This window comes from Acinetobacter sp. C15 (assembly GCF_013420645.1).
GTDB lineage: Bacteria > Pseudomonadota > Gammaproteobacteria > Pseudomonadales > Moraxellaceae > Acinetobacter > Acinetobacter indicus.
This window is the reverse complement of record NZ_VOXR01000001.1, coordinates 1-57671: the sequence shown is the minus strand read 5'-3', so window position 1 is coordinate 57671 and position 57671 is coordinate 1. Positions and strand designations below refer to the sequence as shown.

The following is a 57671-nucleotide window of genomic DNA, read 5'->3' as shown; positions in this document are numbered from 1 at the left end:
AAATTCATGCACCCGCAAAAAGCCACTGTAGACAGTGGCTTTTTTAATTTCAGTTGATAACGGAACTCGCGCATCAACCAATCTGAATATCGGTGGTGGGATGTTGCAGGCGGCTGCGTTTAGGCGTGGCAATTAAATAGGCTAAGGTCAGTGGGCCTAAACGGCCGGCAAACATCAGCAGCATTAAGGCCACCAGACTTAAGGGTTGTAATTCCCCGGTAATCCCGCGAGATAAACCCACGGTACAGGCCGCAGAAACCGCCTCAAACAGCAAGTCCATAAACTCATGTTCAGGTTCCAGCAGCAACAGGCTGAAAATCCCGGCAAAGACTAAAAATGCAGTAATTGACACCACAGCCAAGGCTTTAAAGGTGGTTTTTTCCGGTACCGAATAATTAAACACCCGCACTTCATCGGCGCGTCGTAAAAAGCTGATCACGCTTAATACCACAATAATAAAGGTGCCGACTTTAATGCCACCGGCGGTACTTAAAGAGCCTCCGCCAATAAACATTAGGAACATGGTCAGTAAATTGGAAGCATCACTCATGCTGGCAATATCCAGACTGTTAAAGCCGGAAGAACGGGGTACGGTAGCATGGAACCAGGCATTCCAGGCCTGATCGGTCAGGCTCATGGCGGCCAGCGTCGCAGGGTTACTGGCTTCGAGTAACCAGATGGTGATAAAGGCAAACAGGTTTAAACCCAGAATGGTGGAGAGGATCAGCTTGCTGTTGGCGCTGAGTTTATGCCAGCGCCGGGTTTTTTTAATGTCCATTAGCACCACAAAGCCCACACCGCCAATAATGTAAAGCATGCTGATGGTAAAGGTAATCAGGTACTGGTCGGCAAAGCTCATTAAACTGTTGGGAAATAATGAAAATCCGCCATTATTAAAAGCCGAGACACTATAAAAGGCGGCATAGAAAAAGGCTTCCAGAAAATCGTAATCTTGCAACCAGGCCAGGGTCAGAATAAAGGTGCCGATGCCTTCAAAAAACAGCGAATAGAGTAATACGCCTTTGATGGTAAAGCCTACCGTCGCCAGACTGGTCTGACCAATGGTTTCCTGGGCCATCATCTGCTGTTTTAAGCCAATTTTGGGTGACAGGCTCATGGCAGCCAGAATTGCGAAAGTCATAAAGCCCAGCCCGCCACATTGCAGCAACAGCATAATCACAATCTGGCCAAATACGGTATAGGCCTCGCCGACATTGACCACCGACAAACCGGTAATGGTCACCGCAGAGGTGGCGGTAAATAAAGCCTGTAACCAGCTCAGGTCCCCCTGATGGGCAAAGGGCAGTTTAAGCAATAGAGTGCCGATCACAATAAAGCTTAAAAATCCCAGCGCGAGCAGACTCGGCGGGCTTAAATTGACCGTGGTTGCTGTGCTGGGCTTCGCCGTATTTTTATAGGCAGTCTTATTCTTCGTCATGTGATTCATGGCTATTTAAAATGCTTGGATAAGCGTTTCAGCTGTTCAACCTGGCCTTCGAGCACCAGAATATCGCCTTGCTGCATAATTAACTGCGGATCGAGGCTGAACTGAATCTCGCTGCCGCGTTTATGCAGCAGGGTTTTCACTTCTGGCGCATGACCGATAAACTCATGATAGCGCGTACCGTTTAAGGCTTCAGTGACTTCCACTTTGACAATAAAGTGGTCATCTTCCAGCGCCATATAGCGGCTGACCATCGGATAACTCAGTGACTGGGCAATGCGGACACCCATATCTTCTTCCGGATGAATAATTTTGCTGACCTGCAGATGGGTCAGAATCATGTGGTGGGCTTTGGACTTGGCTTTGACATAAATTTTTTCCAGCCCCATATTTTTCAGATGCAGCACACATAAAATACTGGCTTCAATATCTTCACCAATGGCCACCACCACCGCATCACAGTTCTGAATATTCAGCTCCTGTAGCACGTGTTCGTCGGTAGCATCGGCAATCACGGCGTGGGTAATTTCCTCGGCAATATTTTCCACATATTTTTTATTAATATCGATGCCAATCACATCATGTTTCAGGCTGACCAGTTGCGTGGCAACGGTGGCACCAAAACTGCCTAAGCCAATGACTGCAAATTGCGCCATAGTGTGTTCCTAATTACATTTTTATGGTTAGCGTGAATATAAATTTATTTTAAAGATCAGGTGGATATTTACATCATTTTTCTTAGGGTGTTTGTGTAAACCAATAAAAAACCGCCAGCAAATGGCGGTTTTTTAAACTGGATTTTATTTCAGGAAGCGCTGATAACCTAAGTTATTGCTAATTTCCGCATATGGATAGCTAATGCTTTCCAGGGTTTCAATCAGCCCGTCCGGGTTCTGTTTGGCATCGCTGGCTTCCAGACCCACCAGCACACGGCCTTCGGCGGCGCCGTGGTTACGGTAATGGAACAGGGTGATGTTATGGGTCGGGCCTAAACGCTCCAGGAAGGTCAGCAGGGCGCCTGGACGCTCCGGAAATTCCACCCGGAACAGACGTTCATTTTCAATATCGGCATGACCGCCAATTAAATAGCGGATGTGCAGTTTGGCCACTTCATCATCGGACAGATCATCAACATCATATTGCACTTTCAAGGCCTCAAAGATGTCATGACGTTCTTTTTCACCGCCTTTCAAGCTAATGCCGACAAAGACCTGTGCGGCCGATGCATCACTGGCACGATAGTTAAACTCGGTAATATTACGGCCTTGCAGGGCGCGGCAGAAGTTCAGGAAGGAACCTTTCTGCTCTGGAATGGTGACTGCAAAAATCGCTTCTTTGCGCTCACCGAGTTCAGTGCGCTCGGCGATATAACGCAGGCGGTCAAAGTTCATGTTCGCGCCGCAAACAATCGACACGATATTTTTGCCAATCAGCTCATGCTGCTCGACATATTTTTTGATGCCGGCCAAGGCCATAGCACCTGATGGTTCTACAATACTGCGGTTTTCATCAAAAGTATCTTTAATTGCAGCGCAGATTTCATCGGTATTCACCAGCACCACATCCGGTTCGACAATCGGGCCAGAGTTGTCTGATTTTTGCAGACGAATCACATCAAAGGGTTTTTCACCAATCTGTGCCACGGCGGTCCCATCGGCAAACAGACCGACCGAAGGCAGAACAATACGTTCACCAGCTTCTAAGGCTGCTTTCAGACAGGCCGATTCATCATATTCCACTGGAATGACTTTGACGTGCGGAGCGACATCACCCAAGTACGCTGCTACACCGGCAATCAGGCCACCGCCACCTACGGCAACAAAGACATAATCGACATCGCGCCATTGGCGTAAAATTTCATTGGCGATGGTGCCTTGGCCGGCCATGACCAGTTCATCATCATAGGGTGGAATGAAGGTCATGCCATCATCCTGGGCACGCTGAATGGCATATTTGTTGGCTACATCAAACGAATCGCCGTGTAGTACTACTTCGCCACCTAAACGTTTTACCGCCTGTACTTTAATATCTGGCGTGGTTTTAGGCATCACGATAATGGCACGAATCCCCAGTTTTTTTCCTGAAAGAGCCACGCCTTGAGCATGGTTGCCGGCTGAAGCTGTGATCACGCCACGTTCTAACTGCGCTTTAGGTAGTTGGCTAATACGGTTATAGGCACCGCGTAGTTTGAAAGAAAAGACCGGTTGTAAATCTTCCCGCTTGAAGCGGATGTTGTTATTCAGTCGTTCACTAATTCGTGGCGCTGCTTCGAGTGGGGTTTCGATTGCAACATCGTAGACTGTTGCTTGTAAAATTTGTCGAACCAAACGAGACAGCATGTTAATCTTCCATCTAACAGTTTAAAATAGGGGTTTATTGTAACAAACCCCTGTACATTTGGGCTGTAAAATCAGCATCAAATGTCAAAAAATAGTTGAGCGAAGTCATGAGTCTGTATGCAACCCAAGATGAGAAGAAACAAGCTGCGGCAAAAGCAGCCTTAAAACATTTGCCTAAAGGCGGGATTCTGGGTGTAGGCACAGGCAGTACCGTTAATTTCCTCATCGATTTATTGCCTGAATTGCAATTGGAAGCGGCTGTGGCCAGTTCTGAAGCAACAGCAGAGCGCCTGAAAAAACTGGGCATTGAAGTCGTGGATATGAACAGCGTGGGCGGTTTAGATGCTTATGTCGATGGCGCAGATGAAATTGACCGTCATATGCACATGATTAAAGGTGGCGGCGCGGCATTAACCCGTGAAAAAATTGTCGCGTCGATTGCGAAAAAATTTGTTTGTATCGTTGATGATTCAAAATGGGTTGAACAGTTGGGCCGTGAATTCCCGCTACCGGTTGAAGTAATTCCAATGGCACGTTCTGCCGTGGCACGCAAGCTGGTCGCACTTGGGGGTGATCCGGCGTACCGTGAAGGTGTGGTAACCGATAACGGCAATGTGATTTTAGATGTTTATAACCTGAATATCTTAAATGCACTGGAACTGGAAAAAACCATCAATGATATTCCGGGTGTGGTGTGTAACGGTATTTTTGCGATTAATAAAGCCAATATTGCGATTGTTGCAACCAATAACGGTATTGAAGAGCGTACCGCAGTTTAAGGCATATAAATTTATATAAACCGTTATGTAAATTGAGTTTTGATTTATATTTTTCTCTAATGAAAGTTTCCTTTTCTTTGTAAGGAAAGGGAACTTTTCAATATTCATTTTACGACAAACATTTTACAACCAAGACCGAATCTTTATAAATCATCAAAATCACTGAGAGTAGAGTATTTGCTTGAGTAAAGATAATTCAAATACTAATAAAAATATGATTTCCAGCTTACCTGAAATTCAAATCACACCACATGCAAGAGCAACACGTTTACGTTTACGTGTCGAACCGCATCAAATTCGTTTAACTGTGCCAAAGCATTGTACCCAGCGACAAATTCAGGATTTCTTGCAGCAATCTGAACAGTGGATGATAGATGCTTGGCATAAACAGCAGGCACAGCAAGGATTTGTACAGCGTGAATTACCAAATCAGTTGGCACTTTTTAATTTAGATGAGCCTTTAAATATCTACTATCAAACACAACAACAGAGTTTTATTTTAGATTTAAAAAAGCATTGCCTTTGGGTCAGTGACCGTCAACCTGCAGCATATTTAAAAGCCTTTGTTATTGCTTATGCCAAAGAGTATTTACCAATTTATTTAAAGCAAGTGAGCAGAGAAACAGGCTTGAAATATGGTGATTGCTCAATTCGTAAGCCCAAAACTCGCTGGGGGAGCTGTTCTGCTAAACATGACATTATGCTTAATAGTGGTTTGGTGCTTTTTCCACAGGAAATCACACGCTACGTGGCGGTACATGAGTTAGCGCATACCAAGCATTTTGATCATAGTCCCAACTTTTGGGCAGAAGTTCAAAAACATGATGTTGATTTCCAGCAGCATCGGAAAATTTTAAAAAGTACACCGATGCCGTGGTGGTGGAATATTGTATGAGGTTTATTCTTTATTTAAAAAATAATGCAAAATGCGGTAGCTTTTGATTAAGACAAAAGTTATTTACATAAGTATTGAAAAGAAGAAATATACAACTGAAAAGGGTTCTGCACGATATAATTTGTACTGAAAGATAATTAATAGGACTTACGCCGATGATGTAAAGCATATTGGTGTGGTTAATATTGAAAATGTTTTTTATTAAATGTAACTAAGTATTACATTCCAAATAAAAATATCTATTGTCTTGCTCTTGCTACTTTACGAAATCTTTACTTCCGCGTAAGTGTAGAAACTGGATATGATTATTTTCTTACGGCAATAATTAGAGTATTTACTCAACTATTTTTGTTGAGATAAATACAAGTAATTTAAAAAAAGTTAAGTAAGTCACATTTTAATGTTGCTTTGTGAAACCTTGTTGATATTATGTGTTTGGGTTGGGGCGTGTGTATATGGTTACTCATGATCGTAGCAGTCTTGCTAAACAGTTTTATATTTCTGTACGTGTTAAATTTGTGATCGCTTTCATTGGAGCCTGTCTGTGGACATGGTTTTCTTTATGGATGGCTGAAAATTGGATACGTGATTTGAGCCAATTGATTGGGTCAGTTGCAGCGATATTCTTTATTTATGGTATTGCGATTATTCCTGGATTTATGAATTCCTTTGCTGCTTTGAGCTTGTTGATGGATAAAAGGCCTAAACGACAAATTTTAGATGTATATCCGAATATTACAATTCTCATAGCTGCATACAATGAAGAACTTTCTATTCTAGACACGCTTAAGAGTGTAGATAGACAGAATTATCTGGGTGGACTGCAAGTCATTGTGATCAATGACGGTTCTAAAGATCGTACTGCACAACTGGTCAAACAGGCTGAAGCTCAGTATTCATGGCTGACTTTATTGGATTTAACCCAAAATGCAGGTAAGGCTCATGCCTTAAATGAGGGTTTGAAATTAGCCAAACATGATTTGGTGCTTACTGTTGATGCAGACTCCTACTTACACCATTTTGCTTTGCAATGCATTGTGGAGCGCTATGTTGCAGATCCCCCGAATACACGCGCCGTTGCAGGTAAAATTTTGGTTCGAAATTCACGTCATAATTTACTGACAAAAACGCAAGAGTGGGATTATTTTTTGGGGATTGCTGCGACAAAACGCTTGCAGTCTTTATATCAAGGTACGCTGGTGGCTCAAGGCGCATTTTCAATTTATGATCGTAATGCACTGGTTGAAGTGGGTGGTTGGCCTGAATGTGTAGGTGAGGACATTGTACTTACTTGGGCATTGCTCAGAGCAGGTTACCGTATTGGACATTCGGAGGATGCCTGTGTATTTACCAATGCGCCTACGGAACTCAACGTGTTTGTTAAACAACGTCAGCGTTGGGCACGTGGCATGATGGAGGCTTTTATTAAGCATCCAGGTATTTTGATTAAGCCGCGGTTATCTACATTCTTTATTTATTGGAATGTGCTGTTTCCATGGTTAGACATTGCCTTTACCTTTGGTTTTATTCCTGGAATTATTTTGGCATGTTTTGGTCATTTTTGGATAGTTGGTCCAATGACTTTGGCACTCTTACCTATGGCTTTTTTGTTGGGTTTTCTCAACTACAGTATTGAAAAACGTATGTTTAAAGCTATGGATCTTAAAATACGTAAAAACCTAACGGGTTTCTTTATTTATGTTTTGGCTTATAGTTTCTTGTTGCAACCAGCAAGCATTTTAGGCTACTTGGATGAAATTTTGAAAACACGTAAAAAATGGGGTACTAAATGAAATCTAGTAATATGAATTTTGGTTTCTCATTATGCTTTTTTTGCTTACTTTCAACCCATGTGCAGTCGGGTGAGTCGTCAGCAACACAACCCTTAGACTTGGCTGCAGGCATGGAGTTTTTCATTAGCCATGATAGTGAAGGTTTTGAAACAAAAAAAATATCAGCTGAAGTTTTTCCTCAATACAACAATGCAAATGATTATTTAGGCGCACGTTTTAGTGCTTATAACTATAAAATTGATGATTGGCAGAGTGATGCTTACAAAGTATCAATTATTGCTAAAAATGTAGAAGCTGCAACTGCAAATGGATGGACGCTTGAAGCTGGGGTCTTTGAACAAAATGACCATACCTTAGCCACCTTTGATGGTAGCTATCGTCAACCATTAACTAAAAGTACCGCAGTAGAATTATTTGCAAATCGTGATTGGGTCGAAACACGTCCAGCTTTAGAGCAAGGTATACATTTTACTTATTTGGGTGGCGCAGTTGATCAGCAAATAGGGCCACATGTTACTTTAGTTGGTTTGGCAGCAACGCAGCTATTTTCAGATGATAATCGCCGTGATCATGGTCGCTTAAAATTAATCTACCAGCCATCCTTAGAATATGGCTTAACATTGCAGGCGCGATACCGTATATATCAAAGTGATGCGGATGATGTTGCAGGGTTGTATTTTAATCCTAAAGACTATGAAGAAAGTATGTTAGCTCTGGGGTGGCGTAAAAGATACAATGGTTGGACGACTGGGATTACACTCGGTTATGGACGAGAAAAAGTGGCTGATGCACCGAGCCAATCAACAGAATTACTAGAACTGAACATACAGAGTCCAATTCATCAAAACCAATTTGTGCGCTTAAATGCGGGTTATAGTAACAGTGCTTCATATTATGGTGCCGACTATAGCTATCATTATTTAATGGGCGAATGGGTGCTTAAATTTTAGTAAATTACTATGTATTAAAATCAGATCCTAGCTTGAATATTTTATGATAAAGAAAATACTAATTTCAACTAATAACTAAGCAAAACAGTTTAGAAAACTAAAACTTCCTGTCATACTATAGTGTTAGCTTAAACATGCTTTTGAATTGAGGTAATGCACGTGATTTCAGTTGGTATTGTCGGTGGTACAGGTTATACAGGCGTTGAATTATTGCGTCTTTTGCTACGACACCCAAATGTAAAAGTAAATGTATTGACTTCACGTACAGAAGCGGGTCGTCGTGTCGATGATATGTTCCCAAGTCTGCGTGGTCATACCGATTTATGCTATTCAGATTTAAATATTGAAGATTTAAAACAGTGTGATGTGGTGTTCTTTGCCACGCCGCACGGTGTTGCCATGAAACACGCGGCCGATCTGGTTGCGGCCAATACCAAAGTCATTGATCTGGCGGCAGATTTCCGTTTACAGGATTTGGCCCAATTCGAAAAATGGTACGGCATGGAACATGCCTGCCCAGAGATTCTTAAAGATTCAGTCTATGGTTTATCTGAACTGAACCGTGAGCAGATCAAAACTGCACAGGTGATTGGCAACCCGGGCTGTTATCCAACTACCGTGCAATTAGGTTTGGCACCATTATTAAAATCTGCTGAAACCTTGATTAAACCTGAAAGTATTATTATTGATGCCAAATCGGGCGTATCCGGCGCCGGCCGTAAAGCCAGCCTGGGCATGATTTACTCTGAAAATGCCGATAACTTCAAGGCTTATGGGGTGGCAGGTCACCGTCATCATCCGGAAATTGTGGAAGCATTGGAAAATATTTCTGGTCAAAAAGATGTGTTTAACCACATTGTGTTTGTACCGCATTTAGTGCCGATGATTCGTGGCATGCTCAGCACCATGTATATTGACCTGACCGATGCAGGGGATGCGACAGATGTACAGGCGCTATATGAACAGTTTTATGCGCAAGAGCAGTTTGTAGATGTAATGCCAGCAGGCAGCTCACCTGAAACGCGTTCAGTACGCGGCGCGAACCAGTTACGTATTGCGCTGTACAAGCCGCAACCGAAGAAACTGGTGGTGCTGGTGGCACAGGACAATCTGGTGAAAGGGGCAGCCGGTCAGGCGGTACAAAACATGAACCTGATGTTTGGCTTTGCAGAGCAGGCTGGCCTAGAGGTGATTGGTCTATTACCATAAGAAACGCTTTTCGACTTCACACACATTTAGATTTCGATTTAAATGTGTGGTTTGAATGCAATCAAAACAAGAGATGACGATGCAGAATACGGATACCAATACCACGTCACAACCGACGCCACCGAAAAAACCTTTTATGCAAAGCAATTTACCTCTCGTACTCGGTGCAGCTGTATTAATGTTAGGCAGCGGCTTTTTGGGCTATTCGGTGGGGCATCGTCAGGGTTTGACTGTGGTCGGTTATGATGCCGATGCAGAGCAGCTGGTTGAAGTCGTACAGGAACAGAAAGTTCGTCTGGAAAGCCTGAATAAAACCCTGAATGCAGCGGTTCAGGAGCGTGATGTAGCGGTCAGCAATGCCAATGACCTGTATGCGGCCCTGAATCAGGCACGTAATGATAAAATCCAGGCCGATGGCATGGGCAATTTATACCGTGAAGTGCTGCGTGATCGGGGTGGTTTAAGTCTGACCATCCAGAATATTGGGATTAAACCTTTACCCGATAATGCCTATGAATATCAGCTCGATCTGGTGCAGATCAGCCCGAATAAGCGCCGTGCTTCAGGCAATGTTGAACTACGTCTGATTCAGGGCACCGAGGTGCTGGTGGTGCCCATGGAAGACAATAATTTCAATTTTGATAATTATGAGCGCCTGACCGGCCGCTGGACCATGCCAAAAGGCTTTAGTCCGCAATTTATTGAAGTGCGTTTAACTGGTAGTACACCTGTGACCAAACGATTCAGCTGGGCACGTGGAAAAGCCACGGAAGCGCCTTCTGCCTTTATCTCTGAAATACCGCAAGCAGAAGCCACTGCGCAATAACTGTGAAATAAATCTCTTATGCGAAGTAACAAACGACCAATTTGTTTAAACGAAATCAAACAGTCTTTTCAGCAGTCCGGCATGGTGGACTGGCATTTTAATCCGCGTTTAAGTACGGATGAGCCGAATGAGCATGAGGACGGAGACATTGCTGTACAGACGGCGCCGCCTGAATTAAAGCGTCCACCGTTATACGCTGTCGTTTTATTGAACGATGACTATACCCCAATGGACTTTGTAATTGAAATTTTACAACAATACTTTGCAATGAATCTTGACCAAGCGACTCAAGTAATGCTAACTGTACATTACGAAGGAAAAGGTATTGCAGGGGTTTATCCGCGAGACATCGCAGAGACCAAAGCAAACCAAGTCAATAATTACGCTCGATCTCAAGGTCATCCATTACTTTGTCAGATTGAGCCTAAAAACTAAGGGGGTTACATGCTCAGTCGTCAATTAGAAGTATCATTACGTTTGGCTGTTAGCATGGCTCGTCAAAAGAGACATGAGTTTCTGACGGTAGAACATTTATTATTGGCTTTGCTCGACAATGATTCTGCAGTAAATGCGCTAAAAGCATGCGGGGCAGATATTATTGTGCTGCGCAAAGAACTTGAAGAATATGTAGAACAGCATACCCCTAAACTCGGTGAAAACAGCGATCAGGCGCCGCATCCAACGGAAAGCTTTGACCGTATTTTGCAACGAGCAATTTTCCATGTGCAATCCAGTGGTGGTGATCGCACAGTCGAAGGCGCAGATATTCTGGTTGCGATGTATTCGGAACGGGATTCTTTTGCCGTATATCTATTAAAACGCCATCAAATTAACCGTTTAACCTTAACCCAGTATCTTTCTCACGGTACGCGCAAAGAAGAATCGCAAGCCGAAGAAGAAATTGAAGAACTCGATGGGGAAAGCGCAACTTCGGCTAATAGCGGTCCGCTGGAGCTATATACCACCAACCTCAACAATGAAGCGGTGAAGGGCAAAACTGACCCACTGATTGGCCGTGAAAAAGAAATTGAACGCGCCGCGCAAATCTTATGTCGCCGTCGCAAAAACAACCCGCTGCTGGTCGGTGATCCGGGGGTTGGTAAAACCTCAATTGCCGAAGGTCTGGCCTGGTTAATCGTGAATGGTAAAGCGCCAAAACCACTGCTCAATTCAGAAATTTACAGTCTGGATATTGGTGCCTTGGTGGCCGGAACCAAATACCGCGGTGATTTTGAAAAACGCCTGAAACAGCTGTTAAATGCGTTAAAGAAAAAGCCGGAAGCGATTTTATTTATTGATGAAATCCACATGATTATTGGTGCCGGTTCCAGCATGGGCAGCACCATGGATGCCTCGAACCTGATTAAACCGGCGCTAGCCAATGGCACTTTGCGTTGTATCGGTTCGACCACGTTCCAGGAATATCGTCAGGTCTTTGAGAAAGATCATGCCTTGTCGCGTCGTTTCCAGAAAATTGATGTCAATGAGCCATCAATTCCTGAAACCATTGATATTTTACGTGGCCTGAAATCAAAATTTGAAGATTTCCACCATGTCCAATATGATGATAAAGCACTGGTTTCTGCGGTTGAGTTGTCATCTAAATACATTAATGACCGTTTCTTGCCAGACAAGGCCATTGACGTGATTGATGAAGCCGGTGCACAGCGCCGTCTGAAAGATGAGCAGGAAGATCGTCTGATTACCGTGGAAAATATCGAAGATATTGTGGCGAAAATTGCCCGTATTCCACCGAAAACGGTGTCTAAAGATGACAAGACTGTGCTTGAGCATCTGGAGCGTGATCTGAAACGTGTGGTATTCGGGCAGGATGAAGCGATTGAAGCGTTAGCATCTGCCATTAAACTGTCGCGTGCCGGTTTGAAATCGCCTGATAAGCCAGTGGGTAGCTTTGTATTTGCCGGCCCGACCGGGGTGGGTAAAACTGAAGTTACCAAGCAGCTGGCCAAATTGCTGGGTGTCGAGCTGGTCCGTTTTGATATGTCGGAGTACATGGAACGCCACGCGGTGTCCCGTTTAATTGGTGCGCCGCCGGGCTATGTCGGTTTTGATCAGGGTGGTTTGCTCACTGATGCGATCCATAAAAATCCGCATTGTGTGCTGCTACTCGATGAAATTGAAAAAGCCCATCCGGATGTGTTTAACCTGTTGCTGCAGATTATGGATCATGGCTCATTGACCGATAATAATGGACGTAAGTCAGACTTCCGTAATGTGGTGCTGGTACTGACCACCAATATTGGTGCAGAAAGTATTTCTCGCGTCAGCATTGGCTTTATGGAACAGGACAATAGCAATGACAACCAGGAAGCAATGAAAAAAGCCTTCTCGCCTGAATTCCGTAACCGTCTGGACAGCGTGATTCAGTTTAAAGCCTTGCCGACCAGCGTGATTGAAAGCGTGGTCGACAAGTTCCTGACTGAACTGCAAGCTCAGCTGGATGAGAAAAAAGTCATTCTTGAAGTAGATCAGGATGCACGTGAGTGGATGGCTGAACATGGCTATGACCGTTTAATGGGTGCACGCCCAATGCAGCGTTTAATTCAGGAACACCTGAAGAAACCACTGGCAGAGATGATCCTATTTGGTGAGCTGGCTGAACACGGCGGCAATGTAGCTGTATCGGTCAAGAAAGAAAACGGTAAAGCCACCGGTTTGAAACTTGAAGTATTTGAAGATCAAACCGCTGAACCGGCTTAATCCTGTACTTGAATATGAAAGCCCGTGTATGCACGGGCTTTTGTTTGTTTAAGGTTTATCTTTTTACCTTTCTATTGGAAAGCTGCGCGTCACTTGTATTGTGAGTTTTTATGGATTTTTCTATCACTAAAATTCTGACCACGGTTTGTCTGTTCTTGGTGACGGCGGTGGCGGAAATTTTGGGCTGTTACTTTCCTTATTTAATTTTGAATCAGGGGAAATCACATTGGCTCTGGTTGCCTACGGTATTGGCTCTAGCGGTATTTGTCTGGCTGTTAACCTTGCATCCGGCAGCATCAGGGCGAATTTACGCCGCTTATGGTGGAATTTACATTTTTACCGCGCTGATGTGGCTGAAATTTGTCGATCAAGTCAGTTTAAGTCGTTGGGATCTGCTGGGTGGTCTGGTGGTGATGTGCGGCGCGCTGATTATTATTTTGCAGCCACAAGGACTGGTGCGTTAATTTTTCTATTGTCATTGTGGGCTGAAAATGGGAATTTACTGCGGCAGGATTTACTACCGCAGTTAGTGATTAATCGGGTTGGTTTAGAATTTACATTCCGAATTTTTTAGCTGTAACTGATACTGCTGCTGCGCCGAGCTTAACTGCAGCTCAATCCGGTAGGGATTGACGCGTTGGAACTGATGCTCAAAAATCATCTCGCAATTTTGCAGTAAATTCTTTTTCATGATTTTTTTCACTTCGCTATGGCCAACATCCTGAGCAAACTGCTCGAAATCCGGGCTGCTAATCAAACCTTTCACTTCAACTCGGTCTGCAAATAGCTGCATCTGTTCAATAATCGTATTCTGATCGACCTGATACGGCAGGGTGCGTGAATCTTCCACACTAATAATATTCAGAATTTCATTAAGTCCGGTCGTATTCTTGATTTTGTACTCGGCATCAATGATCTGTTTTTGTTGCAGATACTGGTCCAGTTCACTGGCATGGCTGGTGAATGAAAGGGCACTGAGTCCGAGGGCTAAAACTGTCGACAAATAGATTTTATTGTTCATTCGAGTCACACATTATGAGCTGTATTTTAGACATTTATATCAACATGAATAGGGCGGATAAGCAACCACCCGATCTGGCTTCATCTTTATAAATATAAGGAATATATAATCTATTTATCTGTAAATTCTTGTTTTTAAATACTTTTTAACTAAAAAATTGATTAAAAATTACATTTTGTTTTTGTGTGAAGTTTCCACTAAAAGTTATATTAGCAACGCGCTTATGCTGTATCTAAGCAAAAATATCTCCTTATGTGGCAAGAGCTTATCGCCTCTACATGAGAAATTTCAATAAATTAAAAATGAGGAAGATAAACCTTGAGCCAAGCTGATACCAAACAGGAAAAAGCCAGTCGAATTAAGGGAATTATCGGGGCGGCCTCGGGCAACCTCGTCGAATGGTTCGATTTCTATATCTATGCTGTATTTGCGGTTTACTTTACCCAAGCGCTGACTGCACCGAACATGGATAGTTCTACCTAGGCCATTTATGTCTGGGGGGTATTTGCGGCAAGCTTCTTTATGCGTCCGATTGGCAGCTGGCTGTTTGGACGTATTGCCGATAAACATGGCCGTAAAAAGTCCATGGTGATTTCCATCTGCCTGATGGCCTTCAGTTCCTTTCTGTTTGCTGCATTGCCGACTTATGAGCAAGTCGGGATGGCGGCACCGTTCCTGCTGTTGCTGGTGCGTTTGTTACAAGGCTTGTCGGTTGGCGGGGAATATGGTGCGGTTGCCACCTATATGAGTGAGCTGGGTTTAAAAGGTCAGCGCGGCTTTTTTTCCTCGTTCTAATATGTGACTTTAACCGGCGGACAGTTACTGGCCAGCTTGCTGGGTGTAATTTTCCTGAGTTTTATGACCGAGCAGCAGTTACAGGATGGCGGCTGGCGTATTCCGTTTGTGATTGGTGGTCTGGCTGCCATTGCCTCACTGCTGGCACGAAGCCGTCTGGAAGAAACGTTGTCACATGAAGACAGCGATAAAGAAGAGTCGGGCAGCTTAAAAGAGCTGTTTAAAAATCACTGGAAAACTTTCTTGCTGGTGGTGGGCTATACCTCGGCGGGTTCACTTAGTTTCTATGTGATTACGGTTTATTCCAAAACCTATCTGACCAATATCGGCATTGATTCGCAGACGGTCGGGCTAATCATGACGGGCTGTATTTTTATTCTGATGGTGGCGCAGCCATTCTTCGGGATTTTATCAGACAGGATTGGTCGCAGAAATTCGATGCTGCTGTTTAGTGGTCTGATGGCGATTGCCATTTATCCTGTTATGGCAATCGGGATGCGTGCCTTTAGTGATTCACCCATGATGGTGGCCTTGCTGTTGATTTTCCTGATGATGCTGTTAAGTATGTATACCTCGATCAGTGGAATTGTAAAAGCGGAAATGTTCCCACCGCATGTGTGTGCACTCGGTGTTGGTTTCTCTTATGCGGTTGGTAATGCAGTATTTGGCGGCTCAGCCCCTTCAGTGGCTTTACAGTTTAAATCAGCCGGTATTGAAAACAGTTTCTTTATCTATGTGATTGTGATGCTGGTGATCTGTTTCTTCTATAGTCTGCAAATTCCTCGTGAAGCGCGCTATTTAAAAGATGATCATTAATCCGGATTTCATGACTTGATCAAAACGAAAAAAGCACCGGGAATGAACGGTGCTTTTTTATCTTGATGCGGTTAGCAATTATTTTAAATGCTCGTTGATCAGGAATTCCATTAGGGCTTTTTGTGCGTGTAGACGGTTTTCCGCTTCATCCCAAACCACAGAATTTTTATGATCCAGCATATTTTCTGAAATTTCTTCACCGCGGTGTGCAGGCAGGCAGTGCATGAACAGACAATCTGGATGCGCTAGATCCATGAGGCGTTCATTAACCTGATAGTTGGCAAATGCCTGTTCACGGATTTTCTGTTCTTCTTCTTGACCCATGCTGGCCCACACGTCGGTCACGATTAAATCGGCATTGACTGCGGCATCTTCAGCAGAATCGACCAGTTCAACACAGTGAGCAAATTCAGACAGGAATTTTTCTTGTGGCTCATAACCTTTAGGTGCAGCCACTTTCAGCTTGAAGCCCCACATGTGTGCCGCTTCAATATACGAGTTACACATGTTGTTGCCATCACCAATCCAGGCCACGGTTTTGCCTTCGATTGGACCGCGATGCTCAAGGAAGGTTTGCATATCGGCCAGTAATTGACATGGATGATGATCGTCAGTTAAGGCATTAATCACCGGCACTTTGGAATAAGAAGCAAAACGCTCCACAATGTCATGTCCAAAGGTGCGAATCATGACAATATCCAGCATGCTTGAAATCACGCGTGCTGAATCTTCAATAGGCTCACCACGACCTAACTGGGTGTCGCGTGGAGATAAGAAAATTGCGCTACCACCAAACTGATTCATACCAGCTTCAAACGATACACGGGTACGGGTACTCGACTTCTCAAAAATCATGCCCAAAACTTTACCAATAAAAGGTTGGAAAACTTCATGCTGATGCTGCTTGCGTTTAAGTTCAATTGCGCGTTGCAAAATCTGGTTAAGTTCTAAAGTCGACAGGTCGCGTAAAGTGAGAAAGTGACGTAGAGCCATTCGTTACTCCACAATAATTGCTGAAATTGAAATCAAAACAACAATTAGTTGTTGGTTGGTTAAATAAAACAGGGAATCGGCTAATATACTATATTGAATCGAAATTGCAAAAAACTAGACGATTTGGTGACCTTGCAGAAAGTGATCGACACAGTAATGAATATAGTCATCTGTGGTTTGCGGGTCATCCTGAACAGGCAAGCCCATTAAAATCCGCCATTCCAGATTACGCAGAATGCCAAAGAACAGCTGCGCTGAATAAAGTGAATTCTCACAGCGAATCAGACCCTGGGCGGCGGCATGATCCAGCGCATGTGCAATGGAAGTTTGCAAATGCTTGGGGCCTTGTTCATAGATATAACGCGCCAGTTCCACATTGTGCTGGGTGCGCTCCAAAATTAACCTTAAAAAGGCAGAATTGGCCGGCACACTTAAATGGCTTTTAAAATTATCTAGTGTATGAATTAAATAAGCCCGTAAATCACCCTCAAAAGATTCAAAGGGTAAGCAAATGTCTTTAAAGAACTTTTCCGCACGATAATCACAAATGGCGGTAAACAGGCCTTCTTTATTGCCAAAATATTTATAGATAAAGGCCTTGGAACCACCGGCATGATGCACGATATCATCCAGCGAGACAGCATCGTAGCCATGTTCCAGAAACAGGTCATTGGCGCTCAATAATAAAGCCAGACAGCGTTCATGCCCACGCTTGGTCGGAGGGACATCTTTGCTAAAGGGTTCTAACTGAGCCAAATCATGCATAATCAGGGAGCAGGCCGCCAATTGGTAAGGAATAAATATAATTGTAGCAAATATATGACCGCTTGGCATGGAATAGCGTAGACGGAAATGTATTGACTTTTTTCTTACAGATTTACTTGAATATTTGACTAAAGTTTTAGGGACTTTATTCTAATTGGTCATGGTTTAGGCAAAGATTCTGAGTATACTCAAGCCTCAATAATTAGAAACTACTGTGGAAAGGACGATGACAGAACAAACATCTGCAGGCTTAAGATTCAGACAGGCGCTGGACACGGAAAAGCCCTTACAAATTATCGGTACAGTCAATGCCTATGCCGCCATGATGGCAAAACAGGTCGGCTATAAAGCCATTTATGTATCGGGTGCAGGTGTCGCCAATTATTCCTACGGTTTGCCGGATTTGGGCATGACCAGCCTCGATAATGTCCTGGAAGATGTACGCCGTATTACAGAACGTGTCGATACACCTGTGCTGGTGGATATTGATACCGGCTGGGGCGGTGCATTTAATATTGGCCGTACCATCAAGCAAATGATTGCAGCAGGTGCTGCTGCGGTGCATATTGAAGATCAGGTGGCGCAAAAACGCTGTGGCCATCGCCCGAACAAGGAAATTGTGACCCAGCAGGAAATGGTGGATCGTATTAAAGCGGCAGTCGATGCCAAAACTGATTCCAACTTTGTGGTGATGGCGCGTACCGATGCCTTGCAAAAAGAAGGTTTGCAGGCGGTGATTGACCGGGCCTGTGCCTGTGTCGAGGCAGGTGCAGATGCCATTTTTGCAGAAGCCATGACCGACATTACCATGTACAAAACTGTTTGTGATGCAGTCGGTGTACCGGTACTGGCCAACATTACCGAATTTGGTGATACGCCGTATTACACCACTGATGAACTAGCTGAGCAGGGCGTGCGTATGGTGTTATATCCATTGTCGGCAACACGTGCAATGCAAAAAGCAGCGCTGGAAGTGATGCAGTCGATTCGTGAGCATGGCACACAAACCCATGTGCTGGATAAAATGCAGCAACGCAAAGAATTATATGAATTTTTAGATTACCACACCTTTGAAAACACATTAGATAAACTGTTCAAGCAGGAGAATTAAAACAATGGCTGAAGGAAAAGTACTGACTGGCGCTGGATTGCGCGGACAAGTCGCAGGGAAAACCGCATTATCGACAGTTGGAAAAAGCGGTGCGGGTCTGACCTATCGTGGTTATGACGTGCAGGATCTGGCAGAAAACTGCCAGTTTGAGGAAGTCGCTTATCTGATCTTCTTTGGTGAATTACCTACCACCGAACAGCTAACCAGCTATAAAGCCAAGCTGAAATCTTTACGTCAGTTACCAGATGCACTAAAAGAAGTACTGGAGCGTATTCCGGCCGATTCACATCCAATGGATGTGATGCGTACTGGCGTGTCGATGCTTGGCAATCTGGAAACCGAACAGTCGTTTGATGTGCAGCAAGATGTTGCCGACCGTATTCTGGCCGCTTTACCGGGCATTATCTGTTACTGGTACCGTTTTAGCCATGACGGCGTACGTGTTGATGAAAACACCGATGATGATTCAATTGGCGCGCAATTCCTGCATCTGTTACGTGGTGAAAAACCCAATGAGCTGCATGAGCAGGTGATGAACGTATCGTTAATTCTGTATGCAGAGCATGAGTTTAACGCATCCACCTTTACTGCACGCGTGTGTGCATCAACCTTGTCTGATATGCACTCATGTATTACCGGCGCGATTGGTTCACTGCGTGGTCCACTGCACGGTGGCGCCAATGAAGCGGCCATGGAAATGATTGAAAACTGGACCTCTCCAGAAGAAGCTGAGCGTGAAATGCTGGGCATGCTAGAGCGTAAAGAAAAGATCATGGGCTTTGGTCATGCTATTTACAAGGACAATGATCCGCGTAATGGCATTATTAAAGTCTGGTCAGAGCGTCTGGCCAAAGATGTAGGTGATACCGTACTTTATCCGGTATCGGTCCGCTGTGAAGAAGTGATGTGGCGCGAGAAAAAACTGTTCTGTAACGCAGACTTCTTCCATGCTTCGGCTTATCACTTTATGGGTATTCCGACCAAGCTGTTCACGCCAATCTTTGTGATGTCGCGTGTGACCGGCTGGGCGGCGCATGTGATGGAACAGCGTGCAGATAACCGTATTATTCGTCCAAGCGCGGATTATACCGGTCCAGAACTGCGTAAAGTGGTGCCAATTGCAGAGCGTACCTCGGCGGCTTAATCTGCCGTGTCATTGAATAAAGCCTCATTTGAGGCTTTATTTTTTGTTGCTATATTTTTTCTGCTATATTTTTGCTGTTATTGAGAATTGCTGAGCAGAACCGGATCTTCAATCGGATAGCCCATTTCAAACGGAATGCCTAAATATTTCACAGTCACCAGCATTTTGGACTGCTGCGGGATGTTATAGGCCTGGTGAATGTTCAAGCCTTGCTTGTAACTGGTGGATTGCTGGACGGTACTGCGGAAGTTCCCTGCATCAACGCGATAGCAATATTGCCACTGTGGTACCGGTTCCGTACCATTAATCCAGTCGGCACTACGTTTGCTACTGTGCAGAACCTTAATTTGTGCCTGTTGCGTACTGACCTTGGTTAAGGGTTTTAGGCGGTTTTTAATTTTGGCCAACTCGGCATTAAAGCGGGTAGGCTGCTGGTCATAGTCAATCTTTTTGGTTTTGGGGTTAATATACAGTGAGTTGACCTGAACCAGCTGATTCGGCTGTTTCGATTTAAAGTTGTAATAATACAGCTGCGGCAAACGGCCACGGCCATCTTCATAATGGCGCAGCAAATAGACTTTTTGATCTTTCTGATCATAGCCCAGCACTTCAATTCGTTGCTGGCCGCCGACGGTGGCAAAACTGATGATGGGCAGACAGGCCATAGCAGAAAATAAGAATGGTTGAACCAGTTTCATACTTCGACTCCACATTGCAGGATATGGTTTTACTTTAAGCTAAAATCATGGAGAAAAGATGAGAAACAGTGTATCTAGGCGGGTGAAGATAAAATAAGCGCCAATACTTCCTGTGCTACCAATTGGGTCAGCTGATCCAGCCGTTCAATCGGGCTGCCATCCAGCAGATAATGAAAATTATGCAATTGCTGCTGATAGTGAATGGCAATATAAAAAGTGCCTTCAGGTTTCTCTGCGCAGGCGCTGCCACCGGGTTTTAGCAAACCGGTACAGGCCACCACAATATTGGCCTGTTTAAACAGAGCCTGGCCATGCAAGGCCATCTGCGTGGTAATTTCCGCAGATTCCGCCGTGTAATGCGCAATCAGTGCCGGATCAATCTGTAACAGGTTGGCTTTAATGCTCGGGTCATAGCTGACCAGCGCCCCGAGTAAAATATCTGCGCCGCTATTCTTATAAATTGAAAACTGGCTGCATAAATAGCCTGAACTGGCACTTTCAATAAAGGCAATGGTCAGTTGCTGTTGTTCCAGCGCATCACAGCAGCGTTTCAGCATGATGAATCTCCATTTCTTCTTCTTTTCCAAACGATTTTAAGCAAGATCAGTCTCAATCTTGTTGCGGATTCAGGCATTTAGCGCTAAAGATCGCGCGTTCCGATTTCAATTGTATAGCAGTTAGGCGAAACTCGAAATTATCGGTTTATTCTGCTGCAAAAGAATGGTAAAACTAAAAATAAAGTGCTTAGTGAAAGTAGGTTAATACAATGAAAACGATTGTGAAATATATGGTCTTAAAAGACCTCGACTATCAGTTAGGAACCTTACTTTTCCAGGAGGAATTACAGGCCGATGCTTTATATTTTGACCAGATTCCTGAAGTAATTTCTTATCAGAACCATCAGTTTAAAGTGATTAGTAAAGAACTGAAACGCGTCCAGAATGCAGCAGAGCCAGAAAACCTACAACGTATTATTGTCAAAGTCGTGACTGTGGCATAACACTGAAAGTCGCCTGCGGGCGGCTTTTTTTATCTACCTTATTTTTAAAAACTGTTGCAAGAACAAAGCCTGAATTAACAAGAAAGCTGAAATATTGACCAAAGCCATACAGCGCGGCTGTCTTAAATCATGAACAATAAAAACAGTTCAACACAACAATAAAGACAGGAGTCGATGATGGCTAAACCAGAAAAAAACTCGAATGAAAAGACCCAGCAACAGCAACCTCAGCCCAAGACCGATTCACAAGTGATTCCAAATAAAAAGAATCCGCATCCACAACATCCAAGAGATAAACAGGATACCGCCGTACAGCGCTAAGTCTGGGGGATGTTTATCCATCAGCTCCTAATTTCTCATAGTTCAATCAAACGTGTTGCAGGGCAGGAAGCATCAGTATAGCGCAGAGCTCGCAGCAGTTTGATCAAGGAGATGCAAGATGAAGATCGGTTTATTATTTGGCATGTTTGCCAGTTGTACGCTGATGGCATGTCAAAGCGTACCTTCTACACCAGCACAACAGGTAGATGTGACCAAGTCCTTAGGTTTAAAGCAGTGTGAGGGGGATGATCCCAAAGTGCGTTTACAGCAGCTGAAAGAGCAACTGCAGCAGGCCGGGATAGAAGTTTATAATGAAGCACTCGGGCATGATGGTCTGGTACATATTACCGTGTGTGGTGCCAGTACCGGCCAGACTGCCATCTTTACCATTTCGGCCACACAACTGGGTGCGGCGCAAGGCTTGGGTTATCAGCTAACGCCAGCACCTTAGTCAAGAAAATGTGACAAGTAACGTTTTGAAATTACTTTGAAAAATATGACTTATCGTTTAAAAAAAATAAAAAATGGAAGCTTTTGCCAATGCTGGAAATCCAGGAAAATAGGACAATTTTAATCAGGAAATATGCGCTGTAAGTTCTTATTTTCTCTTGACTTTCCTCTTTATGAGTTTGGGTCCATACATCCCTCGTATCGACTCTTTTTTTTGTTCAGTTTTTAATAGAAATGTAATTTATTAAAATATTTTAAACAATGGTAAAAATCGAGCAAAGCTAAATAACTGATATTTTTTATATTATACATATATATATTATTTTTTCTATATTCTTAAAAATGAAACTTTTGCTACTTATATTTAAAACTAATGAATAAAGGTTAAAGTGAGGTTAAAGCAGATGAACGATGTCAGCTTGGAGTTTTTAAATCAGGCCATTGATAAGTGCCTAAAAGAAGGCAAGAAACCGAAAAAACTACGTTTGGGCTATAAATTGTATGCGCATTTTATGCATGATATGCGTTTTTCCAAGGAAGTCCGAGATTCTGCACTCGATCCGGACAAGCGCCGTTATCGTGGAATCAAGCTAAAAGTGACCCAAGATGAGTATGAATTAAGTTTTGTGGAAAAAGAATAATCCGTATTTTTAAATAGATAAAAAAAGTAAATGTTATTTTTTGCTAATTTTGGTGATAGAAATTTAATATAAATTACCAAGTATTCTGGATTTATATACATGTGGGGGATGTATATTATAAATGGGTGAGCTTTTGTAATATAATGCAATTGGTCACATCACTATTTCTTGGTATAAGAACAGAACAATAATAAGAAAGGAGTATGGATGTGAAAGTGAATACACGACGGTCTTTAGATATTACGGTTCTGGTGAGTGCTTCATGTATTATCACCTGTCTGATTTACTTATTAGGGCAAAACAGAGTCGTGCTCTTTTAAAAATAAAAACCACCTTCGGGTGGTTTTTATTTTCCAGTTAAGATTCGTTAAACCATATTAACCTTCAATCTGACAGGCTTCTGCGCAGGCACGACAGGCGCGGGCACAGTTTTGACAATGTTCATCTTCATGCTGGCCACATTCTTCGGCACACAGTTCACAGGCTTTGGCACACAGGTCCATGGCTAAATGATGTAGCTCCGAGTTGCGAACTTCAAAGGCAACACAGAGTTTGCAGGTTTCAACACAGTCCAAACAGCGCTGGATGCAGGTTCGCATCATCTGCACATGTTCTTCGTGTAAACAGGCATCTGCGCAGCGTTGACAAGCAACAATGCATTCCAGACAGGCCTGTATTGAAAGCGAAGATTGTTGAACGGATGAAAGATGCGGCAGCTGATTCATAAGCAGATCCTCGAATAAAGTCCGGTTGATATCAAAATTTATTGCGGTATTTCAATCCAGGTTTCTTGTACTTCTTGCAGGTTTTTAATCAGGATTATACGCTGCTCACAAATATCACCCACCCAAGATAGCGGGATCAGATGTGCTTTGCCTTCGGCATCCTGACTTAGTTGGATTCGATCTAAATCCAGAAACTGTTCAATTTGGCCCAGATGAACGCCGTTAGTGGTAAAGACCTCCGCATGTTGTTGCAGTTCATGATGACGAAACTTGGCCATACTGCTGCCTCAAGAAAAGGATTTTTTTCACTCTAATGCAAGCTATCGCGCAAAAGATGAAAAGCAATAAAAGCGATACAAATCAGTGGCAGATATTCACGTCGTATTAAACGGTTACATGCTTTTAAATAGAATAAAGAGAGGCGTGGGTTTTATTTATATACAAGGGTATTTTATTTATGACAGTTTTGTCCTATTTATATCAGACAGTTTAAGTGGATAAACTGCCTGATTTATTCTGATTTAAAACCGATATTTATTTATCGCTCGAAATCATACTTTTTAGAACATGATCGCGGTCAATAAAATGATGTTTTAATGCCGCCAGTACATGACCTATCAATAATAGGCCTGCTGCCCAGGATAAATAGATATGTAAGGGTTTAACGATGGCTAACAGCTCCGGATTGGCTTGTACCATCCGTGGAATTTCAAACAGATAGAGCACTGGTGCTGGATGGCCGGCGCTCCAGCTAAATAAACAGCCGGTAATTGGCAAGGCCAGTAGCATAAAGTACAGGGCTAAATGGCCCAGATGAGCCAGTTTTTGCATAAGGGGTGACATGGTGTCGGGGAGTTTTGGCACCGGATGGGTATAGCGCCAGAAAATCCGGATGACAATTAGGAAGATGAGCGTGGTGGCAATATTTTTATGCAATTTAATGACATCGCCTTTAAAGCTGCCATCTGCTTCATAACTCAAAAAGTTACCGCTATAAAAACCAATAATCCAGGCCGCTATAAAAATAATTGCCATAAGCCAGTGCAAGACTTGGGCGGTGCGGGTGTAGTAGAGTGATGTGTTATTCATATTCTAGAAGAGGATAAAAAGATCCGTTTTATCCTAATCTGTTCTTGTTTGCTCGGAAACCGGACAAATCCAACGTAGCGTTCCAGATTTGGGGGGATCACACATTCATTCGATTAGGGAGGATAAAAAAATGAGAAAATTTGACTTGTATAAACAATCTTAATAGCGCCCATTGGTCAATTCTAGGCTTCGATAAGAAGCTTGTAATAGATTGCGCTACTAGACGATTTATTGAGTTAAATTGCCCAGATGATCAGTGATCACGAAAGATAAGGGGCTTCTGGCTGCATATTAAATGATCTGCATCTGATCTCATCTTGAGGATTTCTTTTTTCAATCTGTTGAGTTGCGTCACAAAGCAAGTGCTAAAATACTGAAATTCGGCAGAGTTTCTAAGCAGTGTCCTCAACTGAAAGCAAAGGCAAATACATGCAACCCAATGCACTCATCAAGTTCCATTACAGATTCAACATGCAAGGATAGGGCGGCTAATGCGATCACTTGCAATCAGTACACGGCTCGGTGGTTTCTACTTTTTCTACTACGCCATTGTTGGCACATTTATGCCATTTTGGAGCCTGTATCTGGAAGATCAGGGCTTCAATTATCAGGAAATCGGGATTCTGTCTTCCATTGCAATTATCACCCGGTTTTTTGCCCCTTTTATTTGGGGCTGGATTGCCGATAAATCCGGGAAACGCATGTTGCTGGTGCGTATTGCCACCTGGATGGAAGCCTGTATCTGGTTCATGCTGTTTATCATTCCGAATAGTTTCCAGTCAGTGGCATTGTTGATGCTGATTTTCAGCTTTTTCCAGAATGCCATTTTGGCCCAGTTTGAAGGAGTGACCTTATTCTGGCTGGGCGATCAACGTGAACAGCTGTATGGCAAGGTGCGTAAATGGGGATCGGTCGGTTTTATTGTTGCGGTATTTGGTATCGGCGCGTTGCTGGAAATTATTCCAATCTCCATGCTGCCATTATTGTTGCTATGTATCGCGTTTCTGGCATTTATCTGGTCTTTTAGCATTAAAGAACCCAGCGCTGCACCTAGTTCCCAAAAACAGCTGGAACCTTTGTGGCCGGTGTTAAAACGACCTGTGGTGGCCTGTTTTTTCCTCATTGAGTTTATTCTGCTATTTTCGCATGCGCCGTTTTACAGTTTTTATAGCAATTATCTGAGTCAGGCTGGTTTTAGTACTTCAATAATTGGTTTGTTGTGGTCAGTAGGCGTGATTGCAGAAATTATCATGTTTGCTTATGCAACCTTTTTCTTGTCGCGCTGGTCATGGCGAACGCTGGTGATGGCTTGTTTGCTGCTGACCGGTTTACGCTGGATTGTTGTTGGTTTGGTACCTGACAGTTTTATCGCCCAGTTTTTTGCCCAGACCATCCATGCCTTTAGTTTTGGCTTATTCCATGTGATTGCGATGCGGGTGATTTTTCAGAATTTTAGCTTGGGGCAGCAAGGGCGAGGGCAAGCCATCTATAGCACTATGTGGGGTATGGGTGTGGCGTTGGGAAGTATTCTGGCCGGTTATTATTGGGATATTTTTTCAGGGCAAACGGTCTTTATCTGGGCTGGCTTATCTACATTGCTGGGCTTGTTACTGGTCTTTGGTTTGCCGAAACAGCTGCAAAAACAGGCGTAGAAAAAGCCGGTCATATCGACCGGCTGTTGAATCAGGATATTCAAGTCTTTAAATTTTGATGTGTTGATATTGCGGGAACCACGGTTGAGCCTGTTCCAGTTGTGCAGCCAGTTGTAGTAATACATCTTCACGGGCAAAAGGTGCAATAAACTGAGAACCTAAAGGCAAGTGCTGTTTATTCCAGTACAGCGGCACAGACATCGCCGGTAAGCCGGTAATATTGGCCAGCTGGGTAAAAGGTACCCATTTCAGGTTTTCCCGTACAATCTGATCGACCAGTTTGCCTTGGGTTAACAGATGTGCCTGACCGACTTTCAGCAAGGCTTTTAACACCGGTTTTTGCCAGGCTGGGGTTTTAACTTCGCCATTCTGGGGAGCTACCGAGGCTGTGGCTGGGGTCAGATATAAATCATACCGGTCAAAGAACTGGTTCATTTGCGTGGTATAAACGCCCCAGTTATTCAGGTTGTGAATATAATCCAGCGCAGAGGTTTTGGCGCCAAATGCGGCCAGCGCCAGTGAATCCAGTTCAAAATCATCATCACGTGAAGGATACTGCGCGCGAATCTGGCTGAGCATATAAGAGAACTGACTAAACCAGGTGGTAATAAAATCTTTGGCTAGTTGCATGCCATCAATAGCCGGCTGATCTTCAATTACTTCATGCCCAAGGCTGGTTAAGAGTTTTACAGTGTGCTCAATCGCCTGAATAGCATCTTTAGATACAGCGGTGCCAATTGGAGAGCGGGTGCTAAACGCAATTTTCAGTTTTTTTGGTGCTTGCTGCATCAGCTGCAGATATTGACCTTCCGGGCGCTGAATCTTAAATAAAGAGCTGTGTTCTTCGCCGTGGGTTGCATCAAGCATGGCAGCGCTATCCCGGACACTGCGCGTCAACACATGCTGAATGGCAGCGCCGTGCATGGCTTCACTCATGGACGGTCCCCATGGGGTACGGCCACGACTCGGCTTTAAACCGAACAAGCCGCAATAAGAGGCAGGAATACGAATCGAGCCACCGCCATCGCCGGCACCGGCCAGTGGCACAATACCGGCGGCCACAGCAGCCGCAGAACCACCCGATGAGCCTCCACTATTATGTTTTAAATGCCACGGGTTTTTACAGCTGCCCCAAGCATCCGGTTCGGTAATGCCTTTGATTCCGAATTCAGGAGTGTTGGTACGGCCAAAAGTCACAATTCCGGCCTGTTCCCAACGATTGACAATTTCAGCGTTTGTTTCGGGAATATAGCCCATTCTTTTTAAGCCTTGACAGCCATAAGAAGTTGGGTAGCCCGCATATTCCTGAAACAGGTCTTTGACCAGAAAGGGTACCCCAGCAAATGGACCCGACAATGGCCCTTGTACGCGTTGCTGTGCATGTTCATGCATCGGAATAATAATTGCATTCAGGCTTTTGCTTTGTTCGGCGCGTTGTACGGCCAGTTCCAGCAGTTCCGATGCCTGAATTTCTTTTTTTGCCACTAATTCGGCCAGCCCCAGACCATCATATTTTAAATATTCTTGTAACTTCATTTTCAATCCTGAAAATATAAATTGTCAGAAACTGTTGTAAGAGATTTTACGCAAAGTTGCAAGGCGAGATTAAAATTTAAACAGTAAAAAATTAGCGATTTTGGGGCTTAAAAAAATTGTTGAGTTATGTTTATGCACTAAGTTTATTGCAAAAAATATGCTAACGTTAGCGGGTACTTTATATCATTGAATCAATGTATGAAAAAACTTTATCTCACCAGTTTAATGTTAGTATGTTGCACTGCCGTGATGGCCAATGAAACAAAAACGACAACAACAAATAGTGCTGCCGCAACCGCTGCAAAAGCGCCTGTCAATGCCAATACCGTTCGTGTCATTACCCGTCCTGAAATTGTGGGATTGTGGGGCATGGAAATTCCAAATAACCGCAAATGTATTGAATATTATAATTTTCGGGGTGATAACGATGTCATTATCAAAAGCGGTCAGGAATGGTCGTCTGGCATCTATGACTATCAGCCGGCAGAAGATCCGGCCAGCAGTTTACCTGCCTTAATCATGCAAATTAAATATGACAATAATGAGGTCGATTGTTCCGGTTATCAGGAAGATCAGACCGGGGAGATTTCACAATATTTTGTGCAATGGAAAAACCCGCATACTATTCATTTCTGTAGTAATGAAAAAGCCGAACAGTGCTTTGCCACTTTGCGCCGTGTTTTGCCTTAAAGCTGAAATTCAGCCATAAAAAAACCGCTGAAATCAGCGGTTTTTTTATTTTCACAAGGAAACGCTTAGGCTTCCTTGTTGGCACCTTCAAGCTGCTTTAACAAATGCTTTTCCAGGTAGTGAATATCCATTGCCTGTTTGCAGAAGTTTTCATCTTGCAAGATCAGATCTTTATGTAATGGAATATTGGTTTTCACACCGGTCAAAATCATTTCATCCAGCGCCTGACGCATGCGCGCAATACTGGTGCTACGGTCTTTACCATGCGCAATCAGTTTAGCGATCATCGAGTCGTAATAAGGCGGAATGCTATAGCCCGGATAGATATGTGAATCTAAGCGGATACCGGCACCACCAGACGCGTAGAAGTTTTCAATCTTGCCTGGTGATGGCAGGAAGGTTGATGGATCTTCCGCATTGATACGGCATTCAATGGCATGACCTTTCACCTGAACATCTTCCTGCTGAATGTCGAGGCCTAAACCACCGGCAACGCGCAGTTGTTGTTCAATAATATCAATACCTGTGACCATTTCAGTTACCGGGTGTTCTACCTGAACACGGGTGTTCATCTCGATAAAGAAGAACTCGCCATCTTCAAACAGGAACTCGAAAGTACCGGCACCGCGATACTGCATCATCTTACAGGCGTTGACACAGGCTTCTAAAATATCTGCACGTGCTTGCTCTGGCAGGTTTGGTGCTGGTGCTTCTTCCAGAACTTTTTGATGGCGACGCTGTAAAGAGCAGTCACGGTCATACAGATGGATGGCATGGCCGTTACCATCGCCCAGTACTTGCACTTCAACGTGACGAGGCTTTTGCAGGAAACGTTCCATATAGACCGTATCATCACCAAACCACATTTCCGCATCACGCTGCGCCGCTTGTACCGATTCCAGCAGGGTATCGACACGTTCAACAATACGCATACCACGACCACCACCACCGGCAGCTGCTTTAACAATCAGTGGAAAGCCGATTTCTTTGGCTTCAGCCAGGGCATTTTGTGGTGTTACTGCATGGGCAGAACCTGGTACCGTCGGTACGCCGGCTTTACGCATGGCGGTAATGGCAGAAACCTTGTTCCCCATTAAGCGGATGTGTTCTGGACGCGGACCAATAAAGATAAAGCCTGAGCTTTCTACAATTTCGGCAAATTCCGCATTTTCAGACAGGAAACCATAACCCGGGTGAATGGCATCAGCACCGGTAATTTCTGCTGCGGTAATAATCGCAGGAATATTCAGATAACTGTCGCTGCTCGCGCCCGGACCGATACACACGGCTTCATCACAGAAACGTAAATGCATCAGGTCTTTATCGGCATCGGAATAGATACCGACAGTTTTGATTCCTAAAGTTTTGCAGGCCCGGGTGATGCGAAGCGCAATCTCACCACGGTTTGCAATTAAAACTTTTTGCAACATTGTGAGTCCCCGTGGTCTTAAGCGCGGTAGCGGAAGAGTGGTTGACCAAACTGAATCACTTCACCATTTTTAACTAGAATTTCTTCAATCACACCGCTTTGAGTCGCTTCAATCGGGTTCATGATTTTCATGGCTTCGATAATACCTAAGGTTTCACCTGCAGAAACGGTTTGACCGATTTTCACAAAAGGTGCTTCACCTGGGCTTGGTGCTGCATAGAACACACCAACCATTGGAGAAGTTTCAACTGCACCACGTGGAGAAGATTTCGGTGCTGATGGCAGATCTGCTGCTGGTGCAGGCATTGCTGGAACCGCTGCCGCTACTACTGGACTGCGACGAGTAAGCGCAATCGCCTGATCGCCTTCTTTAACTTCAATCGCTTGTAAGTCAGATTCAATCATCAGGTCGATGAGTTTCTTGATTTTACGGATATCCATGAGACAGTATTCCTAATTAAGATTGCGAAGTGAGTTGAATTTTTTCGATAACGTAGTCAAGTGCAGCAGCATAGCCTTTTGCACCCAATCCGCAGATCACGCCTACAGCTTTATCGGACAAATATGAATGATGTCTAAATGCTTCACGTGCATGTACGTTAGACAGATGAACTTCAATAAACGGGATGGCAACGCCAAGAAGCGCATCACGTACTGCGACTGAGGTATGAGTCAGGGCCGCAGGATTAATAATGATGAACTGAACGCCTTCTTGACCTGCCTGATGAATTCGGTCGACAATGGCACCTTCCCAGTTACTCTGGAAAGTTTCTAGCGAAAATGATGCATTTTGCGCTTGTGTCATGAGCTGCTGATTTATATCCTCAAGGGTAAGGTGTCCATAAACCTCAGGTTCTCGCTTTCCTAGCAAATTTAAATTCGGTCCATGAATAACCAAAATGGTTGAACTCATCCAGCCTGCTCCAATTAATAAGTTGCAAATAGTCTTTGCAAGATGTCTGCAAAGTTTGCTTATTATGGCATGAAATTCCACATTTTTTTTATAATTTCTTTAAATTTACGTGAAAAGCATGTCGCAAAATATGGCTATATCATGCAAACTTTGCATACAATTCGCAATGTTAAAAGATTCCAAATTTGCACGAAATTACGGTTTTTTACATTGTAATGAGAATTGACCAAAACCATTCACAGGTTTGCCGCAAAATAGTTTGATGAGTTTAAGCCCAAGTAGATGGCCTGCATGTGCATCCGGTTTTATCTCTGGATTTCCCCCGGAATGCTATCCCTGAATTTGGGGAGTTTTTATCCTCCTCCTGATTTCTATATTGAATTGGCCGCGTTTTAAAATTTATACCATTCAATATATCTGCTGAGAGGTTGCCGCTATAGATTCTGTTTTATCTGGCTTTAAACTACCGTGTTGCTATCTTAATTTATTATTGAATTACAAATATTTATCTTTATTCTGTGCTTGGGATATAGTACTTAGATCAGTCATTAGCGTGCTGTTTAGATCAGTTTAGCATGTGCTTTATAGTTGGGCTGATCTTTCAGATAGAGGGTGTATTCGAGTATTTAAAGCACCAATAGGAAAAGAGCAATCCTGATCATGGATAGTCATTGTGACGAACACGAGAGCAGGTTGAAGTCAAAAGCGTTAGATTTATTTTCAGGAAGTCATTGACCAATTCTTTCATTGAAAAAGACAGTTTTGTGTCTTTCTGTACGAAAGCCGTTCAGGCAAGGTTGGCAAAATTTGATAGTTCACGTATTGCCTAAACTGGTTTGGCGAGTAGGGCCTTGATTTTAGAATTAAAAAATAACAGTATTGCTTTAATTAAGGGGAAATCTTCTTAAAAGCGACAAATATCTTAATTTAGCCTAAGTAAGACAGATCTATCTAATTCAGCCTGTGACAACTCTGTATCGGCGAAGTGCTGTATAAATAGACAAATAGCCCTGATGTGCTAAGATAAAGACATATTACACACAGTGTGAACAGGAGTTGTCCAATGACAGCTTATACGATTATGAAAGCAGGCAAGGTGGAGGATGATATGATTCCAAAACTGGCGATTCACGCATTTCGTGATGCCTTTAAGCAGGCATGTGCGTCTTCAACTGTGGTGTATGTGAAAGATCAGCAACTGGTACAGCGCCAGCCGAATGGTCAGGAAAGCGTAATGAAAGATGTATCGGCGGCTTATCGTAGTGCGCAGCATCTTCCAAAAACCTTGACACGCAAAAAGAAATTACAGACCGTTCACTAATTTATACCACAACCCCGCATCAGGATGTTTGCAGGTCCGAATGGTTCAGGAAAAAGTACCATTAAGGAATATTTGTTGCCCCATCATATTGGGGCATATTTAAATGCAGATGAACTCGAATATCAGCTTAAACACTCTGCAGTTTTGCATTTGGACCATTATCATCGGGCATTGAATGCAGCCGCTTTAATTTCCTTTCTAGAACAAAAACAACGACCGCAGGCAAATACATGGGTGCCTTTATTACGTCAGCCACCGGTGTTAATCAGTGCAAGCTGCGTACAGTTTGATCCTGCAGAAATCGATTCCTATTTATGCGCGCGTATTATTGATTATATTCGCCTGGAATTTTTACGTTTAAAGGTGAGTTTTACCTTTGAAACAGTGATGTCGCATATTTCCAAAGTGGAATTTTTACATGAGGCAAAACGCCACGGATTTAAAACCTATCTGTACTATGTTTCCACGGTTGATCCGCTGATTAATATTGCGCGGGTGCAGTATCGCGTAGAGAAGGGCGGGCATGGCGTGCCTGAACAAAAGATTAAACAGCGTTACTACCGCAGTATGGATTTATTAATGCAGGCGGTGGATGCCACAGATCGAACCTACTTTTTTGATAACTCGACGGATGGTCAAGCCGCATCTTTTCTGGCCGAGATTGAAAATGCCGAGCTGTTAAAAATAAATCCCGAGGCGCAGGTGTTGCCAGAGTGGTTTGTAGAGAAAGTTTTAAATGCTTTTGAGTAAGTCAGTTCACTTGGATGGGTACTCATCTCTATTTCTGATCAGCAGCTTTAAAACGCCAAGAAATTAAAGCCAAACTACATAATATTCTGCCGAAGTACAAAATTCCCCGAGGATATATTCGGGGGATTTGCCCAACTATCAAGATCAGCTAATTAATTCACATGATTTTTCTAGCAAACTGTTTTCCATTTACGACCTGTAAGGCGGTTTATTAAACTAAAATAGTCTTTATCCAAGTCCTATTTTAGAGATGTGCTGGCCGCGCTAAGCCTCTAGTCAGTGGAAGCTTTTTTATTTTCCTTATTTTTTAAACGCTTCATTCTCATTCCTTTATCCCTAAAATAGCCTAAGCAATACTCTCCTTAATCAGCGAATGACAGCGCAAAAGCCAGAATAAAGGAAAGGGGGAGATGATTAGCTCTTTGTAAACAAGGATAGCTATTTATTGATATTTTATATATTATAAAAACATATAATGTTTTGGGTGTATGGCGATGCATGATTTTCTGATTGCGTTTTTAGGTGGCCTTTTATTAGGGACCGCCGTGGTCGGCTATTTATATGTGAACGGGCGAATCGCAGGGATTAGCGGCTTGCTGGCGCAGGTGATGCAGCCAAGCACCATCTTTAAAACACCGGCGCTGTGGTTTTTATTGGGACTGTTTATTACGCCGTTTATTTATGGAATCTGGCAGCAGCCACAGATTGAACTTGAGGCTAGTCCACTCATGATGGTGGTGGCCGGTATTTTGGTTGGTTTTGGGACCCGTTTAGGTTCGGGTTGTACCAGTGGTCATGGTATTTGTGGAATCAGCCGTTTGTCCAAACGTTCGATGGTAGCGACCTTGACCTTTATGCTGACGGGCGTATTGACGGTGTATGTCATCCGCCATATCACAGGAGCATTCTAAAATGAAAAATATCTGGGCGTTTCTATTTGGCGGATTATTTTCATTGGGCCTGATGATTTCGGGTATGTCCAATCCGGAAAAAGTACTAGGTTTTCTGGATATTTTCGGCGATTGGGATGCCAGTCTGGCTTTTGTGATGATGGGTGCCATCGCCGTGGCTTTTATTCCGTTTCAAAAGGCAGTACGTCAGGCCGAACCTAAGACGGTGTATCATGAGGCCATTGAGTTACCGCGGCAAAATCAGCTAGATTCTAAACTGATTCTCGGCAGCGCTTTGTTTGGGATTGGCTGGGGGATTGCCGGCATTTGTCCTGCACCTAGCTTTACGTTAATTGGTCTGGGCTATTATCAGGCACTGTATTTTATTGCTGCGATGATGTATGGCATGTATCTTCATCATCGACTTTTAGGGAAAAAATCATGACCGCTACGCCAGTTGTACAACATTTTTTCGACGAAGAGACCAATACATTCAGCTATGTAGTGACCGATCCGGCCACGCAGCAATGTGCAATTATTGATAGCGTCTTGAATTATGATGCGGCTTCGGCATCTACCTCGACTGAAGGTGCCGACGCAATTATTAGCTATATTCAGCAAAATAGCCTAAGCGTTGAATGGATTTTAGAAACCCATGTGCATGCAGATCATCTGACCGCAGCCCAGTATTTAAAAGAAAAGCTCGGTGGAAAAATTGCCATCAGTAACAAGATTATTGTGGTGCAGGATACGTTTGGCCGTATTTATAATCTGGATTTGAAATATCTGAATGCGCATCAAGCCTTTGATTATCTGTTTGATGATCATGAGCAATTCAGTATTGGTGAATTAATGGCCTACAATATTCCAACACCAGGGCATACACCGGCCTGTTTAAGCTATGTGATTGGTGATGCAGTCTTTGTCGGCGATACCTTGTTTATGCCGGATTATGGTACTGCACGCTGCGATTTCCCGAAGGGTAGTGCAGAGCAACTGTTTGATTCTGTGCAAAAACTGTATAAGTTGCCAGCACAGACACGGGTATTTTTATGTCATGACTATCTGCCTGAAGGGCGTGAGGTCTTTATACACGAAACCAGTATCCAGCAGCAAAAAGCCGAGAATATCCATATTCACGATGGCACACAAAAAGCTGAGTTTGTAGAAATGCGTAATTGCCGTGATGCCGGTTTGTCGATGCCAAAACTGATTTTGCCTGCCATTCAGATCAATATGGTGGCCGGACATTTCCCTGAACCGGAAGCCAATGGCACGCGCTATCTGAAGCTGCCACTCAATTATTTCAACAAATAAACCGGATCGGCCAATGCCTTTGTGCAACTGGCCGATATTTTTGGCCTGATACAAAATAGCCTAAGCAAAAATACAATTTTAATAAAACACTTATCCTATAATATCGAGATAGCCAAAACCGATGCATTCAAGGAATCAAAAATGCTGCTCAATTTCCAGACTTCACAACAACATCTATCAAGCACCGACATTCCGGTTGTTCTTATTCATGGTTTATTTGGCAGCTTGAGTAATTTAGGTATGCTGGCACGTGCGTTACAGGAACGTTATCCGGTCATTCAGATTGATGTGCGTAACCACGGAAAATCGGAACATTGCCAGAGCATGAGCTATACCGAGATGGCGCAAGATGTACTGGAAACCCTGGATGCGATTCAGGTACAAAAATTTATCGTGATTGGCCATTCCATGGGCGGAAAAATTGCCATGCAACTGGCTGACCTTGCACCAGAGCGAGTGGAAAAACTGGTGGTGCTGGACATGACACCATTTGCCTATCAGGAAAATCATCATGATCAGGTGTTTGATGCGCTATTTGCTGTCAAAAAAGCACAAGTGGAATCACGCCAGGATGCCACCCAGATTATGCAGCAGCATTTGCGTGAAGATGCAGTGATTCAGTTTCTGATGAAATCGTTTAGTAAAGGGCAGTGGTTATTTAATGTTGATGCACTTTATGCATCTTATCCGAAAATTTTATCTTGGCAGTCAGTCAAGGTGGATGCACCAAGTTTATTTATTCGTGGCGGCGCCTCTCCGTATTTATCTAAACCGGAACACTATGCTGCCATTGAACAGCAGTTTAGTCAGGCCAATATTGAAACTGTTGAAAATGCGGGGCATTGGCTGCATGCAGAGAAAACTGCTGAAGTGGTTGATAAAATCCAGCAGTTTTTATCTGCATAAGCCCGGTATTGTTTTAATCAAGTGCATTGGCCATCAGCTGACCTTCCGAGGTCAGCTTTTCCGCCATTTCCCGGGTTTTCTTTAAGCCTGGCATCCGGTATTCGGTATGACCATAATCTTTAATGGATTTCCAGCGGCCACCCCAGGTCAGACCGACCGACTCCGCCACTTCGCCATACAGTTCATAACCGCGCATTGCCCACGGGTCACGCTCGGAAATCACCACTTTGCCATTGCGTTTAAAGGCCACATCGGCGGCTAAACCAAATTGATGATAGCTTTGATAACCACGGGCACGGGTGGTGTTTTTATTTTTGGACAGCGAGTTTTGTCGCTCCGGACTACGATAACCCTCCAATAGCACCAGCTCATAGCCGTGGCGTTCTTTCATGATTTTAAACACCATCAGCAGGCGCTGTTTATAACGCGGATTCATCTTATGCCACTTTCGGTCAGCGCTCACAATTGATGGATTGACATGGGAATGAGCATGTAAATCTTCCACCGCTGGATCATAACTATGCTGATCTGCCGGCACAGCCGCCCACTGATTTTCCAGTTGCATGGCCTCAACAACGGCGGCTTCAACCAGTGCTTCTTCTACTTCAGGTGGTGGCGACAGCATTTCACCTTCAAGCAGGGCATAAACTTGAGGATCGACTTCTCTTAAATAGTCAGCTTCAATTTTGGTGGCGCTAATCGGGCGGGTAAAGGCAAACAGGATGATGCTGGAAAACAGAAAAAATCCGGCAATCAGAATCCACCATTGCTGAATATGCCAATGGGTTTGAGTCTGTTCTGCTGCAGCCGCATGATTAAACTGTTGAGCCAGACTTTTCACCGAGCTCAACTGTTTTTTGCTGTTGGGAATAAGTGCCTGAAAACCGGATAATACCTTGGCCCGCAGTTCATAAGACAATAGCAGTGCCAAACTGCAGGCAACAAGCACAAAGGCAATAAAAATAACCGCAATCATGGATGAATAGCAGTGTCCTGTACGCTTACAGTTTCAACTTTTTCTACCGGTTTACGGGTGACCGAAATTTGGACACTGGCCTGTGGTGTTTCTTCTGGTTCTACGGCGGCCATTGGTACCACGACCGGTGCAGCCGGTTTAGCAGGAACAGCTTTGGCTGGTGCTGGAGCTGGTTTTGGTGCAGGCGGCTGTTTTGCTGTCGCCGCAGGAGCACTGGCCATGTCTTGCGGAAAGTTCGGAGCTACACGCGCTTGATTTGGCGCAGGCTGGGCAGCAACTTTTGCTGGTTGATGGGCAAAGATTTTACTTAAATCACCATCATTGGGTTGCTGAAACTCAACCGGATGTTCAGCCTGCACATCTTCGAGCTCGTCAAAACTGCCAGAGTGATCGGTCATCTGGTTTTTTAATTCTTCCAGTTCTGCCGGCAGTTCCGATGGAGTAGCCGCTGGCGCGGCCATTGCCTGAGTGGACTCTGCTAGTGTTGTCGATGGCTGGCCTGCATAAAAATAGGCATAACCGGCTAAACCGGTGACCACGACCCCCGCCACAAAACCGCCCAAACTATATAAAAGTGGCGACGGCGATTTTGGCTTGTTACTTTGTAAAATCCGTAATGAAGTTTGTTTTTCGTTTGCCATGTTTTATCTAAATTTTATGGTAAATGAATGGTGATATGCGCCTGTTCCGTGGGTGCAGTAATCACGTTTTGATATTGGCTCATTGCGCTACTGTTCTGGTTGGATAGCATGTAACGCAGGCCAGCAAAGGACAATAAGGCAAAAAGGGCTAAAAACAGCAAAATCCAGAAAAAAGGTAATTCACGGTGAATAATATGTTTGATTTGATCCGGTAAGGCAGCAAAAGGGGAAAACGCGGTTTTTTTGCCTTTCAGATAATCAATTTCATCGCCGACACGCGCCACTATATGGTTTAGTGCTTCCATCGACTCAATACGATATTTGCCCTGAAAGCCCAGCAGCATGCAGTAATGATAAACCTCTAAAGCCGCCAGACGTTCTTTGCCGCGACTTCTGAGCTGTTCCAGCATTTCAAAAAAGCGATAGCCGGCCAGCTGCGAACCGAACAGATTGAGTTGTAGGGGATTAATCAGCCAGTGATTCTGCAAATCAAAAAATTTCGGGTCCTGCTGGGTCACGATGGTTTCATCCAGTAAGGCACAATACGCATATTTAGCATCGTGAATATCATCGGCTGAAAACTGCAGTTTTTTCGCCTGGGTTTCAAAACGGTTCAGCATATCCATGATTTTTTCGCGGAATGCTTCAACATTGCCTGGCACATACTGGTTCTTGATCAGGAACACAATATAGAAACCGTCATGAAGTAAATCGACCAGATTAGAACTATTGCTGATTTTCGGGTTGACCTGTGGCGGGGTCAGACCGGTGCCAATCTGACCATCATCAAATAAGGAAGGTGCATGATGTGGAGTATTCATGAAAAAATGTCCTTAACCGTTCATGACAGCAATAAGTTCAATAGAAAGATCCTGGAAGCCAGCCGGTACATAAATACAGATCGATTCCGAGTCGAGCATACGTTGATACAGGTCATTATTCGGCTCAATTTCAAAATAACTCACTCCGGAACGTACTGGAATGGCAGTCGGCACCTGCATCAGGTGATGAATTGGAATAGCCGGTAAGGCGGCCATCACACGCTGTTCAACATCAACCGTATTACCGACTTTAAAACGCAGCGGCACAATCTGGATCAGTTCATGCGCCTGCATCATCGAGCTGGACACGGCAATATACAGACGGGTATCGCGGGTAATCTTGTCGGATTCCAGACTGCCGACCCAATAAGACGGACGGATTTCTTTCAGGGCGATGCTGATATAACGGCTGGAAATAATGGTATCCAGCAATTCTCTGAGGATGACATCCAGCTGTTCAAAACTGTCCTGTAGCTGATGATGCTTATAACGCGGCAACTGATCGACTTCATAGGCCGTCGAGAAGGTCAGCAAAGAACCGGTTAAACGTAATAATTCAAAAAATAGACGTTCCGGATGAATCTGAGGATATTGCAGAACATGACTTAAAGTCGCATGTGCAGTATTTAAGGCATTCACCAGCCAGAACGAAACAATATCGCCAGAACGGAATTCAATCAGTTTTTGTTCATTTTCCCGGTTATTGGTTTGAATGGTTTTGATTTTGGCTTTAATCACATTCAAGGTACGGCGCAGGCCTTGCAGCAAGCTGTCGCTCGATTCAATATGTAAAATTGGTGGAATAAATTTGCGCTCAAACTCGAAATGGCCGGAACTGTGACGTTTGATTTTGGCCACCGGCAAATAGATAAAGCCATCCATTTCATGATTTGGTTCAAACTGGGCATCCAGCAGTTTAAACTCGGCACGGCGTTTCAGCAGGGTAATATCTGCCGGAGTAGCGTCGGTGAATAAATCATGGGTTTGAGTGAGATGTGAATGGTAACGGCCCGGTTGAGCGCCAGATTCAAACACCACATTATTTTTATTCGGCTGTACAATCGGTAGCGCTAGATAAACCAGCATTTCACCACGCAGATTCAGATCATCCAGCTGTACCGGTTCAGGCAGTAAATCACGTGCTGGCGCCTGATAGATTTCTCCATCTTGCCACAGCATTTCAATACTTTCTAAAGCCAGCACATGGGTATTTAGCTGAGCTTCATCAAACTTTATAGATTGCACGCCATAAGCAAATGGAATAGTGGAACGAACAGTATGGTTCAGGCGCTGTTCATGATAGCTGTCTTGCAACTGAAAATGTTGCGGGCGTAAAAACAAGCCTTCGCCCCAAAGAATTTTATCTGCTTTAAACATGGCACTTACCAATCACTATTTGTTTCATTAGAGCTTTGCACACCCAGTAATTCCTGAATATTTTCAAGTGGGTTGTCATTTTTAATTACCTGAGTCAGCCATTCATGCAGTGGCATCTGACTCCATTTAATAGTTTTTTGCAGCATGTAGCTGACCGGGCTATGGGGTTCATTGGCCTGAAAATAATCGGCAATTTCCTGTAAAACCTGCATTGCCTGTTCACGGTTGGCCAGATGGTTTTGAGGTTGCGGTTGAAAACCGGTCGGTGCATTCATGATGGGCATCGCTATGGCAGGGGCTGCTGTAGTATTAATGGCATCAGCAGTCACAATGTTATTCTGTTCAGGTGCTTCAACCAGAGTCTGCGCGGCAAAGGCATCTGTTTTATATAATTTTTTAAGCGTGGAATGAATCGAATCAAGCTGTGAGTCAATGGCGGCAAAACTTGGCGCATCCAGGCCCATTAATTGATCCAGTACTTCTTTTAAACTTGACCACTGCTGCAAAATGTCCAGAAAGTGCTGGTAATTCTGGTATTGCAGCGACTTCGAGGTATTCAACAGCGCCTGATCAAACTGTTCCAGCTGTGGCGCAGCTGATTGATCAGATGAATCTTCACTTTGCTTGCGACGCAAATTGTCCTGATACAGAAAATTGTCATAATCACGCAGGCTCAGGTGCGGTGCAGTCACAATCGGCACGGTTTTAATCAGCACCGGAATCTGGTTGATCAAACCTTGTAATAAACCAATACGCTGATCCAGATCATCATCTTCAATTTCCGGATGCAGCTGCAACCAGTATTCATTCAAGCTGCGATGGCTAAGTTGAATGGCCTGAGCAATACCCTCAAAACCATACAAATTGCTCCATGCTTCCAGCAGCCAGCCATATAAACGGATATCCTTGGTTTTGCTTTCCAGTAATTCAGTCGATTTGCTATGTACAAAACCCCAATCGGCCTGTTTGGGTTCGGAGACCCAATCGCCCTGATCGAGAAGCGGATCATCCTGAGTTTTGGCCTTTTTAATGGCATGAAACTCATTGGAAAAAGAATAATCTTCTCCGCAAGGCTGTTCGGCAGAAATCGGGTGTAACAATACATCGAGGTTGAGGTTCATTGCTGTTCTGAATCCTTGATCACGCTTCAGTCATCTTTGCTTTTTTACTGCTTCGTTTTTTGGCCGTTTTTTGTTCCGGATCGAGCTGATAGATGATTTCATCGTCTTTGACATCAATATGAATCAGTTGCGGAATTTTTTGCTCAGCCAGTGCCATCAGGATTTCTGTCGCCAAAGCCGGAAGCACCGAAGAATTCAGAATATTGTCGACATTACGTGCACCACTATCGACTTCGGTACAGCGACTCAGTAGTAATTCGATTAAATCGTCGGAATAGCTGACTTTGGTCTGGTACTGCTGTTCCAGACGCGCGGTAATTTTACCGAGTTTGTGCTGGATAATTTGTACCAGTAAATCATCATGCAATGGGTAATACGGCACAATCCGCATACGTCCTAAAAAGGCCGGTTTGAACTGCTTGTACAAACTTGGTTTCAGTTTTTCAATCAGCTGTTCTGCGCTTGGCCATTCATCTACCGGCAGCGGCAGGCAACTTTGCATGATGGCGCTGGAACCGGCGTTAGAGGTCAGCAGGATAGTAGTATTTTTAAAGTCAATCAGGCGACCTTCACCATCTTCGAGCATGCCTTTATCAAACACCTGATAGAACAGTTCCTGCACATCACTATGCGCTTTTTCAATTTCATCGAGCAGGACCACGCTATATGGATTACGGCGCACGGCTTCTGTGAGCACACCGCCTTGGCCATAACCGACATAACCCGGCGGCGCACCTTTTAAAGATGAAACCGTATGCGCTTCCTGATATTCCGACATGTTGATGGTAATCAGATGCGATTCACCACCGTATAACTCATTGGCCAAGGCCAGGGCAGTTTCAGTTTTACCAACCCCACTTGGGCCGACCAGCAGGAACACGCCTTGCGGTTTGTTTGGATCTTCCAACTTGGCTTTTGAGGTTTTAATACCTTGCACCAGTTGATGCAGGGCATAGTCTTGCCCCATAACACGCTCAGAAAGTTTATCTTCTAAGGTCAGAACCTGCTTGATTTCATCATTAATCATTTTTCCGACAGGAATACCGGTCCAGTCCGAGATAATTTCATTAATAATCTGGGCATTGACGCGTTCAAATACCAGCGGATGTTGACCTTGCAGTTGCTGCAACTGGCTGCGTAACTGCTGCATCTGGGTCTGGCTGTTTTCATCGGCTTCGGTCTGCTGTTCTAGCGTCTGAATCTGCTGAACCAGTTCCAGTTCTTGTTGCCATTGCTGTTGTGTATCGGCAATTTCCTGCTCAAGAGCAGTAATTTTCTGATTTAAACCGTCTAAACGTTCATGATGAATCGGGAAGTGTGCATGTTCTTTTTCAACAATTTCGCGTTCAAGTGTTAAATTGTGCAGCTGCGCCTGTAACTGATCGAGTTTCACCGGCTGGGCATTTTGAGTCAGCGCCACACGTGCAGCGGCGGTATCTAATACACTAATCGCTTTATCCGGGAGCTGGCGACCACTGATATAACGATGTGAGGCATGCACAGCCGTGACAATTGCTTCATCATCAATATTCAGCTTAAAGTGATTGGCCATCACCGGAATCATGGCGCGCAGCATATCAATTGCGACTTCTTCAGTTGGCTCTTCAACTTTGACCACCTGGAAACGGCGGCTGAGCGCGGCATCTTTTTCAAAATACTGTTTATATTCGGCCCAAGTGGTGGCCGCGATAGTACGTAACTCACCACGAGCCAGTGCTGGTTTCAGCAGGTTGGCGGCATCATTTTGACCGGCCTGACCACCAGCACCAATTAAGGTATGCGCTTCATCAATAAACAGGATAATCGGATGAGTCGAAGCCTGAACTTCCTGAATCACCTGTTTTAAGCGGTTTTCAAATTCACCTTTAACACTGGCACCAGCCTGTAACAGGCCCATATCCAGCACATGCAAATGCACGTTTTTCAGCGCATCGGGTACCTGGTTATTGGCAATTTTAAGTGCCAAACCTTCTACCACCGCAGTTTTTCCGACACCCGGTTCACCCGTTAAAATCGGATTGTTCTGACGGCGACGCATTAAAATGTCCAGCATCAGACGGATTTCAAATTCACGGCCAATCACCGGATCAATTGCGCCCGTTCTGGCTTTTTCAGTCAGGTTAATGGTGTATTGATCCAGCGCAGGTGTTTTTTTGCTATTTGGTGCAGGCTCGATAGCTGTGACGCTTTCAGTTTCAGCCGTTTCCGGGACAGTAGCGTTTTCATTTTCGACACTTTTGACACATACATCTAAGAATTTGTGCTTCATGGTGTCAATTGGGAACAGGTCAAACAGGCTCGAAGCACGCACTGCAATCTGATAAAGATCAGGTGCGGTTAGCAAAGCAACCAGTAAGTGACCGCTACGAATTTGCGGATTTTGCTCGGCCGAGGCTAATAACCAGGCTTGCTCTAACAGACGAATGATAGATTTTGCAAAGATAGGTGTACGAGAATTACCCTTTGGCAGGTGACTGACACTTTCTTTTAAATCATGAATGAGATCATCTTTTAAAATTTTATATTTATCGAGAAGGAGACTCAGGTCATTTTTATGGTCTTGGGTTAATAATTCTAGGAAAAAGTGTTCTATTTCAATTTCGTAGTTCTGCTGATTAATACAGGCATTGGCAGACTTTTCTAAGGCTGTTCTAGCATGACTTGATAGTTTATTAATCAAAATTTTTAAATTATTCATAACACGCTCTAGTTATAATTCCAGTCCAAATGGGTTAAAGTAGCGACCATGGGCTGAACATCGTTTTCAGTAAATAAAATAAATTTTACTTACATATCAATAATTTGCATTGATATAGATATTAGGGTTGTAGTATTCTACCTAAAATTTTTTCAAAAATGAAAACAAATAAGACAAAAATAATTTTACCGGAAACAAAAATATGACAATTATTGTCGATAGTTGGCAGAATTTGTCTTGACTCCAGAAGTTTATTTTTTGTTAAATTTGCGCGATGTTTTTTTTTGATAAAAATTGTTCGTGTTCAGTTTTCAAATACACCCATTCACTATAAATGAATTTAGAAATTAGAGGCTCGTTTTGAAAAAAAGTATTCTTCTTTTTCCCCTAATGGCGACACTTTGTGCCACCCCAATTGCTTATGCAGATGAGCAGATTGAGCTAAAACGAGGCTGTATCAAGGATTATCCGCTGGTTAAGGGAGAAACTGATCAGGCATTGTTGGGGATTTATCAGCAAGTGTGTGCCAAAGAAAATAAAAAAAATCAAGAGGTGAAACAAGAACTGCAAGTTCAAGCCGCAAAACGTTTTCAGGAACTTGGTAAAAATATGAAGACCCTGCAGCTGGTAGAACAGCTGGAAAACCAGGGCGTACGCCATCCAGACCTGACCGATGCACACTTTTTAGCAGGCGTTTCGATTGCCAAAAATGCCTTAAACTATATGCGTACCGAGCAAATGCGCTTTTTATCTGACGAAGTGACCTATCCAGCGGCCAAGGAATTATCGGATACTATCCGCGCTTCAGTGCCTGCTCCGGATACCAGTTCTGCCAAGGCCATTACCAATGCATCGCTTGCCAAAAAAGCTGCAGCCCAACGTGCTGCAGCACGTAAAGCAAGTAGTAATGCAAGTCGTGCTAAAACCACACGTACCCCATCGACCAAGGCAGCAACTGCAACAAGAACAACTGCTCCGGCAGCAAAACCAGCGGCTTCAAATAATCCATTTGAATCGCTACGAAAATAATAAAACAGGATCACCGTATTATGGCTAAACGTGAAAGTGTACAAAAGAAACTTCAGCGCATTCGTCCTCCACGTGTTCAACTGACTTATGATGTTGAAGTGGGTGATGGTAAAGAAGTGAAAGAATTGCCTTTTGTGGTGGGGGTATTGGGGGATTTCTCTGCTGCTTCTGAACTGGAAAAGACCAAATTAAAAGATAAAAAATTCATTAATGTTGACCTGGATAACATTGATGAAGTGATGGAATCTTTGGCGCCACGTGCAGCATTCGATGTGGAAAATACCTTAACTGAAGAGGGCGGTCGCATGTCGGTGGATCTGACCTTCACTTCCATGGAAGATTTCCGTCCGGAAAGTGTAGTACAACAGGTTGATCCGCTGCGTAAACTGGTCGAAGCACGTGAGCGTTTAACCGATTTGCGTAACAAGATTTCCAATAGCGAACGTCTGGAAGATCTGCTGGATGAAGTATTAAAAAATACTGACCAGATTCGTAAATTAAGCGCGGAGGCAGATCATGACTAATGCTCAGGCCGTTCAGGCACAAACCCAGACTGCAGAAGAACTGACTTTGCTGGACTCGATTGTCGAGCAAAGCCGGATTGCCCGCAATGAAGAAGAACATGACCGTGCCAAAAGCCTGATTGGCGAACTGGCCAAAGAAGTCATGGCCGGCACAATCACTGTTTCTGAAAACATGACCTTGTCGATTGACAAGCGTATCGCTGAAATTGATGCGCTCATTTCTGCCCAGCTCAGCAAAATCATGCATCATGAGCAGTTCCAGAAAATTGAATCGACCTGGCGCGGTTTATATTATTTCTGTCAGGAAACACCGTCGAATCCGCTGATTAAAATCCGCATGCTGAATACGACCAAAAAAGAACTGGTCAAAGATTTCCAGGGCGCGACTGATTTTGATCAGAGTACCTTGTTCAAGAAAATCTATGAAGAAGAGTATGGTTCATTTGGTGGTGCACCGTATGCGACTTTAATTGGTGACTTCGAGTTTGACCGTACGCCTTCAGATATGTATCTGCTGGAGCAGATTTCGCACGTGGCTGCGGCATCGCATGCACCATTTATTTCTGCGGCAAGTCCGAGCATTCTGGGGCTGGAATCGTTTACCGATATTGACCGTCCACGTGATGTATCCAAGATTTTCGAAACTGCAGAATATGTACAGTGGCGTTCATTTCGTGACAGCGAAGATTCACGTTATGTCGCATTGACCATGCCGCGTGTATTGGGCCGTTTACCGTTCCATCCGAAAGATGGTGCAGCCACTGAAGGCTTTAACTTTATTGAAGAAGTGTCGGGCCAAAACCATGATGAATACTTATGGATGAACGCGGCTTATGCCTTTGGTACCCGTTTAACCAATGCCTTTGATATGCATGGTTGGTGTGCGGCAATTCGTGGCGTTGAAGGTGGCGGTCTGGTCGAAGGCCTGCCGGTTCATACCTTTAAAACCAGCGATGGTGAAGTGGTCTTCAAGTGTCCAACTGAAATTGCCATTACTGACCGTCGTGAAAAAGAATTAAGCGATTTAGGCTTCATTCCACTGGTGCATTGCAAAAATACCGACTATGCGGCGTTCTTTGGTGCGCAATCTGCTCAAAAACCGAAGAAATACGACAGCGATAGTGCCAATGCCAACTCGGCCTTATCTAGCCAGATTCAATATATTATGGCGGTTTCGCGTATTGCCCATTATTTAAAAGCCATGATGCGCGACAAGGTCGGCAGCTTTGCCTCTGCTGGCAATGTTGAAGCCTTTTTAAATGACTGGTTATCGCAATACGTCTTGCTTGACGACGGTGCCTCTCAGGAAGCGAAAGCACAATATCCGCTTCGTGAAGCATCGGTAAAGGTTGTAGAAAATCCTGCTCAGCCGGGACACTACAAGTCTGTGGTTTTCTTAAGACCGCATTTCCAGTTGGACGAGTTGTCGGTTTCTTTGCGACTTGTTACTGAGTTACCTCAGTCCTCAAATTGAGGCAACTTATAATAACTTTTAACTAAAACAGGAAAATTTATAAAATGAAAGATATCTACGTACAGTTTCGAGGGAAGTATAAAGTTGATGGCGAATCGCGTGACGCAGAGCACAAAGATTGGCTAGAAGTAAATTCTTGGGCGCACAATATCCGTCAGCCTAAATCAGCGACTTCTTCAAGTGTAGGTGGTCATACTGCTGAGCGTGTAGAACACTCAGACATGGTTTTTGTTAAAGATTTGGATGCAACCAGCCCAAAACTTTGGGAAGCATGTTCTGCGGGTTATACCTTCGATGAAGTACAGATCGATTTCTATCGTGCTAACGGTGACAAGCGTATCAAGTACCTGCAAATCAAACTGAAACATGTACTGGTTTCAAGCGTAACGCCAACTGTGAATGAAGAAGGTGTTCCAACTGAATCATTCGGTTTGAAATATGCCGCAGTCGAGTGGACTTATAACCAGCAAGACATTAACGGTACTCAAAAAGGTGCAGTTACTAAAAAATGGTCACTTTCAAATAACACAGCATCTTACGCTGCTTAATTTGTATGACCACGGGAGGCTGGCGCTATGCCAGCCTCTACCTGATTTTATACTTAATTAGTAATACATGAATTTAGACCAGCTTTATCCGTACGGTTTTAGAACTACATTATTTGACCGGCTTTTAACTACAGAAGATTATCATTTAAAGGGGTTGTCATTACAGGAACTTCGCGAATCTGTTGCTGCAGATCTGGAAGACCTGCTCAATAGCCGCATGGCATCTTTGCATGAACAGATTGATGATTTTCCACTGGTCAAAAAGTCCATTATGCAGTTCGGGATTATTGATTTTGTCGGCTTATCGACCGCTAATCCAAGTGACCGCGATAAAATCTGCCAGTCTATTGCACAATCCATCGCGGCACATGAACCGCGTTTAAGACAGATTAAAGTTGAAATGTTATTAGATGAACAGGATATGGGGGCTTTGTGCTTGAGTATTCAGGCCTATATCAATATTCATCCTTTATATGAACCTGTGATTTTTGATGCTTTATTAAAACCAACAACACAACAATATGTTATTTCGGCACGTGCATAAGTGGGATTCCTGTGATTGAAGACTTGTTACCTTATTACGAAAAACAGCTGCAAGAATTCGGCCAGCAATCTCGTGAATTTTCCCAAAAATATCCTAAAATTGCCCAGCGTCTGTCTTTAAATCAGGAACAGATTGATGACCCGCATATCGAGCGTTTAATTCAGGCATTTTCACTAATAGCCGCACGTATTGATAAAAAACTGGCAGACAGCTACGACATTTTTACCCGTGCCTTGTTTGAGGTCATGTTTCCACAGTACCTAAAGCCTTTTCCGGCCTGTTCTGTGGTCAGCTTTGAAGATCTCAATAAAATTAAACAGCTGACCGAAGCACATACAATTCCCAAAGGCACGGCGTTAAAATCCAGGAGTTTCAAAGGCGTTCAGTGCGAGTTTTCAAGCACACACAGCGTGAATTTATTGCCAATTCAGCTCAACAAGCTGGAATTCAAGAGCAATCCGAGTGCGCATATGCACTTGAACCAGAACGCAACCTTAAGTCTGAGTTTTGAAATTTTTAATCAGGCACACACATTGCTGCAACAACAGCAGTTGCCAATTTATCTTGATGCGATTTCCAATTTTCCACTCCAGGTACTCGATGGTATTTTCAGTCCCAGTACCGGATTTTCGCTAAAAATTGGCCAGCGCCAAATTCAGATTGCTAATCCATTTCAGCTGATGGGTATGCATGAGCAGGAGAGTGTACTGCCGCTAGATGAGCATACCCATCATGCCTACCGGTTATTGCTGGAATATTTCTGCTTTCCGGAAAAGTTTAATTTCCTGAGTCTGAATCTGGATTTTCTGCATTATTTCGAAGATCAGAGCCAGTTTGAATTGCTGATTCATCTGAAACTGAATCTGAATGATCAGATGGTGATTCGCAATTATTCCGAACTGAACGTGGCTAACTTTAAATTATTTGCCACACCGGTGGTGAACCTGTTTGAGAAGCAGGCCGAACCGCAAAAAATTGATCACAAGCAGCTGGAATATCCACTGGTGACCGATGCGCATCATCCTGAGTTTTATCAGATGTATAGCATTCAGGAAATGAACATGATCCGGGAAAAAACCAATCAGGATCAGGTGGTTTTTCCGGTTTATCCATTTTTTGCCATGAGTCATTATCGGCATGAAGATATTCAGTTTTATTACGCCCTAAATGCCAAGCAGCTGCATAACCGTTTTGTGGAAACGGGCTACAGTGTATTGTCAAAGCAATTACAACCGCAGCACACCAAGTCGGATTTTATCAGCGCCAAACTGCTTTGCTCAAACCGTGACTTGCCACATGAGGCTTTAAGCCAAGCCAATAATATTTTAAATCTGAATGACAGCAGTCTGGCACGGCGCGCTCTGGTACTGAAGCGTCCGAATAAGCCGTATTATTTTGAGCAGAATAAAATGGAACAATGGCGGGTGATCTCGCATTTATCCTTAAACACCTTGTCTTTGATGAAAGGCGATGCGATCAGTCATATCAAAGAGCTGCTTGAACTTTATAACCTACCAAAATCTAAAGAAAATCATTTAATTATTGACTCAATTAAAGCGGTCGAGTTTTCGTTAACCCAGAAAATGGTCGAAGCTAAACCCTTTCCTTTATTTGTCCGTGGTCTGAAAGTGCATCTGGATATTGATCCACAGGTATTTCGTGGCCATAGCCTCTATATTTTTAGCACCTTGCTCAGTCATATCTTTAACTTAAAAGTTCAGATGAACAGCTTTGTGGATGTGGTGGTGCGCGATGCCAACAGCTTACAGGAGTTATACCAATGCGTGCAGAACGTTGGTGGCAAGAAACTTCTGTAATTGCAGATCTGGTTGAACAGCCGACGGCGTATGAGTTTATTCAGGCCACGCGGCTGCTGCGTCATGCACCTGAACAGGCCGTACAGGCCGACTGGAAAAAGGGCTTTCAGTTTCAGACCTCGCTCAATCTGAATTTTCCGGCGGCAGAAATTGAAACGTTGGCGGTTGAAGATGATCAGATTCAGCTGACCAATTTAATGGTGGGACTCACCGGCATTCAGGGGGCCTTACCGTATACCTATACCCAGCGCGTCCGCCAGAGTCCACGTATCCAGCGTGAAGAAACCGTGCAGTTCCTCAGTTTGTTTAATAACAAACTGACCGGACAATATATTGAAGCCAGCTTGGCTTATAACTTGCCGGTACGTTATGAGGTCGAACACGACAATCATTATCTGGATATTCTGCATGCGCTCAATGGTTACATCCGTTCACAACATGAACAGGATGAAATGGACCATTATTTTGCAGAATTTTCAGGCCTGATGCAGGGCCAGAACAACACTGCACATGCCTTAAAAACCGTGCTGAACTGTATTTTTAAAACCGATTTTACTGTGCATGAATTTATTGAAGAAAAATTCAAACTGAATGATGCGCATAAAACCTGTTTAGGTGGCAGCAATCCGGCCTTGCTTGGAGTAAATACCTTTTGTGGGGAAACCATCCGCCAGATTGATGGCAAGATTGAAATTGAAGTTGGGCCTTTAAACCGGCAGCAATATCAGGAGTTTTTACCGGGACAGCCAGCCAGTACAAAACTGAAAAAACTCTTACAGACCTGGTGCAGTCCGACCTTAATGGTCGACTTGCGTTTGGTGCTGAGCAAAGAAGACATCCAGCCTTTATGTCTGAACTCCAGTCATCGCGCAGGGCTCGGGCAAGGGGCTTTTTTAATGCCACAGGCATGGGCAGATAATCGTGATAGCTGTTATCCGCTGTTGGGGGATCAAAGATGATCAAGTGGATCATTGGCACTTTTGTCAGTATTTTTATTCTGGTCAGCACCGCCATTATCTTTTACTGGCGCGATATTCAGCATGATCCCGATACGGCAGATATGCTGGCATTTTTTGTGTTTTTGCCTTTGGCGATTACGCTGCTGCTGACGTCACCTTTCATCATTTATAGCGCAGTCCAGCGTTATAAAAAACGTCAGGAAGAACAAAAACAGCAGCAGGAGCAGGCGGCACTTGCCCAGCAACAGATTCCTGAAGAAAAAGTGGAGCCGGTCAGAACGGTGGCGCTGAACCTGTACAGTGGTTATAGCCAGCATGCCTTTGGTGAAAATGAACAGATTGTTGAAGAATTAAAAAATTTCACCAGTCCGGAGCTGGATCATCAGCTGTTAAATGCCTACGGCTTGCCAATTCTGTCCTATCGGATTAAAGACCTGGATGATGAAATTGAGCTGGACGACGATGCAGATGAATATAGCGTTGACAGCCAGCGCAGTTTACGTATGCGCCGGCTGGTCCAGCAGCAGCTGGTTCAGCACAGCGATGTACTGATGCAAATTGCCGAACATTTAAAACAGTCGGCACTGTTCTATGACAGCGAGCTGGCCTATCAGTACCGTATGCATCCGGGCTGGATTGATCCCAACCATCAGGAAGATGACAGTCTTGAACCTGAGCCGGTGCAACCTGTTATGCGTTTAAACCGGATTAATATTCATGTGGTGCTGGCAGAAGATTTGCTGCATTTGTGGAATGAAATGGACAGCCAGCAGATGATCATGGAGTTTATCCAGGATTTTCAGGTGATTCCGGAGCAGATTCATATCGAGCATCATTACTGGGGCAGTAAAAATGCCTATCAGGACTGGTTTGAATTGCTGGAACAGACCGCAGCACAAACCGAAGACGTATCACTAATTGTGCTGGTCGATTCTGAAATTGATCAGGACGTGATTGATGAAAAAACCTGGCTGACCGACCATTATTTACCGGCTGAATTTGTCTCTAGCTGTATTGTGGCCTCCACCGCGGTGCAGATTAACCAGTTAGAACCATTCAAAATGCTGCAGCTGGTGTTGAATGAAAAAAATATTGCCCATTACCTGCAGCAGCATCAGATGACAGAACTGGCGCAATTCGATCAGGAACAGCCTTTTGTGCTGATGCCGGATGATCCGACCCAGATTAAAGTCGTGAAGCAGATTGAACAGAGTTTTGCTGAGTCTCAAATCGAAACTCATCATTTTTTATATACAAAACAAAGTATTGGTCATACCCAACACTTATCGAAAGTGTTTTCTTTCATGTTGGGCATGCATCTTCCAGAGGGAATTATTTCCATGATTTACAGTACCGAACATCCGGCCACCCACGTACTTTTTATGCCGGTTTCCCATGAAACCCCACAGGGCTGATGTTGCAGTATCGCGCGAATTTTAGAACAACGAGAACAGTATGTTTTATACCATTTTAGGCTATGTCTGGCAGTATGTGACTAATCCGAAAGCGATTATTGCACTGTCTATTTTTGTGGCACTCATAGCATCTTATAACACCATTCCGCGCAATCTATTCTGGGCGCTGATGGCAGTGTATATTCTGGGTGTGGTCGGATACGGGATTTATGCCTTGATCCAGCGTTATCGTCATGAAAAGCAGGGCGAAGAGCTGGCCGAAGCCATCAGTAAAGACACCGAAGCTGAATACGGCAAGCAGAAAGATAAAGAAGAATTACAGCTGATTCAACAACAAATGAAAGAATCGATTCAGCTGATCCGCAAGTCTAAACTGGGCGATAAAAAGGGCAATGCGGCCTTATATGAATTGCCGTGGTATATGGTGATTGGTAACCCGGCCGCCGGAAAAAGTTCGGCGATTTATAACTCCGGTCTGAAATTTCCCTTTGAAGAAAGTCATCAGAAAATGGTGTCTGCCGGTTTAAGCGGTACCCGTAACTGTGACTGGTTCTTTTCCACCGAAGGGGTATTGCTGGATACAGCCGGGCGTTATTCGGTCTATTCCGAAGATCATTCTGAATGGCTCGGTTTTTTAGGTTTGCTGAAGAAAAACCGTTCTCAAGCGCCAATTAATGGCCTGATTGTAATTGTCAGCATTGCCGAGCTGGTCAGCCAGAGTCCGGAAAAATCAATTAAACTGGCTAAGAATTTACGTGCCCGGATTCAGGATTTAACCGAGCGTCTGGAAATTTATCCTCCGGTGTATCTGGTGTTTTCTAAAATGGACCTGATTGCCGGCTTTACCGAATTCTTTGAATGTTATGAAGTGAATGAGTTTGATCAGGTCTGGGGTGCAACCTTGCCCTATGATGCGGAATCTTCTCAAAATGCGGTCGAGCTGTTTGAAAAGCATTACGGCATTTTATATGACGGTTTAAAAGGCGTAAGTACTACCCATTTAAGCCGCCGCCATTCACAGAATATTTCTCCAAGTGTCATGACTTTCCCGCTGGAGTTCAAGAGCTTAAAGCCAGCGCTGAAAACCTTTATTGGTACCTTGTTTGAAGATAATCCGTACCAGTTTAAACCGGTATTCCGTGGCTTCTATTTCACCAGTGCCTTACAGGAAGGCACCATTGAAAGCCCGATGACCGAGCAGATTGCACAGGACTTTTTACTGACCAAGATTCCCAACAGTGAACATGGTGTGCCGACCCGTTCGGTTTCACAAAACCATGGTTACTTCCTGAAAGGGCTGTTTTCCGATGTGATTCTGAAAGACAAGAATCTGGTCAAACAGCATATTAATCCACTGCGTAAACGCCAGCGTTATATTGGCTTTATTGCCGCATTGTTTGGTGTGTCGATTATTCTGGGACTGTGGGTCTGGTCGTATCGCAATAACCAGCAGTTAATTGCCGAGGTGCAGCAAGACCTGAATAAAGTGGTGCAGATTGAGCAGCGCTCTGGCACCGAACTGGCCGGACAGCTTGAAGCCTTGCTGATTCTGCAAAACCGTATGTCACAGCTGGACAGTTTTGCTGAAGATCGTCCATTAAAATTTGGCTTTGGTTTATACCAGGGCAATGAGCTGCGTGAAAAGCTGAAGACTGAATATTTGCAAGGCGTGCAGCAGATTGTGCTGCAGCCGGCACAGCAAAACATGGCACAGTATCTGCAACGGGTAAAAGCCAATGAAGAAACCCTGAAGGCCAATCATGCCAATGTGGAAATCAAGCAGGTAGCCAATCAGCAGAAATATCTGGAGCCATCGGACAGTAATCCGCAAGATGCGTACAATGCACTGAAAGCCTACTTGATGATGAGCAATCCGGAATATCGTGAAGCTGGTCATTTAAGTGATCAGGTCACGCGTTTCTGGCGTCCGTGGTTAGATGCCAACCGGGGGAATTTGGCGCGCGGCCAAATGCTGAAAGATGCCGAGCAGATTTTATCTTATGCCATGACCCTAGCCAATGATGCCAAATTCCCGAATCTGGAAGCGGATACCTTGGTGGTTGATCAGTCACGTCAGGTGTTATTGTCTGTGGTGCGTGGTATGCCGGCACGTGATCGGGTCTATAACGAAATTAAAATGCGTGCAGCGGTACGTTTCCCGGCCTTAACCGTCAAACAGATGGTCGGTGAGAATAATCAGGCGGTGGTGCTGGGCAGTTATGCCTTACCGGGTGTATTTACCCAGAAAGCCTGGGCAGAATATGTCGAAACCGCCATTGATGAAGTCTCCAACCGGCCAACAGATTCTAAAGACTGGGTGTTAAACAGTACCCAGTCCGATGACCTGACCTTTAGTGGCAGCCCCGATCAGATCCGTAAACAGCTGACCGATCTGTACAAGCAGGAATATATTGCAGAATGGCGTAAATTCCTGGCTGGTGTGCACTATGCCAAAGGCAAGGAATTTAAACAGTCTGCGCAGAATATTGAAAAACTGGGTGAACCGGAAAATTCACCAATCCGTCAGATGATTACCCGGATTGCACAGGAAACCTCGTGGGATAATCCGGTGGTTCAGGCAGAACTAGCCGCACCGCAAAAAGGTTTTATTGCCTGGTTTAAACGTAAAGTGTTGAACCGCGATGAAGCGAAAATGGCGGAACAGGCCGTAGCCAGAGCACAAGGACCAATTTCCAAAGAATTCCAGATGTTCTATCAGCTGGTACGTAAGCGTGATGACCAACAGAACAAGTCTTTACTGGATGAGTATATGCAAGCGATTGCTCAGGTGCGCAGCAAGTTCAATGACCTGAAAAGTGCGGGCGATATTGGTCCATCGGCCATGACCTTGGTGAAACAGACCATCAATGATCAAAGTTCGGTGTTTAACAGTACCCAGAAACTGGTCGATGAGAAGATGACGGTGGGCTTAAATGAACGTGACCAGCAGCTATTACAAAAACTGTTGATCAGTCCATTAACGCATTCATTTGAAAGCCTGTTAATTCCGGCGCAGGATGAGATCAATAAACTCTGGACCATGCAGGCTTATCAGCCATTTAGCGCCAATTTAAGCAAAAAATATCCATTTAATTCCTCTGCGACCTTACAGGCGACCAGCAATGAAATTAGCCAGATTTTTGGTGAAAATGGCAGTATCGCCCGTTTTGTGAAAGAGCATTTAGATCCGCTGGTGATCCGTCGTGGCTATACCTTAACCTCAAAAACCTGGAAAGATTTAGGTATCAGCCTGAACCCGCAATTTGTGATGAATTTCCAGAGCTATGTCGCGCCTAGCAATGGCATGGCGACAGGTGAATTGTCTCAAACCGCGGCGCAAGCACCGGTGAATCAGTCCAACTTCCAGTTCTATCCATTACAGAATCCGCAATTACTGGCCTATACCATTGATATTGATGGGCAGCGTATGGTTTATGAAAATGGCATTCAGCAATGGGTGAATTTCGTCTGGCCAAATCCGGGTGCGATTCCGGGTGCGCGTATTACAGCGGTGGATTTAGAAGGTAAAACCCATACCGTCTTTGATGAACCGGGTGAGTACGGCATTAACCGTCTGATTGACACGGCTCAGCGTACCCAGCAAGGCGGCAGCTTTGAAATGGTCTGGAAAAGCAAGCAGGACCCGAATATTGCGGTGAAACTGAACTTCCGACTGATTAGCGGCAACTCGGGTAATATTGGCTCAAGCCGTGGCTATGCGGGTTTACAGCTGGTTGATCAGGTGGTTACCAATAAATCGGTACGTGTCGTGGCTGCGCAAACAGCACCGACACCTGCCACTGCACGCACCAATAGCACATCGCCTTTAAAAGGAATTGAAGGAGTACAGCCATGATCAGCCAGAACAGGCGAGTGGGAGAGCAGGGATGAATGAGCTGAAAACCCTGCCATTTTATTATGGTAAATGTCCGGCCCGAGGCGATTTTTTGAAAACCAAAGGCCAATCTTCACTGATTCAGGTACTGGATCAGTGGATTACTGAGGCGCTGGAAAAAGCGATGCAATCTCCAGAGTTTCAAAGCCGCTATACGCAGTTGCCATCACTGGATTTTTTCATTGCCAATCCGCAGGAATATAAATTTCTGGTGGCCAACTTAATTGCCAGCGAAGACAGTTCGGGACGACAGTTTCCGATGGTACTGAGCCATCTGTTAGATGTAGATGTCCCCCTGGAGCATTTGCTGTACGCACCGTATCGCTATAAACAGACCCTGATTGATCTGTTTCAGAAAAACCGGGTGCTCAAGTCGATTCGTGATCCTGAGATTTTGCTGGACAAGCTGGCCAAACTGAATAACCAGATTCAGGTGTTTGATGTGCATGAAAGTGCAGCATTTTATGAACATCATACGACACATTCTTTTGCCCAGTTGATGAAAATCAGCACCTATGAGCTGGCACAAAGCATGATTGGACTGGGATTATTGCTGCAACCGGTGATCCATCAAGGCACCAGTAAATTAAATAAAGTCCTGATTTTACCGATTAATAATCATGCCTATTGCTATGAAATTGCAGCATTTTGGGTCAGTCTGATTAGCCGTTTTGTCGCCAATCAGAACACAGAATTGCTGGTCGGTTTACTGCATTATGACAAACCCTTGCTGATTTTTGGCTTTCATGGCGCAGATATTCAGGCTTTAAGCGAAATTTTCACCCAAAACCTGGACAGTTCACATTGGGTCTCATTGGTCAATGCCAGCTGGATTGATCCGTATCTGGAGCAAAATGCAGGTTTGGCGGCGTTGGAACAGGCTTTATGTGAACGCCAGCTTAGCTTAAGCCAGGGAATCAAACTCTTTAGACAGACTTTTATAGATGGATAAAATGATTAAAAATCAATTAAATACATATAAAAAACAATGGCTGTCTGTACTCTTGTTCAGTGTTAGTAGCTGGGTATGTGCACAGCCGATTGTAGTTGAAGGCGTGGTCCCGAATGAAGCCAGCAAACAGGCCATCCTGACTAAAATGCACAGTGTGTATGGTGCGGACCAAGTCATTGATAAAATTCAGGTTAAATCGGTTGCTGCACCCAATGGCTGGAGCGAATCGGTCACACGAATGATCACGCCAGACCTAAAAAAAGTGAAGCAGGGTCAATTGTCGGTACGCGGTACGCAAATTGATTTAAATGGAAAAATGTCCAATCAAAATGATATCCAGCCAACCACAAATGCTTTTCAGGGCTTGGTACAGGCGCCATATCGTTTTAATGCACAGTTATCTGTAAATCAGGCCGAACAGAAAATTATTGATGATGCCTTAAAAAACCGGATTATTGAATTTGAATCTGGCAGTGCGGTTTTAGCCGCATCTGGGACAAAAATTCTTGATGAGATGGCGATTGCCTTAAATAAGGTTGGTGGCAAGCAGGTGAAAATTATTGGCCATACTGATAGCTCTGGTGATGCCAATAAAAACCTGATCTTAAGTAAAGAGCGTGCACAGGCGGTAAAAGATTATTTGATTGGCAAAAATATTCCTGCAGATAGTTTGAGTGTGGAAGGTTTAGGCGCCAACAAACCTGTGGCAGACAACTCAACAGCTGAGGGTCGTAAAAAGAACCGTCGTATTGAGTTTGAAGTGATTTAAGTGGTCATTAAAGGAATAAGAGCCATCTACAGGATGGCTTTTATTTAATATGCTATTGTTATTCCAAAGTAGAAATGTCCTACCTAATAACCAAATAGAAATGTCCTATATGGACATTTCCAAGTCAAGCACAGGATTTAGATTTCGCTGTTGAATTGCTGTTTTCTGTGCACGTCTGCTTG

Annotated in this window: 56 protein-coding genes and 1 pseudogene (1 of these 57 running past the window's edge); 36 read left to right on the top strand and 21 right to left on the bottom strand. The window is 44.1% G+C overall.

The features are described from left to right. Positions 1 to 2: a 2-nt sliver of a phospholipase A gene (locus FTT63_RS00285; RefSeq protein ID WP_171431932.1), read on the top strand. Its footprint begins 1144 nt before the window's first position; only 2 of the gene's 1146 nt are visible here; its start codon lies off the left edge, out of view; its stop codon straddles the left edge of the window (only 2 of its three bases are visible, at positions 1 to 2). 71 nt (positions 3 to 73) lie between these two features. Here the strand turns inward: FTT63_RS00285 and FTT63_RS00280 are convergent, their stop codons facing one another. The 3 genes from FTT63_RS00280 to ilvA all read right to left on the bottom strand — a co-directional run bounded on the left by FTT63_RS00280 (position 74) and on the right by ilvA (position 3783). Continuing rightward, entirely contained in the window at positions 74 to 1438 is a 1365-nt protein-coding gene (locus tag FTT63_RS00280; protein ID WP_180191862.1) for a TrkH family potassium uptake protein, read from the bottom strand. Between the two features lie 11 nt (positions 1439 to 1449). Beyond that, positions 1450 to 2100, bottom strand: a complete 651-nt coding sequence (locus tag FTT63_RS00275; protein WP_005177682.1) for a TrkA family potassium uptake protein — start codon at positions 2098 to 2100, stop codon at positions 1450 to 1452. Positions 2101 to 2244: 144 nt separating this feature from the next. Then, complete coding sequence (ilvA, locus tag FTT63_RS00270; RefSeq protein ID WP_005177685.1) at positions 2245 to 3783, bottom strand: threonine ammonia-lyase, biosynthetic; 1539 nt, start codon at positions 3781 to 3783, stop codon at positions 2245 to 2247. Between the two features lie 107 nt (positions 3784 to 3890). Here ilvA and rpiA point away from each other — a divergent pair, with 107 nt between their 5' ends. The 9 genes from rpiA to FTT63_RS00225 all read left to right on the top strand — a co-directional run bounded on the left by rpiA (position 3891) and on the right by FTT63_RS00225 (position 13420). After that, positions 3891 to 4562, top strand: coding sequence for a ribose-5-phosphate isomerase RpiA (gene rpiA / locus FTT63_RS00265; RefSeq protein WP_180191861.1), 672 nt, complete (start codon positions 3891 to 3893; stop codon positions 4560 to 4562). Positions 4563 to 4776: 214 nt separating this feature from the next. Then, the gene (locus tag FTT63_RS00260) at positions 4777 to 5457 is read left to right on the top strand and encodes a M48 family metallopeptidase (protein ID WP_180191893.1); all 681 of its coding nucleotides are present in this window, start codon (positions 4777 to 4779) and stop codon (positions 5455 to 5457) included. 455 nt (positions 5458 to 5912) lie between these two features. After that, positions 5913 to 7250 (top strand): glycosyltransferase family 2 protein, encoded by a 1338-nt coding sequence (locus tag FTT63_RS00255; protein WP_227554658.1) that lies wholly within the window; start codon positions 5913 to 5915, stop codon positions 7248 to 7250. After that, the gene (locus FTT63_RS00250; RefSeq protein ID WP_218953978.1) at positions 7247 to 8200 is read left to right on the top strand and encodes a hypothetical protein; all 954 of its coding nucleotides are present in this window, start codon (positions 7247 to 7249) and stop codon (positions 8198 to 8200) included. The genes FTT63_RS00255 and FTT63_RS00250 overlap by 4 nt, the downstream gene beginning before the upstream one ends. Before the next feature lie 153 nt (positions 8201 to 8353). Then, complete coding sequence (gene argC / locus FTT63_RS00245) at positions 8354 to 9409, top strand: N-acetyl-gamma-glutamyl-phosphate reductase (RefSeq protein WP_180191860.1); 1056 nt, start codon at positions 8354 to 8356, stop codon at positions 9407 to 9409. 79 nt (positions 9410 to 9488) lie between these two features. Next, the gene (locus tag FTT63_RS00240) at positions 9489 to 10235 is read left to right on the top strand and encodes a DUF6776 family protein (RefSeq protein WP_075167738.1); all 747 of its coding nucleotides are present in this window, start codon (positions 9489 to 9491) and stop codon (positions 10233 to 10235) included. 18 nt (positions 10236 to 10253) lie between these two features. Next, on the top strand, positions 10254 to 10670 hold the full coding sequence (gene clpS, locus FTT63_RS00235; protein ID WP_035363010.1) for an ATP-dependent Clp protease adapter ClpS: 417 nt from the start codon (positions 10254 to 10256) through the stop codon (positions 10668 to 10670). A gap of 9 nt (positions 10671 to 10679) precedes the next feature. Further along, positions 10680 to 12956, top strand: coding sequence for an ATP-dependent Clp protease ATP-binding subunit ClpA (gene clpA, locus FTT63_RS00230; RefSeq protein ID WP_180191859.1), 2277 nt, complete (start codon positions 10680 to 10682; stop codon positions 12954 to 12956). Between the two features lie 110 nt (positions 12957 to 13066). Continuing rightward, positions 13067 to 13420: a YnfA family protein gene (locus FTT63_RS00225; RefSeq protein ID WP_005177718.1), complete on the top strand. Its 354-nt coding sequence runs from the start codon at positions 13067 to 13069 to the stop codon at positions 13418 to 13420. A gap of 83 nt (positions 13421 to 13503) precedes the next feature. Here the strand turns inward: FTT63_RS00225 and FTT63_RS00220 are convergent, their stop codons facing one another. After that, the gene (locus FTT63_RS00220) at positions 13504 to 13977 is read right to left on the bottom strand and encodes a hypothetical protein (protein ID WP_160241335.1); all 474 of its coding nucleotides are present in this window, start codon (positions 13975 to 13977) and stop codon (positions 13504 to 13506) included. Between the two features lie 318 nt (positions 13978 to 14295). Between FTT63_RS00220 and FTT63_RS00215 the strand changes: the two are divergent. Beyond that, a pseudogene (locus FTT63_RS00215) lies at positions 14296 to 15588 on the top strand (MFS transporter). A gap of 78 nt (positions 15589 to 15666) precedes the next feature. Here FTT63_RS00215 and argF read toward each other — a convergent pair. Beyond that, positions 15667 to 16581: an ornithine carbamoyltransferase gene (argF, locus tag FTT63_RS00210; RefSeq protein ID WP_005177730.1), complete on the bottom strand. Its 915-nt coding sequence runs from the start codon at positions 16579 to 16581 to the stop codon at positions 15667 to 15669. A gap of 114 nt (positions 16582 to 16695) precedes the next feature. Next, positions 16696 to 17346 (bottom strand): TetR/AcrR family transcriptional regulator, encoded by a 651-nt coding sequence (locus FTT63_RS00205; protein WP_075167741.1) that lies wholly within the window; start codon positions 17344 to 17346, stop codon positions 16696 to 16698. Between the two features lie 226 nt (positions 17347 to 17572). On the opposite strand from FTT63_RS00205, the gene prpB reads away from it, so the two are divergent. Then, the gene (prpB, locus tag FTT63_RS00200) at positions 17573 to 18457 is read left to right on the top strand and encodes a methylisocitrate lyase (protein WP_005177735.1); all 885 of its coding nucleotides are present in this window, start codon (positions 17573 to 17575) and stop codon (positions 18455 to 18457) included. Positions 18458 to 18461: 4 nt separating this feature from the next. After that, positions 18462 to 19601: a 2-methylcitrate synthase gene (gene prpC, locus FTT63_RS00195; protein ID WP_045795691.1), complete on the top strand. Its 1140-nt coding sequence runs from the start codon at positions 18462 to 18464 to the stop codon at positions 19599 to 19601. Between the two features lie 77 nt (positions 19602 to 19678). On the opposite strand, the gene FTT63_RS00190 is transcribed toward prpC, so the two are convergent. Together FTT63_RS00190 and FTT63_RS00185 are read right to left on the bottom strand one after the other, a co-directional pair. Further along, positions 19679 to 20299, bottom strand: a complete 621-nt coding sequence (locus FTT63_RS00190) for an aminotransferase (protein WP_180191858.1) — start codon at positions 20297 to 20299, stop codon at positions 19679 to 19681. Between the two features lie 74 nt (positions 20300 to 20373). Next, positions 20374 to 20856 carry a CinA family protein gene (locus FTT63_RS00185; protein ID WP_127799539.1) on the bottom strand — a complete coding sequence of 161 codons (483 nt, stop codon included), beginning with the start codon at positions 20854 to 20856 and terminating at the stop codon, positions 20374 to 20376. A gap of 209 nt (positions 20857 to 21065) precedes the next feature. On the opposite strand from FTT63_RS00185, the gene FTT63_RS00180 reads away from it, so the two are divergent. The 4 genes from FTT63_RS00180 (at position 21066) to FTT63_RS00165 (ending at position 22711) form a co-directional block, all read left to right on the top strand. Beyond that, entirely contained in the window at positions 21066 to 21299 is a 234-nt protein-coding gene (locus FTT63_RS00180) for a hypothetical protein (protein ID WP_005177745.1), read from the top strand. 177 nt (positions 21300 to 21476) lie between these two features. Then, positions 21477 to 21620, top strand: coding sequence for a hypothetical protein (locus tag FTT63_RS00175; protein WP_168395233.1), 144 nt, complete (start codon positions 21477 to 21479; stop codon positions 21618 to 21620). A 118-nt stretch (positions 21621 to 21738) separates the two neighbouring features. Then, the gene (locus FTT63_RS00170) at positions 21739 to 22071 is read left to right on the top strand and encodes a hypothetical protein (protein WP_160241333.1); all 333 of its coding nucleotides are present in this window, start codon (positions 21739 to 21741) and stop codon (positions 22069 to 22071) included. Between the two features lie 403 nt (positions 22072 to 22474). Continuing rightward, positions 22475 to 22711: a hypothetical protein gene (locus tag FTT63_RS00165; protein WP_005177751.1), complete on the top strand. Its 237-nt coding sequence runs from the start codon at positions 22475 to 22477 to the stop codon at positions 22709 to 22711. 377 nt (positions 22712 to 23088) lie between these two features. Here FTT63_RS00165 and FTT63_RS00160 read toward each other — a convergent pair whose 3' ends face one another. From FTT63_RS00160 to FTT63_RS00150, 3 genes are all read right to left on the bottom strand, one after another. Further along, positions 23089 to 23436: a four-helix bundle copper-binding protein gene (locus tag FTT63_RS00160; RefSeq protein WP_016658164.1), complete on the bottom strand. Its 348-nt coding sequence runs from the start codon at positions 23434 to 23436 to the stop codon at positions 23089 to 23091. A gap of 38 nt (positions 23437 to 23474) precedes the next feature. Next, positions 23475 to 23714 (bottom strand): DUF2171 domain-containing protein, encoded by a 240-nt coding sequence (locus tag FTT63_RS00155; RefSeq protein ID WP_180191857.1) that lies wholly within the window; start codon positions 23712 to 23714, stop codon positions 23475 to 23477. A gap of 256 nt (positions 23715 to 23970) precedes the next feature. Next, entirely contained in the window at positions 23971 to 24525 is a 555-nt protein-coding gene (locus tag FTT63_RS00150; protein WP_005177758.1) for a cytochrome b, read from the bottom strand. A 491-nt stretch (positions 24526 to 25016) separates the two neighbouring features. Between FTT63_RS00150 and FTT63_RS00145 the strand changes: the two genes are divergently transcribed. Beyond that, on the top strand, positions 25017 to 26177 hold the full coding sequence (locus FTT63_RS00145) for an MFS transporter (RefSeq protein WP_180191856.1): 1161 nt from the start codon (positions 25017 to 25019) through the stop codon (positions 26175 to 26177). A gap of 48 nt (positions 26178 to 26225) precedes the next feature. Here FTT63_RS00145 and FTT63_RS00140 read toward each other — a convergent pair whose 3' ends face one another. After that, a complete protein-coding gene (locus FTT63_RS00140; protein ID WP_016658162.1) occupies positions 26226 to 27713 on the bottom strand; it encodes an amidase in 1488 nt (495 codons plus the stop codon). 198 nt (positions 27714 to 27911) lie between these two features. Between FTT63_RS00140 and FTT63_RS00135 the strand changes: the two genes are divergently transcribed. Then, a complete protein-coding gene (locus FTT63_RS00135; protein WP_034597534.1) occupies positions 27912 to 28403 on the top strand; it encodes a hypothetical protein in 492 nt (163 codons plus the stop codon). 65 nt (positions 28404 to 28468) lie between these two features. Here the strand turns inward: FTT63_RS00135 and accC are convergent, their stop codons facing one another. Genes accC through aroQ form a run of 3 tightly spaced genes read right to left on the bottom strand, consistent with a single transcriptional unit; the run spans position 28469 to position 30745 of the window. After that, positions 28469 to 29833, bottom strand: coding sequence for an acetyl-CoA carboxylase biotin carboxylase subunit (gene accC, locus FTT63_RS00130; protein WP_005177767.1), 1365 nt, complete (start codon positions 29831 to 29833; stop codon positions 28469 to 28471). A gap of 17 nt (positions 29834 to 29850) precedes the next feature. Then, complete coding sequence (gene accB, locus FTT63_RS00125; protein WP_005177770.1) at positions 29851 to 30273, bottom strand: acetyl-CoA carboxylase biotin carboxyl carrier protein; 423 nt, start codon at positions 30271 to 30273, stop codon at positions 29851 to 29853. Positions 30274 to 30289: 16 nt separating this feature from the next. Beyond that, positions 30290 to 30745 carry a type II 3-dehydroquinate dehydratase gene (gene aroQ, locus FTT63_RS00120; RefSeq protein WP_005177772.1) on the bottom strand — a complete coding sequence of 152 codons (456 nt, stop codon included), beginning with the start codon at positions 30743 to 30745 and terminating at the stop codon, positions 30290 to 30292. 1063 nt (positions 30746 to 31808) lie between these two features. On the opposite strand from aroQ, the gene FTT63_RS00115 reads away from it, so the two are divergent. The 6 genes from FTT63_RS00115 (at position 31809) to FTT63_RS00090 (ending at position 35929) form a co-directional block, all read left to right on the top strand. Further along, positions 31809 to 32066 (top strand): hypothetical protein, encoded by a 258-nt coding sequence (locus FTT63_RS00115; protein WP_005177774.1) that lies wholly within the window; start codon positions 31809 to 31811, stop codon positions 32064 to 32066. A 3-nt stretch (positions 32067 to 32069) separates the two neighbouring features. Beyond that, positions 32070 to 32816 (top strand): hypothetical protein, encoded by a 747-nt coding sequence (locus FTT63_RS00110; RefSeq protein ID WP_016658159.1) that lies wholly within the window; start codon positions 32070 to 32072, stop codon positions 32814 to 32816. Positions 32817 to 33310: 494 nt separating this feature from the next. Then, complete coding sequence (locus tag FTT63_RS00105; protein WP_180191890.1) at positions 33311 to 33727, top strand: YeeE/YedE family protein; 417 nt, start codon at positions 33311 to 33313, stop codon at positions 33725 to 33727. A 1-nt stretch (position 33728) separates the two neighbouring features. Continuing rightward, a complete protein-coding gene (locus tag FTT63_RS00100; RefSeq protein ID WP_168383070.1) occupies positions 33729 to 34151 on the top strand; it encodes a DUF6691 family protein in 423 nt (140 codons plus the stop codon). Next, positions 34148 to 35023 (top strand): MBL fold metallo-hydrolase, encoded by an 876-nt coding sequence (locus FTT63_RS00095; RefSeq protein WP_180191855.1) that lies wholly within the window; start codon positions 34148 to 34150, stop codon positions 35021 to 35023. Before FTT63_RS00100 ends, FTT63_RS00095 begins: the two co-directional genes overlap by 4 nt. A 141-nt stretch (positions 35024 to 35164) precedes the next feature. Further along, positions 35165 to 35929, top strand: a complete 765-nt coding sequence (locus FTT63_RS00090) for an alpha/beta fold hydrolase (RefSeq protein WP_180191854.1) — start codon at positions 35165 to 35167, stop codon at positions 35927 to 35929. Between the two features lie 13 nt (positions 35930 to 35942). On the opposite strand, the gene FTT63_RS00085 is transcribed toward FTT63_RS00090, so the two are convergent. From FTT63_RS00085 to tssH, 6 genes are read right to left on the bottom strand one after another with little or no spacing between them, the layout of a single operon-like run. Continuing rightward, a complete protein-coding gene (locus tag FTT63_RS00085) occupies positions 35943 to 36905 on the bottom strand; it encodes a M15 family metallopeptidase (RefSeq protein WP_075167752.1) in 963 nt (320 codons plus the stop codon). Beyond that, complete coding sequence (locus tag FTT63_RS00080; RefSeq protein WP_160241326.1) at positions 36902 to 37546, bottom strand: hypothetical protein; 645 nt, start codon at positions 37544 to 37546, stop codon at positions 36902 to 36904. Before FTT63_RS00080 ends, FTT63_RS00085 begins: the two co-directional genes overlap by 4 nt. Before the next feature lie 14 nt (positions 37547 to 37560). After that, positions 37561 to 38367 (bottom strand): type IVB secretion system protein IcmH/DotU, encoded by an 807-nt coding sequence (icmH, locus tag FTT63_RS00075; protein ID WP_075167754.1) that lies wholly within the window; start codon positions 38365 to 38367, stop codon positions 37561 to 37563. A 12-nt stretch (positions 38368 to 38379) separates the two neighbouring features. Further along, complete coding sequence (tssK, locus tag FTT63_RS00070; protein ID WP_005177795.1) at positions 38380 to 39744, bottom strand: type VI secretion system baseplate subunit TssK; 1365 nt, start codon at positions 39742 to 39744, stop codon at positions 38380 to 38382. 5 nt (positions 39745 to 39749) lie between these two features. Next, complete coding sequence (gene tssA / locus FTT63_RS00065) at positions 39750 to 40865, bottom strand: type VI secretion system protein TssA (protein WP_180036330.1); 1116 nt, start codon at positions 40863 to 40865, stop codon at positions 39750 to 39752. A gap of 19 nt (positions 40866 to 40884) precedes the next feature. Continuing rightward, positions 40885 to 43563: a type VI secretion system ATPase TssH gene (tssH, locus tag FTT63_RS00060; RefSeq protein WP_180191853.1), complete on the bottom strand. Its 2679-nt coding sequence runs from the start codon at positions 43561 to 43563 to the stop codon at positions 40885 to 40887. A gap of 390 nt (positions 43564 to 43953) precedes the next feature. On the opposite strand from tssH, the gene FTT63_RS00055 reads away from it, so the two are divergent. The 11 genes from FTT63_RS00055 (at position 43954) to FTT63_RS00005 (ending at position 57489) form a co-directional block, all read left to right on the top strand. Further along, complete coding sequence (locus tag FTT63_RS00055) at positions 43954 to 44592, top strand: hypothetical protein (protein WP_180191852.1); 639 nt, start codon at positions 43954 to 43956, stop codon at positions 44590 to 44592. 20 nt (positions 44593 to 44612) lie between these two features. Continuing rightward, positions 44613 to 45116, top strand: a complete 504-nt coding sequence (gene tssB, locus FTT63_RS00050) for a type VI secretion system contractile sheath small subunit (protein WP_045795670.1) — start codon at positions 44613 to 44615, stop codon at positions 45114 to 45116. Continuing rightward, positions 45109 to 46590 (top strand): type VI secretion system contractile sheath large subunit, encoded by a 1482-nt coding sequence (tssC, locus tag FTT63_RS00045; RefSeq protein ID WP_005177804.1) that lies wholly within the window; start codon positions 45109 to 45111, stop codon positions 46588 to 46590. Before tssB ends, tssC begins: the two co-directional genes overlap by 8 nt. Before the next feature lie 44 nt (positions 46591 to 46634). After that, positions 46635 to 47138, top strand: a complete 504-nt coding sequence (locus FTT63_RS00040) for a type VI secretion system tube protein Hcp (protein ID WP_005177807.1) — start codon at positions 46635 to 46637, stop codon at positions 47136 to 47138. A 67-nt stretch (positions 47139 to 47205) separates the two neighbouring features. Continuing rightward, positions 47206 to 47682, top strand: coding sequence for a type VI secretion system baseplate subunit TssE (gene tssE / locus FTT63_RS00035; protein WP_045795669.1), 477 nt, complete (start codon positions 47206 to 47208; stop codon positions 47680 to 47682). Positions 47683 to 47693: 11 nt separating this feature from the next. After that, positions 47694 to 49499 carry a type VI secretion system baseplate subunit TssF gene (tssF, locus tag FTT63_RS00030; RefSeq protein WP_075175233.1) on the top strand — a complete coding sequence of 602 codons (1806 nt, stop codon included), beginning with the start codon at positions 47694 to 47696 and terminating at the stop codon, positions 49497 to 49499. Beyond that, complete coding sequence (tssG, locus tag FTT63_RS00025; RefSeq protein ID WP_168383077.1) at positions 49463 to 50458, top strand: type VI secretion system baseplate subunit TssG; 996 nt, start codon at positions 49463 to 49465, stop codon at positions 50456 to 50458. The genes tssF and tssG overlap by 37 nt, the downstream gene beginning before the upstream one ends. Next, positions 50455 to 51873, top strand: a complete 1419-nt coding sequence (locus FTT63_RS00020; protein WP_168399662.1) for a hypothetical protein — start codon at positions 50455 to 50457, stop codon at positions 51871 to 51873. The genes tssG and FTT63_RS00020 overlap by 4 nt, the downstream gene beginning before the upstream one ends. A gap of 40 nt (positions 51874 to 51913) precedes the next feature. Further along, positions 51914 to 55729 (top strand): type VI secretion system membrane subunit TssM, encoded by a 3816-nt coding sequence (tssM, locus tag FTT63_RS00015; protein WP_180191851.1) that lies wholly within the window; start codon positions 51914 to 51916, stop codon positions 55727 to 55729. 31 nt (positions 55730 to 55760) lie between these two features. Further along, positions 55761 to 56720 carry a type VI secretion system-associated protein TagF gene (gene tagF, locus FTT63_RS00010; RefSeq protein WP_075167762.1) on the top strand — a complete coding sequence of 320 codons (960 nt, stop codon included), beginning with the start codon at positions 55761 to 55763 and terminating at the stop codon, positions 56718 to 56720. 1 nt (position 56721) lies between these two features. Then, positions 56722 to 57489: an OmpA family protein gene (locus tag FTT63_RS00005; RefSeq protein ID WP_075175237.1), complete on the top strand. Its 768-nt coding sequence runs from the start codon at positions 56722 to 56724 to the stop codon at positions 57487 to 57489. The last annotated feature ends 182 nt before the right edge of the window (positions 57490 to 57671 follow it).

Coding starts and splice junctions, on each gene's coding strand:
- FTT63_RS00280 (WP_180191862.1), bottom strand. CDS start 1,438: ATGACGAAGAATAAGACTGCCTATAAAAATACGGCGAAGCCCAGCACA.
- FTT63_RS00275 (WP_005177682.1), bottom strand. CDS start 2,100: ATGGCGCAATTTGCAGTCATTGGCTTAGGCAGTTTTGGTGCCACCGTT.
- ilvA (WP_005177685.1), bottom strand. CDS start 3,783: ATGCTGTCTCGTTTGGTTCGACAAATTTTACAAGCAACAGTCTACGAT.
- rpiA (WP_180191861.1), top strand. CDS start 3,891: ATGAGTCTGTATGCAACCCAAGATGAGAAGAAACAAGCTGCGGCAAAA.
- FTT63_RS00260 (WP_180191893.1), top strand. CDS start 4,777: ATGATTTCCAGCTTACCTGAAATTCAAATCACACCACATGCAAGAGCA.
- FTT63_RS00255 (WP_227554658.1), top strand. CDS start 5,913: ATGGTTACTCATGATCGTAGCAGTCTTGCTAAACAGTTTTATATTTCT.
- FTT63_RS00250 (WP_218953978.1), top strand. CDS start 7,247: ATGAAATCTAGTAATATGAATTTTGGTTTCTCATTATGCTTTTTTTGC.
- argC (WP_180191860.1), top strand. CDS start 8,354: ATGCACGTGATTTCAGTTGGTATTGTCGGTGGTACAGGTTATACAGGC.
- FTT63_RS00240 (WP_075167738.1), top strand. CDS start 9,489: ATGCAGAATACGGATACCAATACCACGTCACAACCGACGCCACCGAAA.
- clpS (WP_035363010.1), top strand. CDS start 10,254: ATGCGAAGTAACAAACGACCAATTTGTTTAAACGAAATCAAACAGTCT.
- clpA (WP_180191859.1), top strand. CDS start 10,680: ATGCTCAGTCGTCAATTAGAAGTATCATTACGTTTGGCTGTTAGCATG.
- FTT63_RS00225 (WP_005177718.1), top strand. CDS start 13,067: ATGGATTTTTCTATCACTAAAATTCTGACCACGGTTTGTCTGTTCTTG.
- FTT63_RS00220 (WP_160241335.1), bottom strand. CDS start 13,977: ATGAACAATAAAATCTATTTGTCGACAGTTTTAGCCCTCGGACTCAGT.
- argF (WP_005177730.1), bottom strand. CDS start 16,581: ATGGCTCTACGTCACTTTCTCACTTTACGCGACCTGTCGACTTTAGAA.
- FTT63_RS00205 (WP_075167741.1), bottom strand. CDS start 17,346: ATGCATGATTTGGCTCAGTTAGAACCCTTTAGCAAAGATGTCCCTCCG.
- prpB (WP_005177735.1), top strand. CDS start 17,573: ATGACAGAACAAACATCTGCAGGCTTAAGATTCAGACAGGCGCTGGAC.
- prpC (WP_045795691.1), top strand. CDS start 18,462: ATGGCTGAAGGAAAAGTACTGACTGGCGCTGGATTGCGCGGACAAGTC.
- FTT63_RS00190 (WP_180191858.1), bottom strand. CDS start 20,299: ATGAAACTGGTTCAACCATTCTTATTTTCTGCTATGGCCTGTCTGCCC.
- FTT63_RS00185 (WP_127799539.1), bottom strand. CDS start 20,856: ATGCTGAAACGCTGCTGTGATGCGCTGGAACAACAGCAACTGACCATT.
- FTT63_RS00180 (WP_005177745.1), top strand. CDS start 21,066: ATGAAAACGATTGTGAAATATATGGTCTTAAAAGACCTCGACTATCAG.
- FTT63_RS00175 (WP_168395233.1), top strand. CDS start 21,477: ATGGCTAAACCAGAAAAAAACTCGAATGAAAAGACCCAGCAACAGCAA.
- FTT63_RS00170 (WP_160241333.1), top strand. CDS start 21,739: ATGAAGATCGGTTTATTATTTGGCATGTTTGCCAGTTGTACGCTGATG.
- FTT63_RS00165 (WP_005177751.1), top strand. CDS start 22,475: ATGAACGATGTCAGCTTGGAGTTTTTAAATCAGGCCATTGATAAGTGC.
- FTT63_RS00160 (WP_016658164.1), bottom strand. CDS start 23,436: ATGAATCAGCTGCCGCATCTTTCATCCGTTCAACAATCTTCGCTTTCA.
- FTT63_RS00155 (WP_180191857.1), bottom strand. CDS start 23,714: ATGGCCAAGTTTCGTCATCATGAACTGCAACAACATGCGGAGGTCTTT.
- FTT63_RS00150 (WP_005177758.1), bottom strand. CDS start 24,525: ATGAATAACACATCACTCTACTACACCCGCACCGCCCAAGTCTTGCAC.
- FTT63_RS00145 (WP_180191856.1), top strand. CDS start 25,017: ATGCGATCACTTGCAATCAGTACACGGCTCGGTGGTTTCTACTTTTTC.
- FTT63_RS00140 (WP_016658162.1), bottom strand. CDS start 27,713: ATGAAGTTACAAGAATATTTAAAATATGATGGTCTGGGGCTGGCCGAA.
- FTT63_RS00135 (WP_034597534.1), top strand. CDS start 27,912: ATGAAAAAACTTTATCTCACCAGTTTAATGTTAGTATGTTGCACTGCC.
- accC (WP_005177767.1), bottom strand. CDS start 29,833: ATGTTGCAAAAAGTTTTAATTGCAAACCGTGGTGAGATTGCGCTTCGC.
- accB (WP_005177770.1), bottom strand. CDS start 30,273: ATGGATATCCGTAAAATCAAGAAACTCATCGACCTGATGATTGAATCT.
- aroQ (WP_005177772.1), bottom strand. CDS start 30,745: ATGAGTTCAACCATTTTGGTTATTCATGGACCGAATTTAAATTTGCTA.
- FTT63_RS00115 (WP_005177774.1), top strand. CDS start 31,809: ATGACAGCTTATACGATTATGAAAGCAGGCAAGGTGGAGGATGATATG.
- FTT63_RS00105 (WP_180191890.1), top strand. CDS start 33,311: ATGCATGATTTTCTGATTGCGTTTTTAGGTGGCCTTTTATTAGGGACC.
- FTT63_RS00100 (WP_168383070.1), top strand. CDS start 33,729: ATGAAAAATATCTGGGCGTTTCTATTTGGCGGATTATTTTCATTGGGC.
- FTT63_RS00095 (WP_180191855.1), top strand. CDS start 34,148: ATGACCGCTACGCCAGTTGTACAACATTTTTTCGACGAAGAGACCAAT.
- FTT63_RS00090 (WP_180191854.1), top strand. CDS start 35,165: ATGCTGCTCAATTTCCAGACTTCACAACAACATCTATCAAGCACCGAC.
- FTT63_RS00085 (WP_075167752.1), bottom strand. CDS start 36,905: ATGATTGCGGTTATTTTTATTGCCTTTGTGCTTGTTGCCTGCAGTTTG.
- FTT63_RS00080 (WP_160241326.1), bottom strand. CDS start 37,546: ATGGCAAACGAAAAACAAACTTCATTACGGATTTTACAAAGTAACAAG.
- icmH (WP_075167754.1), bottom strand. CDS start 38,367: ATGAATACTCCACATCATGCACCTTCCTTATTTGATGATGGTCAGATT.
- tssK (WP_005177795.1), bottom strand. CDS start 39,744: ATGTTTAAAGCAGATAAAATTCTTTGGGGCGAAGGCTTGTTTTTACGC.
- tssA (WP_180036330.1), bottom strand. CDS start 40,865: ATGAACCTCAACCTCGATGTATTGTTACACCCGATTTCTGCCGAACAG.
- tssH (WP_180191853.1), bottom strand. CDS start 43,563: ATGAATAATTTAAAAATTTTGATTAATAAACTATCAAGTCATGCTAGA.
- FTT63_RS00055 (WP_180191852.1), top strand. CDS start 43,954: ATGGCGACACTTTGTGCCACCCCAATTGCTTATGCAGATGAGCAGATT.
- tssB (WP_045795670.1), top strand. CDS start 44,613: ATGGCTAAACGTGAAAGTGTACAAAAGAAACTTCAGCGCATTCGTCCT.
- tssC (WP_005177804.1), top strand. CDS start 45,109: ATGACTAATGCTCAGGCCGTTCAGGCACAAACCCAGACTGCAGAAGAA.
- FTT63_RS00040 (WP_005177807.1), top strand. CDS start 46,635: ATGAAAGATATCTACGTACAGTTTCGAGGGAAGTATAAAGTTGATGGC.
- tssE (WP_045795669.1), top strand. CDS start 47,206: ATGAATTTAGACCAGCTTTATCCGTACGGTTTTAGAACTACATTATTT.
- tssG (WP_168383077.1), top strand. CDS start 49,463: ATGCGTGCAGAACGTTGGTGGCAAGAAACTTCTGTAATTGCAGATCTG.
- FTT63_RS00020 (WP_168399662.1), top strand. CDS start 50,455: ATGATCAAGTGGATCATTGGCACTTTTGTCAGTATTTTTATTCTGGTC.
- tssM (WP_180191851.1), top strand. CDS start 51,914: ATGTTTTATACCATTTTAGGCTATGTCTGGCAGTATGTGACTAATCCG.
- tagF (WP_075167762.1), top strand. CDS start 55,761: ATGAATGAGCTGAAAACCCTGCCATTTTATTATGGTAAATGTCCGGCC.
- FTT63_RS00005 (WP_075175237.1), top strand. CDS start 56,722: ATGATTAAAAATCAATTAAATACATATAAAAAACAATGGCTGTCTGTA.